Raw genomic sequence first — 55,542 nt, forward strand, 5'->3', positions numbered from 1 at the left:
CGCCTGGGGCCGGGGCAGCGGCAACGGCCCGTGGGTCATGGCCGACCTGGAGAACGGCCTGTTCTCCGGCGTCAACGCGGGCCAGAACACCAACGACCCGACGGTGACGCACCGGTTCCTGACCGCGATCGTCAAGGGCGAGCCGAACCACTGGTCGATCCGGGCGGGCAACGCACGCTCGGGCGGCCTGTCCACCTACTACAACGGCGTGCGGCCCAACGTGGCGGGCTACAACCCGATGAAGAAGGAGGGCGCGATCATCCTCGGCATCGGCGGCGACAACAGCAACAGCTCCGCCGGCACCTTCTACGAGGGCGTGATGACCTCGGGCTACCCGAGCGACGCCACTGAGAACTCGGTGCAGGCCAACATCGTCGCCGCCGGTTACGCCCCCGGCCTGTCCGGCAACAGCGCGCTGACGGCGGGCGCGACCGTCTCGCTGCGCGCCACCACTGCCTGCTGCACCACCCGGTACATCACCCACTCCGGCACCAGCGTCTCCACCGCGGTGGTCAGCTCCTCCAGTTCGGCCACGGACAAGGCCAACGCATCCTGGATCGTGCGCGCCGGTCTGGCCAACCCCTCCTGCGTGTCGTTCGAGTCCAAGAACACCGCGGGCAGCTTCCTACGGCACTCGAACTATCAGGTCTACGCACAGGCCAACGACGGCAGCGCGCTGTTCGCCAGCGACGCGACGTTCTGCACTCGGGTGAGCAAGAACGGCCAGGGCAACTCGCTCGCCTCGGTCAACTTCTCCACCCGCTACCTGCGCCACTACAACAACCTGGTCTACATCGCCAGCAACGGCGGCTCGAACGCGTTCGACGCCACCGGCCTGTGGGGTGACGACGTGAGCTGGGTCGTCACCGCACCCTGGACGCCGTAACCGGAAAGGCGGCCGCCCCGCTCAGGCGGGGCGGCTGTCACGGCTGAGGTGCGCACGCGCCCACACGCTCGCCGGTAGGGCACGACCCGCGCTTCGACACCTTCGGCTGCCGGCCGGTCGCGGCCGAACGCGGCCAGGTGCGGCGCTTGGCCCACGACGTCGTCCCGCTGGTGCGCGAACCGGCCGACGCCTAAAGCAACAGCTGGTCGATGGTGATCGGCAGGCCGCGCAGGCGGCGGCCGGTGGCGTGGAAGACCGCGTTGCCGATCGCCGCCGCCACCCCGACCAGCCCGATCTCGCCCACGCCCTTGGTCCCGGCCGGGCTGAACCGGTCCGGCCCGCCCACGAACAGGACCTCCACGTCGGGCACGTCGGCACAGGAGGCGATCAGATAGTCGCCGAATGTCCCGTTGGCGACCCGACCGGTGTCCGGATCGGTCACCGTCTCCTCGAACATCGCCATGCCGATGCCGCCGACCGTGCCGCCGATGATCTGGCTGCGGGCCAGCTTCGGATTGAGGATGCGCCCGGCGTCGGTGGCGCTGACGATCCGCCGCACCCGCAGCCGGCCGATCAGCGGATCGATCGCCACCTCGACGTACCGGGCTCCGAACCCGCCCGCCTGGTGCATCCCCGCCTGCTGCGGATCGGGCAGGCGGACCCGGCCCTCGGCCGACAGCTGGTTCAGCCCGCCCCGGGTGAGCAGGTCGCCGAACGAGATCCGGGCCGACGGGTCGGCGTCGCGGCACAGCGCGCCGTCGCGGCAGACGACCTCGTCCGGGGAGGCGCCGCGCAGCGGCGAGGCCGGGTCGAGCAGACCGAGCAGGCCGCCGCGCAGGTTCGCGACGGCGTCCATGACGGCGGCCGACAGCGACGAGGCCAGCCCAGACCCGCCGGACTGGGCCGAGTCGGGCAGGTCGCTGTCGCCGAGCCGGAAGTCGACCTGGCGTGGCTGAAGCCCCAGCAGGTCGGCGGCCAACTGCGTGATCACCGTGTACGTCCCGGTGCCGATGTCGGTCCCGGCGGCGCGCACCGCGGCGGTGCCGTCGGCGTACAGGGTGACCCGGGCGGTGGAGACGGGCAGGTACGCGCCGTAGAAGGCGGTGGCCATCCCCCAGCCCAGCAGCAGGTCCCCGTCCGACATGGACCCCGGTCGCGGGTCACGTCGCGACCAGCCGAACACCTCCGCGCCGACCCGGCAGCACTCGACCAGCGCGTTGCTGGACCAGGGCAGCCCTGAGCCCGGATGCACCAGCGCGGAGATGTTGCGCAGCCGCAGCTCCAGCGGGTCCAGGCCGAGTTCGTAGGCGAGTTCGTCCAGCGCGGTCTCGATCGCCCAGTTGCCCTCGGCCTCGCCGGGGCCGCGCATCGCGGCCGGGTAGCGGCGGTTCAGCCGGACGGTACGCTCGACGGTGGTGACGTTCGGGCAGGCGTACACCTGGCTGGTCGCGGCGGTGAGCAGCCCCAGCGCGGGCTTGTCCAGCGCGCCCATCGACCGGGCGCGGTGCTCGATCGCGGTGAGCGTGCCGTCGCGGCGCGCGGCCAGGCGCACCCGATGCTCGGTGTCGGGCCGGTGCCCGACCAGCTTGAACATCTGCGGTCGGGTCAGCATCAGCTTGACCGGGCGGTCCAGCACCCGGGCCGCACCCGCGCACAGGATCTTGTACGGCCAGGTGTTCAACCCCGCGCCGAAACCCCCGCCGAGGTACGGCACCAGCACCCGCACCCCCGACTCCGGCACCCCGAACATGGCGGCCAGGATCTTGCGAACCGCGACCGGCCACTGGGTCGAGTCGTGGAAGTCCAGGTGGTCGCCGTCCCACACGGCGACCGACCCCATCAGGCCGAGCGGATTGTTGACGTTCTCCGCGGTGGTGTAGGTGGCGCCCACCCTGGCGTCGGCGTTGGCCCAGCCCGCGTCCACGTCGCCGCGCCGCACGTCGGGCAGGTACGGCAGCGGCTCCTCAACCCCGTCGGACCAGTCCAGCCGCGCCGGCTCCTGGGCGTAGGTGATCTCGATGAGCCGCGCCGCCTCCACCGCCTCCTGCGGGGTGTCCGCGACGACCAGCGCCACCTCCTGGCCGTGGAAGCTGATCCGCGCGTCCTGCAGCGGCATCGCCGGAGCATCGCCGAACGCCACCACCGGTGGCTCGTTCAGCCTCGGGAAGTTCTCGTGCGTGAACACCGCCCGGACCCCGGGCAGGGTCAGCAACGCGCTGGTGTCGATCTTCGTGATGCTGCCCGCCGGCACGGTCGAGGTCACCACCATCGCGTGCAGCATCCCGGGCATGGTCACGTCGCTGGGGTACGGCGCGGTCCCGGTCACCTTGTGCGGACCGTCGACCCGGTCCAGGCCCTGCCCCACCCAGGTGTCCGGCGAGCCGGGCCGCGAATGCGTGGCGGTCATCGCGTCGCCGCCGAGGTCATGGCGATCAGTTGCCGGGTCAGGGTGCGCACCGCCAGATCGACCTTGAACGCGGTCCCGGGCAGCGTGTACGCGCCCGCCATCACCGCTCGGCCCGCCCGCTCGAACAGCGTCGGCTCGGGTTGGGTGCCGCGCAGCAGGTCCTCGGCCTGCCAGGCCCGCCACGGCACCGAGCCGACACCGCCGAGGGCGATCCGGCAGTCCCCGATCACCCCGCTGTCCATGCGCAGCGCCACCGCCGCGCTGGTCAGCGCGAACTCGTACGACGCCCGGTCCCGCACCTTCAGATACCCCGACGTCCAACCCTCGGGTAACAACGGGATCCGCACCTCGGTGATCAGCTCGCCGTGGCCGAGCACGTTCTCGATCGACGGCCCCTCGTCGGCCCGTACCCAGAACTCCGTCAGCGGGATCTGCCGCTCACCCTTCGCCCCCAGGACCGTCACCGCCGCACCGACGGCTACCAGCGGCACCGCGACGTCGGATGCGTGTAGGGCCACGCACCGCTCGTCGACGCCGAGGACCGCGTGCATGCGCGCGGTGTTGGCCACGGCCGCGCAGCCCGAGTCGGGGCAGCGCCGGTTGCAGGCGGCCACCGTCGGGTCGCGGAAGTAACGGCAGCGGGTGCGCTGCAGCAGGTTGCCGCCGATGGTGGCCATGTTGCGCAGCTGCGTCGACGCCCCGGCCAGCAGCGCCTCCCGGACGAACCGCAGCCGCCGCGCGACGACCGGTTCGGCCGCCAACTGCTCCATCGTCGTCAGCGCCCCCACCCGCAGCAGCTGGCCCTCGGTCATCATGCCGCGCAGCGGCAGGCGGGAGATGTCGACCAGCCGGTCCGGGGTCCACACCCCGTCCTTCATCAGGTCCAGCTGGGTGGTGCCCCCGGCCAGGAACGCCGCCTGCGGGTCGGCGGTCACCGTGGCGACGGCCTGCTCGACCCGGGTGGGCCGGTCGTAGACGAACGCCCGCATCAGGCACCGCCCTCGGCACGATCTGCGGCGGCGACCTCGCGTATCGCGGCGACGATGTTGTCGTACGCCCCGCAACGGCACAGGTTGCCCGCCATGAACTCGCGGATGTCGGCGTCGCTGCCCGTGCGACCCTCGCCGACCAGGCACGCGGCCGACATGAGCTGGCCGGGAGTGCAGAAGCCGCACTGGAACGCGTCGTGGCGTACGAACGCCTCCTGCAGCGGATGCAGGCCCGGACCGTCGGCCAACCCCTCGACCGTGGTGACCGAGCGGCCGTCGACCTGGGCGGCCAGCATCAGGCAGGCCAGCACGCGTGCGCCGTCGACGTGGACCGTGCACGCGCCGCAGGCGCCCTGGTCGCATCCGCGCTTGGTGCCGGTGAGCCCGGCGGTGTCACGCAGCGCCTCCAGCAGCGTGGTGCGGGTGTCGACCCGCCACTGGTGCGGAGCGCCGTTGACCACGGTCAGGATGTCGACGAAGTACTCATCCTGCACCGATGGGGTGCGTGTGGGCGTTCGGGTGGTTTTCATCGCGTCCTCCAGGCGCGACCACGGCGCCGTGGATGTGGTCGCCGCTGACCGGCGAACGTGGTGCGGACACCTCAGAATCCCACCGGGCGACGCTCGGCTGCGCCGGTTCCCGGCATTCCGCGCCCACTCGGGTGCGAGCTCGGGGCGGATGCGCGTGACCAAGGCGCCGCCACCAACGGTGGAAACCTGCCAGTCGGTCGCGGCGAGTCGAGCACGGGTGAGATGCGAAGCGAGGGGCACCGGCGACGAGCCGATGCCCCTGCGCTGTTCGGAACCGCCGATCAGTGGGCGGTCAGGTTGAGGGGCAGACCGGTGCCGGAGGCGTTGAAGCCGAAGCTCTCCTCCTGGCCAGGGGCGATGTCGCCGTTGTAGGAGAGGTTGGTGAAAGTGTGGTGCTGGCCGGTCGAGGTGCGTACCGAGCTCCATGAGTTGCTGACGCTGGTGCCGGTGGGCAGATCGAACTCGACCGTCCAGGTGACCGTCGCCTGGGCGCAGTTGTTCTTGACGAACACGTCCATGCCGTACCCGGTGCTCCACGACGAGGTCTGCACGGTCCGCACCGTCACGCATCCCGCCGGAGCACTCGGCGAAGCCGAGGGCGAGGCGGACGGTGACGACGAGGGCGAGGCGGACGGTGACGACGAGGGCGAGGCGGACGGTGACGACGAGGGCGAGGCCGACGGTGACGACGAGGGCGAGGCCGACGGTGACGGGGAGGCCGACCGCGAGGGCGAGGGCGACGGGGAGGCCGGGGAGCTGGCCGACGGCGACGGGCTGGGCACGCCGGTCAGGGACTTGAGGAACAGCGACGGGCCCGCATCGGTACGGGTCGCGTCCACGCCGTGCCCGCCGGTGTAGTCCAACTGCTCGCGCCCGGACCAGTCCGGGATCGCCGTGCCGCCGCTGTCGAGGTGCTTCCAGCCGGTGCCGTTCCAGCCGAACTGGTAGACGCGCTGATGGTCGGCGTAGTACGGGGTGTACGCGGCACCCGCGGTGGTCTGCTTGCTCATCGAGTTGTTGAAGAACACGTTGCGCGGCCCGCTGGAGCCGGACCACTTGACGGCCTTCTTGCCCGCCGCCCACCAGATCGGGAACCAGGTGGAGGCGTCCGGACCGCCGCCGCCCTCCTCGCCGCAGTTGGCGGTGCAGCTGGCCGAACGGTGCTCGTACGGCACCGTCACCGTGTTCAGTTCGATGAGGTTGTTGCGCTCCCAGCCGCCGTGCAGGTTGATGTCGGAGTCGAAGTCGTTGCCGATCACGACGTTGCCCGACGCCGACCACTGGAAGGTGAAGTGGCGCAGGTTGCGCGAGGTGTTCCCCGCGTAGAGGGAGTCCCAGACGCGCGAGCCGCGGAAGTAGCCGTTGCCGCCCTTGCCCTTGTTCCACGCGCCGTCGAAGCTGTTGCCGACGATCTGCAGGTGGTACGCCTCCTCGGAGACGATCGGGTGTGAGCCGGTCATGCTGGTGCTGATGCCGCGCACCCAGGAGTTGGCGGCCCATTTGAAGACGATGCCGTGCATCTCCTCGGCCGGGGCCATGTTGCCGTAGTTGTGCACGGCGTCGGCCGGGTTGAGGCCGGGCATGTCCTGGGTGAGGGAGAAGTTCTCGAAGCCGACGCCGAGCACCGGGTCGACCAGCGGGGCGGCCTTGGAGTCGTAGACGGTGCCGCCGATGGCGGCCGAGCCGTCGGACGTGGAGTTGACGGGGACGTCGTACTCCAGCGGCTTGTCCAGGGTGATGGTGCGGTTGGTGGTGTCGACCGCCGTGATGGTGAAGATCTGCTGGCGCATGTGGATGTTCTGCAGGGTGCCGTCGGCGGGCGTGATGTCCTGCTGGGCGTAGAAGTTCACCGAGTTCGCGGCGCGAATGTTGACCAGGCCGCCGACCGTGAACGCGCTGAGTGAACCGCTGGTGGCCAGGTGGACGACGGTGTCGCCGGTGCGGGCGGCGAAGGCGGTGTCACCGGTCTTGCCGCGCAGTTTCAGCCCGGCCTTCCAGTGCACGTTGACGGTGCCCTCGAACAGGTCCTTGCGGTTGGCGGGCGCCGCGGCGTACTCGCTGGCGTAGCTGGTGTGCACGGCGCGCGACTGCACCCGGAACAGGCCGCGGCCGGGCCAGATCCAGCCGCCCGTGCCCGACCCGGAGGTCATGCCGTCCTCGTCCCAGTCGGAGCCGTCGGCGGTGAGCGCGTCGTAGCGGGTGTTGGCATCGGGACGGAAGACGAACCGGGTGCCGCCGGTGCCGCTGCCCGCACCGCGGATGATCAGGTAGTCGGCGTCGACGCCGAGCTGCCGGGACACGTTGAGGGTGCCCGCGGGCAGGGTGATCAGCGACAGCTTGGTGTAGCTCGCGGTGGGCGAGCAGCCGGTGCGGATCGCGTCGATGGCGGCCTGGAGACCGGCCGAGTCGTCGACGTTGTCGTCGGGCGTGACGGCGTACTGGGCGGCCAGCTCGGCGGGGGTGAGCTGGCAGGCGGCGTCGGGGTTCGTCTCGGCGGCGCCGGGCAGGTTGGCGCCGCCACGGTAACCGGCCTTGGACCAGTCGTAGAGGCCCACGATCGGGGCGCGGCGGTTGGCGGCGGACAGGTCGAGGGTGGTGAGGGCGGCGGCCGGGCTGAGCTGCGGGCGGGCGGGTGCCAGGGCCAGGGTGGTCGCGGCGAGCGCGGCGACCGTGAGACCGGCCAGCAGGGGTACGGGGGCGGAACGTCGAGACATCACTGCTCCGAGGGGACGGGTGTCTGCTGTGGATTCCTGTGATCGCCCATTCTGCTGACACGTATCCAACAGGTCAATAGCATGTTACAAACTGGCATGGCGTCCATGTATGTGGACGCCATGCCAGAGTGATCAATCGGGAGCGACGGCTCAGGGCAGCAGCTCCGGCGGCAGACCCTGCAGGGCCACCGGCCGCCGGAACCGCTCGACCGCCTCCGTACCCACCGACGTCGACCAGGACGCCGACGTGGCGGGCCACGGACCGCCATGCTGCATCGCGTCGCACACCGCGACGCCGGTCGGCACACCGTTCCAGACGATCCGACCGGCCCGTGCCAGCAGCTCAGGCAGCAGCGCGCGAGCCTCGTCGCGGTCATCATCGGCGGCGAAGACCGACGCGGTCAGCGATCCCGCCAACCGGCCCAGGATGTCCGCCGCCACGCCGACGCCGATCACCACCGACGGTCCGAAGTGCTCCTCCAGCAGCTCCCCCGCCAGTTCCGCCGCGTCGACGACCACCGCGAACGGCGCCGGATCACCGTCGCCCGCAACCACCCGGTGCCGCGTCGAGGAGTCGGCCCGCCAGCGCCGGTGCGCTTCGGCCATCGGCTCGGTCAGCATCCGGTGCACGGACGTCGACGCCACGGCCGCGGCGAGCTCATCCGCGAACGCGGCCGACTCGGTCAACACCAGGCCCGGCTTGGTGCACAGCTGCCCGGCCGAACCGGTCACCGCCGCCGCGAGCGCCCCGACCGTCGCCGCACCGGTCGCGCCGGGCAGCACCAGCACCGGGTTGAGCGAGCCCATCTCCGCGTACACCGGGATCGGGTCGGGCCGGGCCGCCGCCACGTCCATCAGCGCCCGGCCGCCCTGCAGCGACCCGGTGAACCCGACCGCCTTCACCCCGGGCGCCCGCACCAACTCCAACGACACCTCCGGACCGCCCGCGACCAGCGAGAACGTCCCCTCGGGCAGGGTACGGGCCAGCAGCGCCCCCAGCAGCTCGCCGGTACGCGGCTGCGCCGGATGCGCCTTGACCACCACCGGGCAGCCCGCCGCCAGCGCTGACGCGGTGTCGCCGCCGCTGACTCCGAACGCCAGCGGGAAGTTCGACGCGGCGAACACCGCGACCGGCCCGACCGGCACCGGCACGGTGACCACGTCCGCGCCTCCCGCCGCGACCCCGGCCGAAACCCGTCGCCACGGCTTGGCCGCGTGGTCGCCGAGCAACCGGAACTGGTTGGCGGTCCGGTCGAGTTCACCGCGCAGCCGCGCCTCGGTCAGCCCCGTCTCGGCCATCGCGGTGGCGACGACCTCGTCCCCGGCCGCGAGCACCGCGTCGGCGCACGCGTACAGCATGTCCCGCCGGGCATCGCCGCTCATCGCCGCCATCGACGGCGCGGCCCCGACGGCCCGCGCCACCGCATCCATGACATCCATCGGAATCTCCTATCGCGATCCCGACCCCGCGCGTCCCAGCGTGCAGTTTCGAGGAAAGTGCAGGAATGGGACCGCATGTTGCCGCACTTTCCCTGAAACTGCACCGTCCGCGAGCGCATCGACTGGCAGCGGAGGTCGGTGGTTGATGTGGTCGTCGTCCCGCGCACCGGGGCACGGCGCAGCATCGCGCTGGCGCACGCCCGCCGGACCATGCGCTGGCGCACGCCCGCCGGACGCCGTGCAGTTTCGGGGAAAGTGCACGAATCCGAGCCTGAACTCACGCACTTTCCCCGAAACTGCAGCTCCGTAGCGGAGCACGGCCCGCCCGCAGCCGCAGGCGGCGGGGCGTTGCGCTCAGGTGCGGAAGTGCTTGGCCAGGGTATTCAAGAGGGGCTGGCGGTCGGCCGGGGCCAGGCCGAGGTGGTAGAGGCTGAGCCGGTTCGCCCCGGCGTCGCGGAGCCGGGCCACGTGGTCGGGCAACTGGTCGGCCTGGGCAGGTGGCAGCACCGTCACATAGGCATCCACAGTGGTCCGGTCTGCCAGCGCCGAGACCAGTTCGGCCGTGGCCGGGTCTGTCGGCCAACACGGGATCAGCACATTGTCCACCTCGGACAGCAGTTCGGGCACCAGACCAGGCGACGGTCCGGCGGCCCACGGGTCGGGATGGGCGTGCAGGGTGATCGAGGCCTGCGGGGCGTGTTCGCGCACCGCCGCGAGGACCTCGGCCACCAGCGTGGTCGTCGCCGCCTGACGGGTCGCGAGCAGCGCGGACGCGAGGTCGTCGGGCAGCCAGGTCGCCGAGCGGGCGGCCTCGCGCAGCGCGGCGGTGACCTGGGCCGGGTCGAGTCCGCGCGCGGTCCAGGACGCGGCGCAGGCGTCGCAGCAGCAGACGCTGAGCGCCCGCTGGACCAGCGGCGGGAAAGCGCCGTCGGTCTTCTCGTGGCAGCCGATGTGCGCCACGCCCATCTGCCCGGCCGACTCCAGCGACACCCCGTCGACAGGCAGTCCGCGCAGCGCCTCGGCGGCCAGCACCGCACAGTGCTCGCGCACCTGCGGCCGCGCCGGGCACAGGGCGTACGGGTAGTGCTCGCCGAAGCAGTTGACCACGCTCAGGTCGGGGTGGGCCAGGCCGAGCCGGGTGCTGTGGGCCAGCACGACCCAGGCGTTGACCGGGATACCGGCGGCACGCAGCAGTTCGACCGCGGCACCGGCGGGGTCGTCGTGGCCCGGGATCCAGTCCGGTGCCTGCGGCACCAGGCGCCGACCGGCCCAGGCCTGCTCGCGTACGGGGCGATACAGCGCGGCGTACCGGGCGTCGACCAGCCGCCGCGACGGGTGCAGCGGCGTCGCCGCCCGCGTCGAGTGGTACGACACGGCCAGCGTCACCGCGTCGGCACCGGTCCGCGCGAACCGGTCGACGAACCCGGGATCGCCCAGCACGTCCCACGGGAACGCGTGCACGCTGATCACCATCGCGGCCTCCGCTTGGTGTACTCGGGCTCGAAGATCCGCCGGTACGACGTGTCGTCCCGCTCCCGGATCGCGCACCGCAGGTAGTTCTCGTGCAGCCGCGCCAGCGCGTCCCGGTCCAGGCTCACGCCCAGGCCGGGCGTGTCCGGCACGGTGACCGCCCCGCCGGTGATCGGCAGCGGCCGCTCCAGCACGTCGACGCCGCACTGCCAGGGCGTGTGCGTGTCGGCGGCGTACGTCAGCTCCGGCAGCGCCGCGCCGAGCTGCGTCATCGCGGCCAGGCTGATGCCCAGGTGGCTGTTGGAGTGCATCGACACCCCGACGCCCCAGGTCCGGCAGATCGCGGCGAGTTCGGCGCTGCGCCGCAGCCCACCCCAGTAGTGGTGGTCGGACAGCACCACCCCGACCGCGCCCTGGCCGAACCCGGGCGGGATGTCGGCGGGGCTGACCACGCACATGTTGGTGGCCAACGGCATCGGTGCCGCCTTGGCGACCTCGGCCATACCGGGGATGCCGGGCGTCGGGTCCTCCAGGTACTCCAGCAGCCCTTCGGTCTCCCGGGCGACCCGGACCGAGGTCTCCACGCTCCACGCGGCGTTGGGGTCCAGCCGCAGCGGCAGGTCGGGGAACGCCTCACGCAGGGCCCGGATCGCGGCGATCTCCTCGTCGGGCGGGAACACGCCGCCCTTGAGCTTGATCGAGCCGAACCCGTACTCGTCGATCAGCTGCCGGGCCTGGGCGACGATCCCGGCCGGGTCGAGGGCGGCCGGGTACGGGTCGTCGACCGGCGGCAGCCCGCCGACCAGCGACGCCGGGCCGTCGGCGGTCGGGTGGACAGCCCACTTGTAGAACAGGTACGCCGAGAACGGCACCCGCTCGCGCACCTTCCCACCGAGCAGATCCGCCACCGGCCGCCCGGTCAGGTGCCCCTGCAGGTCGAGGCAGGCGACCTCGAACGGGGCGAACACCCGCAGCGCCGTCTTCTGCGGGCTGGAGTCGCCGGTCAGCCCGTGCCGGTCGGGTGAGTCGGCACCGCCCAGCACCCGGCACACCCGGCGCCACAGCCGGTTGGTGTCGAACGGGTCCAGCCCGACCAGCGTCGCTCCGGCGGCACGCAGCAGCTCCAGGTGCGGGGCGTCGCCGTAGGTCTCGCCCAGCCCGACCAGGCCGTCGCCGCAGCGCAGCTCGACGATGGCGCGCAGCGCCCACGGCTGGTGCACCCCGGCGGAGTTGAGCAGCGGCGGGTCCGGGAACGCCACCGGCGTGACCACGACCTCGCGGATCCTCATGCGGTCGCCTCGGCAGGTGCGGTCGCCTCGGCAGGTGCGATGGTCTCGGCCAGGGCGGCGCGGCCGCGCGCGATGATGGCGGCCAGCTCGGCTTCGTGCTCGGGCGTGATGTCGACCAGCGGCGGGCGCACGTGCCCCATCGCCTGCCCGTCCAGCCGCGCCCCGGCCTTGACCAGCGCGACGGCGTAGCCGGGCACCTTGTCGCGCAGGGCCACCAGCGGCAGGTAGAACGCGGTGAGCAGCTTCGCGACGACGGCCCTGTCTGCGGCGCGGACGGCCCGGTAGAAGGCGGTGGCGATGTCGGGGGCGAAGCAGAGCACGGCCGAGGAGTAGCTGTCCACGCCGATGGCCTCGTACGCCTGGACGGACATCTCGGCGGTGGGCAGCCCGTTGAGGAACCCGAACTCGGCGGCGCGGGGGTGGCCGGACTCGCGTACCGCCACGACCAGGCGCAGCATCGCGTCCACGTCGCCCCGGCCGTCCTTGATGCCGACGACGGTCGGGATGTCCAGCAGCGCCACCGCTGCGGCCGGGTCGAGCACCGCGTTGGCGCGCTGGTAGACGGTGATCGGCAGCGCGGTCGCCGAGGCGACGTAGCGCACGTGCTCGACCAGCCCGGCCGGGGTCGAGGAGACCAGGTACGGCGGAAGCAGCAGCAGCCCGTCGGCGCCGCAGTCGGCGGCGATCTGCGCGAACTCCCGGGCCTGCTGCGGGCCGCCGCCGCAGCCTGCGAAGATCGGCAGGCGGCCGTCGGACACCCGAACCGCCGTGGCCACGACGTCGCGGTACTCGTCGGTGGACAGCGCGGTGAACTCGCCGGTGCCGCAGGCGACGAACAGCGCGCTGGGCGCGGCCGCGATCTGGCGTTCGACGTGCTCGGCGAAGACCGCCAGGTCGACCTTGTCGTCGCCGGTGAACGGAGTGAGCGGGAACGAGAGCAGCCCCTGCAGGCGCATGGTGGTTCTCCTCGGTAGTGGCTGTGCGGACGGGTGGCGGCGTCAGCCCTTGACGGCGCCGGAGGTCAGGCCGCGCATGAACTGGCGCTGCATGGCGATGAAGGCGAGCACGCTGGGCAGCAGCGCCAGCAGTGCGGCGGCCAGCAGCACGCCGATGCCGACCTGCTCGTCGGAGCGCAGCGTGCGCAGCGCCAGCGGCAGGGTGAACTGCTGCGCGTCGGTGGCGACCAGCAGCGGGAGCAGGTACTGGTCCCAGATCATGGTGAAGCCGAAGATGCCGACGACACCGAGCGCGGGACGGCACAGCGGCAGCACCACCGACCAGAAGACGCGCAGGTCGCCCGCGCCGTCCAGCCGGGCGGCCTCCTCCAGCTCGACCGGGATCTCCTTCATGAACTCGGTCATCACCAGGATGGAGAAGGCCCAGGCGCCGACCGGGATGATCATGCCGAGCAGGGTGCCGGTGAGGTTGACCTCCGACAGCACCAGCGACAGCGGGATCGCCAGCACCTCCTCGGGCAGCATCATCGTGGACAGCACCAGCAGGAACACCAGCTTCATCAGCGGAAACGTCTTGCGCGCCAGCGAGTACGACGCCGACACGCTGACCGCGATCTGCAGCAGCAGTCCCCCGCCGACCACGATGAACGAGTTCGCCAGGTAGCCGAGCACGCCCCGGTCGAAGGCGCGGGTGAAGTTGTCCAGGGTGAACCCGCCGCCCGACACCAGCGTCGTCGGGTCGTTGACCTTCGTGAACGCGCCGATCATCAGCGCCAGCAGCGGCCCGGCGAAGACGACGACGAGCAGGCCGTACACCACGACCTTGACCAGCACCGCCAGCGGCCCGCGCCGGGCGGTGAAGCCGAGCGCGCTGTCGAATCCGGAGGCCATCACGCCACCTTCCGTTCCGAGCGGGACCGGACCACGCGCACGACCAGGGTCAGCAGCACGGTCGCGGCCAGCAGCAGCATCGAACCGGCGGCGGCGACGCCCAGTTCGCCGCGTTCCAGGCCGAGCTTGTAGATCAGCGTCATCATCACCTCGGTGGCGCCGTTGGGGCCGCCGTTGGTGAGCAGGAAGATCTCGGTGAACACCCGCAGCCCGCGGATCGCGGCCAGGGTGAACAGGATCGCGAAGACCGGCCGCAGCGCGGGGAAGGTGACGTGCCACAGCCTGCGGGTGACACTCGCGCCGTCGACGGCGGCCGCCTCGTAGAGGTTGCGGTCGACTCCGGCCAGGCCCGCCAGGAAGATCATCATGTCGTACGGCGCGCCGCGCCAGATCCCGACGCCCATCACGCTCAGCAGCGAGCTGTCCTGGCTGTTGAGGAACTGCGACGGTCCCATCCCGAGCCAGCCCAGCACGGTGTTCACCGTGCCATCGGGTGCGGGGTAGTACAGGATCCGCCACACCTCGGCCACCACCGCCATCGCCACCACGGTCGGCAGGAACACCGCGGTGCGGACCACCCACAGGTGCTTGGCCGAGCCTTCCAGCAGCAGCGCGAGCGCCATCCCGAGCAGGATCGACCCGCCCGTCTGCCCCACGGCCAGCACCGCGGTGTGCCCGATCGCGGCCAGGAAGTCCTCGTCGGCGAACACCTGTGTGTAGTTGTCCAGCCCGACCCACCGGTCGCCCAGGTACGGGCGGACCTCGTGCAGGCTCATGGCGACCGCCTGCGCCATCGGCCAGAACTTGAACAGCGCGAAGATCGTCAGTGCCGGGGCGAGGAACAGCCACGGGCTCAGCGCGCCGGTCAGGTCGAGGCGGCGCCGTCGCGGCCGGGCCGCGGGGTCCGGCGGCGGGGCGATCCGCCCAGCCGCCCGGCCGGGGCGTACGGCGGTCGCCGCCGCCCCGGAACCGGTGTCCTGCATCAGTCGCTCCAGCCCTCGGCCAGGCGCGTCACGCGCCTGCTCCCTGCTTCTTCAACTCGGCGCCGAACTTCTCGGCCAGCTTCGCCAACTCCGCCTTGGGGTCGGAGCCGCAGTCGGACACGATCGCGTTGAGCGCCTCGGCCGACGCGGTGCGGAACGGGGTCCACTCCGGCACGACCGGCGCGTACCGGCCGACCTCCTTGTAGACCTTGTCGAAGACCAGCCAGCGGGTGTCGGTGCGTACCTTGGCCAGGTCGACGTTCTTGTTGACCGGCAGCCGGACCACGTTGCCGTCGGTGTCACCGGCCATGCCGACGGTCTGTCCCTGCTCGCTGATCAGGAACTCGGCGAAGCGCTCCTGCCCGGCCGGGTTGGCCGAACCGGCCATCAGGTACACGTTCTCGCCCTCGGCCAGCGAGGCCGACTTGCCGCCGGGACCGGCGGGCAGCGCGACAACCTCGTACTTGTCCTTGCCGAGGTTCTTGTCGAACCGCGCCATGTTGTACGGCCCGGTGAAGTAGATGCCGCCCTTGCCGGTCTCGAACAGCGGGTGTGCCTGCGTGGTCTCCGCGGTGACCGCGCCGGGCACCACGCTCTTGGCGGCGCAGAACTGGGCCTTCAGCCACTGTGCGGCGGCGACCGCCTGGTCCGAGCCGATGGCCGGGGTCAGGCTGCCGGGGCTGCCGCTGAAGTAGTCGGCGCCCGACGCCCACAGGAAGCTGCTGAAGTACCAGTCCAGGTAGCCGCGCTTGGTGGAGCCGGGGATGACATACCCGTAGGTGTCGGCCTTGCCGTTGCCGTCAGGGTCCTTGGTGGTGAACGCGGTGGCCAGCGCGTCCAGCTCGGCCCAGCTGGTGGGCTGGGCCAGGCCCAGCTTCTCGCGCCAGTCCTTGCGGATGAACAGCGCGAACGACTGCGCCGAGAACGGCACCGCGTAGAGCTTGCCGTCGGCGCCCTTGGCCGCGTCCCACGCGGCCGGGGTGAGCTGGTCGCCGCCGTCGATGTCGGCCTGGTTCACGTCGCGCACCAGGCCCTGCTTGACCAGGGTGCCGAGCTGGGCGGTGTCGTTGACGACGATGTCGGGCAGCTTCTTCTGCGCCGCCGCCTGCTGCAGCTTGGTCTCGAAGTCCTCGAACACGGCGGTCACCTTGGTCGGGACGCCGGTGGCCGCGGTGAACTTCGCGGCCAGATCCTGGTGTGTCTTCTCGGTCGGCGAGCCTGGGGGCTTGCGGACCCAGATCTCCAGCGGCGCCTTGCTGTCGGCGGCCGGCTGGTCGTCACCACAGCCTGCCGCGGTCGCCAGCGCGAACACGGCCGCCAGCGCCGCCACGAGCCTGGTCGCTTTACGACTGAGCATCGGACGCTGCCTCCTGTCTACATATGTGGACGGATTCTAGTTATGTGCAAGCGGTGCACCGACAAGTTAGCGTCCGCTACTATGACCGTCAACACTCCTGAAACAATTCGCGTGGACGGTGGATCCATGACCTCAAGCCAGTCCGACAGCTCGCTGGTCAAGTCAGCCGAGCGCACGGTCCGCATCCTGGAGACACTGGCCGCGTCGCCCAAGCGGTTGAGCATCTCCGAGCTGCAAGAGATCATGGGGTATCCGCGCAGCAGTCTGCATGCCCTGGTCCGGACCCTGCGCGAACTCAAATGGGTGGAGGCCGACGACAGCGGCGCCACCTTCGGCGTCGGCCCGCACGCCCTGCTGTCCGGCACCGCCTATCTCGACCGCGACCCGGCCCTGCCACACGTCTACGAAGCCCTCGAGGACCTGCGCTCGGAGATCGGCTACACCGTGCACTACGCCCGCCGCGACGACGGCCACGTGCTCTACCTGGGCAGCCGCGAGTCCCGCGACGCCGTACGGGTGGTGTCCCGGGTGGGGCGGCGGCTGCCCGCGCACCTGACCGCGCTGGGGCAGGCGCTGCTGGCCGAGCTGACCACGGTCGAGGTCGACAAGGTGCTGCCCGACGTGCTGGAGGCGTACACGCCGCACACCGTCACCGACCGCCCCGCCCTGCACGAGGAGTTGACCCGGGTGCGCGACCGCGGCTGGGCCGTCGAGCACGAGCAGGGCACCACCGGCGTGGCCTGCGTCGCCGCGGCCGTGCACTACCGCATCCCGGCCACCGACGCGATCAGCTGCTCGATGCCCGCCGAGCTGGCCACCGAGGCCGAGGTGGAGCGGGTCGCCACGGCCGTGGTCCGCGCCGCGACCGCACTGGCGGGCACCCTGCGCCGCAACGGCATCCGCTGACACGACGGGGGTAGCCCGAGCCGGGCTGCCCCCGTCCCCCGTTCAGCTCAGTACGCGACACCCAGCGGGACGTCGCACCACTGGCCGCCGACCCGGGTCAGCAGCGGGTCCTTGTCGAAGTCCGGCTCGCCATGCTGGGCGATCAGCTCGTCGGCGAAGACCTCCGCGTCGTCGACCGGGTGGTAGCCCAGCGCCTCGCCCTCGGCCAGCGACCACCAGCGACGGGTGTTGCGGCTGATCCCCCACACGATCCGGAAGCCCGGCGACGGCGCCGACAGGCACGCCTCGACCAGGCGCACACCGTCGGCGGGCGACAGCCACATGGCCAGGCCGCGCAGGCCAGGCGGCTTCGGGAACCACAGGCCGATGCGCAGGCAGACCACGTCCATGCCGAACCGGTCGGCGTAGAGCTGCCCGCAGGACTCCATCGCGACCTTGCTCCAGCCGTACAGGGTGTCGGGGCGGCCGGGCAGGTCGGACGGCAGCAGCCCGTCGGGGCCGACCTGGGTCCGGTCCTGAAACCCGGCGGCGTGATTGGACGAGGCGAGCACCAGCCGGTTCACCCCGGCGGCGCGGGCCGCCTCGAACAGCTGGTACGTGCCGAACATGTTGGACTCCAGCACGTCGCGCACGTCGGACTCCCGGCTCTGGCCGCCCAGGTGCACCACCGCGTCGACGTCGCGCAACGCGGCGGCCAGCACCTCCGGGTCGGTCAGCGACCCGATCACCACCTCCTCGGCGCCGTCACCGTCGGGCAGCGGCGCGGGCGGGCGGATGTCCAGCAGTCGCAGCACCCGGCCCTCCCGCCGCATCCCGGTCCGCAGCAACGTGGCGACCTTCCCGGCCCCGCCAGTGATCAAGATTCGTCCCATGGCCAGCAGCATAGCCAGCCCGCCACCATCCAGCCAAGGTACAGAATTCCCTCCACATATGTGGACACCTTCACGGGCATTGTGCGGGCAGGGGCGCGCGCCAATCCACCGTCCTGCCATCGCAATACTTGAATGTATGATTGGATATCGTCCTACTCCAGGAGGCATCATGCGCAGGTCACGAACCCGCACTCGGATCGCTGCCGTCGCCGCGGCGGTGTGTCTTGGCCTGGTCGGCGCCGCCACCCCGGCCCACGCCAACGGCACGATCACCTTCGTCGCCTACTTCAGCGACGCCGCCCACACCAACCTCGTCGGCGGCTCGACCTTCAGCGAATGCCCCGGCGACCCCAGTTATCACTGGGGCGCTTACACCGCGTACTACACGATCGAATCCGAGCCCTGCCCCTGACCGCCACCCACCCCCAACCGCAAGGAAGGGCCCCTTCTTATCGCATTCCGACGAAGAAGGGGCCCTTCCAAACATCGTGGGGTGCGTACGCTGAGGCGTTGTGAAGATCATCCGTGCTGACCTCGCCCCGTCCGGTACGTTGCGTGCCTCCATCAACCTCGGCAATCCGGTGCTCGCCCAGGGCACCCCACAGGCGCCCAGCGGTGTCACCGTCGAGATCGCGAACCAGATCGGCGCCAGGCTCGGCGTGCCGGTGTCGTTCCTCTGTTTCGACGCGGCGCGCAAGTCGTTCGAGGCGATGCGGGCCGGTCAGGCCGACATCTGCTTCCTGGCAGTCGAGCCCGAGCGGGCCGCCGAGGTCGCGTTCACCGAGCCCTACGTCGCGATCGAAGGCGTCTACGCGGTGCCGCAGGACTCGCCGCTGCTGACCCTGGCCGACATCGACCGGGTCGGCGTGCGGATCGGCGTCAAGCAGGGGTCGGCGTATGACCTGTACCTGAGCCGTACGCTGCGGGCGGCGACGGTCGTACGGGGCGACGAGGGAGTCGACGTGTTCCGGGCGCAGGACCTGGAGGTGGCCGCGGGCATCCGGCAGCCGATGGAGTCGTTCACCGCGACCAACCCGGACGTGCGGCTGATCGACGGCCGGTTCATGCAGATCCTGCAGGCTGTCGGCACCAGCGTCAGCCGACGGCCCGAGACGGCGGCGTTCCTGCGTGAGGTAGTGGCAGACCTGAAGACCAGCGGCTTCGTGGCCGCGGCCCTACGGCGCTCGAACCAGTCCGAGGACCTCGTCGCGTGAGATTCCCACCGGCGTGGCACCGGGGGTGCGGCGCCGCGCCGGATCAGCGACGGCGGCCCGCCGCCAACGCGACCAGGAACTGACCGCCGCCAGGATCGACACTGGCGCTGACGTCGAGTGCGGGAGCCAGCCGTGAGAAGCGGTCGACCAGCCAGTCGGCGACCTGCTGCGCGTCGGCCCGATCCGCGCACCGGGCGACGACCTCGCGGCCGCCCTTGCGGTCCAGTCGCTCGGCGACCGACGTCAGCGGCGCCGGGTCGAACACGATGAGATCGGCCGGCCAGGGGATCACCGCGGTCACCGCGCCCTTGCGGGTGTTGCAGGCCCGGTGGGCCAGGCGCTCCCCGCCCGCATAGTCGCCCCCGCCCTTCTTCGCCGATTTCGGGTTCGCCGTCCTGCTGTCGACGCTCGGCCCCCGCGGGTCGTTCACCGAGACCGCGGGGTCGACGGGCTCGTCACACACCCAGCAGCGCCAGCCGTCCTGGTCGCCTACGTCTTCGAGCTGGCTCATCGGGATGCCGATCGTCGGAAGGACACGGACAAGGACACGCTAGCGTGCCGGCCCGGTACGGGTACGCGGCGGCCGTCCGGCCGGGTCGGCCTCATGGTCGGCGTGACGCGGCGCCGGTCGTCACCGGTCGCGCGATCAGGTCCTCAGCTCGACCCGATGCTCACGCAGCAGGGCCAGCATCCGTTCGTGCGGCACCGCGTACTTCACCCGACCGCGGTATCCGACCGTGGTCGACGCCATGAACAGCGAGTTCAGCAGGGCTTCGGCCACCGCGTCCTGTACCGCCGCGAAGACCGGCTCCAGGTCGGACTCCGCCGCCGGGCCACCGGGCTCCGCCGTCGAGAACGCCAGCGCGTAGTCGCCGCTGCCACCGGCGAAGTCGGAACCGACCCGTCCCATCGCGAACACCGCCCGGCGAGCCACCCGCCCGAGCTGGCGGGCGTCGAACCGACCGTCGGTGGCCACCACGAGCACGCACGAGTTGCCCGGATGCTCCGGCTCGTACGCGGGCCGCGGCGCACCGGTCGGCACGCCGACCGCCGCCGGGGTCACGGGTACTCCCGCCACCCGCAGCACGCCCGAGAAGTTCGCCTGCGCCAGCACTCCGACGGTCACTGGACCAGTCGAGGTAGGAGCGACGCGCGAGGAGGTGCCGATGCCCGCCTTGAAGCCGAGCGCCGCCGTGCCCGTACCCGCCCCCACCGCACCTTCGGCGGGCAGGCCGGCGCGCGCCGAGTGCAGCGCGCCGAGCACGTGCTCGGCCCGGATCGGGCGGGCCCTGATGTCGGACAGGAAGCCGTCGTTGGTCTCGGCGACCAGCGGGTTCAGTGACTGGACCGCCTCGCGGCCGGGCTGGGTGAGCATGTGGTCCAGCAGCGCGTCGGCGGCGCGGAACACCGACAGCGTGGCGGTCAGCACGACCGGCGTCTCGATCTCGCCCAGTTCGACCACCTGCGTGGACCCGACCAGCTTGCCGTAGCCGTTACCGACGTACAGCCCGGCGGGCAGGGATCGGCGGGAGGTCAACTGGTCGGCGACGATCGCGGTGACACCGGTGCGGATGTCGTCGCCTTCGATCAGGGTCGTGTGGCCGACCCGGACCCCCGGCACGTCGGTGATGGCGCCGACCGGCCCCGTGGGCAGGTCACCGACGACGATGCCCAGGTCGCGCGTACGGCGGGGTTGCTGGCTGGCTGACACTCCCCCATCCTGCCCGGTCGTCGCGCGGGGCCGGGACCCGACACCTGAATGAACGTCATTCATCTATATTTACAATCATCGCTTCCTTCGATAAACATGGGCCGCCATCGATTAATTCGTGGCAGTCGATGAGTTGGAGAGGAAGCACGTGAGACGTATGCTCGCGGGCGCCGCAGGCGCCCTACTACTGGCCGCCCTGGTCACCCCGCTGTCAGCGGCCGCGTCCGTCGCGGCGCCCACCGGTGCCCCGACCCTGGCCGCCGCCAACGCCGCGCTGGCCCAGCACCGCGACGTGATCCATGGCAGCGACGCCGAGACGTACACCGTCGCGCGCACCATCGCCGACGCCGGCGGCGCCGGTCACGTCCGCTACCAGCGCAGCTACCACGGCCTGCGGGTGTACGGCGGCGACCTGGTCGTGCACACCGCCCCGAACGGCGCCTTCGCGGGCGCCTCGACCGGCCTCACCGCCCCGCTGACCCTCGGCGTCCTGCCGAAGGTGACCACTGCCGCCGCGCAGGCCGCTGCCGCCAAGGCGTTCACCGGCCGGGTCACCTCCGTCGGCGGCAGCGAGCTGTTCGTGGATGCCAGCGCCCCGGCCGCGCCGCGGCTGGCATGGGAGACCGTCGTGCGCGGGTGGGCGCCGGACGGGCTGACCCCATCGGTGCTGCACGTCATGACCGACGCGCTGACCGGCATCGTGCGCGGCAGTTTCGACGAGGTCGAGACCGTGCTCGGCACCGGCTACTCGATGTACTCCGGAACGGTCTCCATCGACACCACGCTGACCTCGTCGTCGCCGGTGACGTACTCGATGATCGACCCGTCGCACGGCAACAACCGGGTGTGCAGCATGGGCAACAGCACCGGCGCCTGCACGACGATGACCGACGCCGACAACATCTGGGGCAACGGCACACCGAGCAACACCCAGACCGCCGGGGTCGACGCCTACTTCGGCGCCGCCAAGACCTACGACTACTTCAAGAACGTGCACAGCCGCTGCGGCATCCTGGGCGCCTGCGCCGGGGTCACCTCGCGGGTGCACTACGCCAGCAACTACGTCAACGCGTTCTGGGACGGCACCCAGATGACGTACGGCGACGGGTCCGGCAACATCCGGCCGCTGACCGCACTGGACGTGGCGGGCCACGAGATGAGCCACGGCGTGACCGAGGCGCTGGCCGGGCTGATCTACTCCGGCGAGTCCGGCGGCCTCAACGAGGCCACCAGCGACATCTTCGGCAACATGGTCGAGTTCTACGCGGGCGTGGCCGCCGACCCGGGCGACTACCTCGTCGGTGAGAAGATCGACATCTTCGGCACCGGGGCGCCGCTGCGCTACATGTACAACCCGCCGCTGGACGGTTCCTCGTACGGCTGCTGGTTCTCCGGCATCGGCAGCTCCGATCCGCACTACTCCTCCGGCGTGGCCAACCACTTCTACTTCGACCTGGCCGAGGGCACCGGCGCCACGGCGTACGGCACCAGCCCGATCTGCGGATCGGCCGCCCCGGTGACCGGCATCGGCCGGGCCAAGGCGGAGAAGATCTGGTACCGGGCGCTGGACGTCCACTTCGTCGCCAGCGAGACGTACGCGCAGGCCCGGACGCACACCCTGAGCGCCGCCGCCGACCTCTACGGCCTCTGCTCGACCGAGTACAAGGCCGTGCACCTGGCCTGGGCGGCGGTCAACGTGGTCGGCACCGACCCGTGCGCCGGGCCGACCCCGGGCAGCCTGGTCTGGCTGCGCGCCGACGCGGGCGTCACCAGCAGCGGCGGCCTGGTCAGCAACTGGACCGACCAGAGCGGCACCGGCCACCACGCCAGCATGACCGTCGCCGCGCGCCAGCCCAGCCTGGCCAGCGGCGTCGTCAACGGCAAGCCGGTGATCCGCTTCGGCGGCAGCCAGTCGCTGAGTCTGGTGACGATCAACCCGTCGGCGTTCACCGTGTTCGTGGTGGGCAAGAACTCCAAGACCACCGAGTCGTACAGCATGATCCTCGGGCCGGGCGGCAACAACGCCAACAACCAGCTGCGCTGGGAGAACGGCACGCAGGCGCTGGTGTACGGGTCCAACGGCATCCCGGCGACCACCAGCACGATCGGCAACACCCGGGTCTTCCACGACCTGGTGATCCGGTATGACGGCGCCACGCTCAAGGTCTACCGCGACGGGACGCTATACACCTCGACGCCGGTCGCGGCGAGCGGCGGGTGGTCGATCAACCAGATCGGCGCCTACTACTCGTCGGCCTACATGCAGGGCGACCTTGCCGAGCTGCTGGTCTACTCCAGCGCCCTCAGCGACACCGATCGCGTCTCCACCCAGAACTACCTGAAGTCCAAGTACGCCCTGCCGTAAGCGGCCGACGGTCCGGGCGCCGACCGGCGCCCGGACCACGCCCACCCGCTCGGCGCGCGGCGAAGACCGAGTTCAGTCCGGTTCGGCGTCCGAGTGGCAGTCGCGAATCCGTCATGGCACGACAGCGACCGCGAACCTACCGTCAGGGCATGCGCCCTCTGCCCTCCGCGATCCTCTGCGCCGGACTCGTCGCCGCGACCGTAGCGGCCATCGCCACCCCGGCCGCCGCCATGCCCGCCGGTGACCTCACCATCCACCGGGCCGGGACCTGCGAGTGGTACCAGGACTCCGCCGCCAACCTCTGGATCGCGCCCGTGCTGGCCGCGAACTGGACCGGCACCACGTTTCCGAGCAACGCGTTCAACATGCGCTCCAACTACGGCAAGCGCACGGCGGGCGGTCCGGTCACCTCGGCGGCGCCGTTCCGCTGGGCGATCGGCGGCGAGCCCACCGCGGGCAACTCGTTCCTTGGTCACACGGTGCTGCTGACGGCCACCATCGACCCGATCAACACCGTGTACGAGCTGGACGAGTCCAACAACACCACGGTCATCACCGTCCCGGTCCCGGCCACTCCGCCGCCGGCCAGTGGCACCGTGGTCACCATCCCCTGTTTCTGACCCGCCGCTGTTCCGGGGCCGCCGTGCGCTGTCACGAGCCGGCGGCCCCGCGCCCGTCCCACCACCGCACTCGACCCACCCACCGCGCCTCGCCCGTCGGCCGGGCGGCGAGCAGGTCGTTCCCACCGCCACCGCCGATGGCCGCATCAGCTCGAGTCCAACCCGGACCATGAAGGGGGCCGACCGCGCCGCTCGCGGGTAGGCTCGGCGACGGGGAGGGCAGCTACGGTGAGCGGCATTGTCCAGCCGCCCGGGGTGGGCGCGAGGCTGCGGGAGCTACGCCGCGGAGCGGGTGTGACGCAGCAGGAGCTGGCCGCGCGAAGCGGCCTGAGCCTGCGGGCGATCCGGGACCTGGAGAACGGCCGGGTCGCGGCGCCACGCCCGGTGACCGTACGGCGGCTGGCCGAGGCGCTGGGCCTGACCGCCGCCGAACGGCAGGCGTTGGCCCCGCCCGCGCCCGCCGGACCGGTGCAGGTGGGGATCCTCGGTCCACTGCGCGCCTGCCAGGGTGACAGCACCGTCGAGCTGGGACCGTCCCTGCACCGTACGACGTTGGCGCTGCTCGCCCTCAGCGCCGGTGAGCCCGTCCCCGCCGACGACATCGCCGCGGCGCACTGGCCCGACGACCGCCCCCGGAGCGCGATCCGGCAGATCCGGGCCGCGGTAGCCACCCTGGGCCGCCTGCTCGTCGGGTCGCGCATCACCGCGGCGGCCGCCGGGTTCGCGCTGGCCGTCGGGCAGCGGCTGGACGCCACCCGCTTCGACACGCTCGTCCGCCAGGCCGAGCGGCAGCCGCCGCAGGCGGCCGCGGCCACGTTGAGTGCGGCCCTGAACCTGTGGCGGGGGCCGGTCCTCGCGGGCAGCGCGCTACGCGACCACCCGGCCGCCGCGGCGCTGAACCGGCGTCGGGTCTCGGCCGCGCTCGCGCTGGCGATGCTGGACGCCGGGGCCGCCACCGAGCCGCTGCGGGCACTGGCCGCCGACGAACCCCGGCACGAGCAGGTGCACACCGCGCTGATGACGGCCCTGACCGAAACCGGCGACCGGTCGGGTGCGCTGCTGGCGTACGCGGAGATCACCGGCCGGTTGGCCGACGAGTGGGACGTCGAACCCGGGGAGGAGCTGCAGGCGGCGTACGCCCGGGTGCTCGGACACGCCCCCGCCGCGGCGTTCGGGGTGCTGCCGGCGCAGCTGCCCGCCCCGGTCACCGGCTTCGTCGGCCGCGAAGACCTGCTCAAGCGTCTCGACGAGGACGAGGGCCTGTCGCTCGTGGTCGGCAGCGCCGGGGTGGGCAAGAGCAGCCTCGTGGTCCACTGGGCCCAGCGCGAGCGCGGGTCCTTTCCCGATGGCCAGCTCTTCGCCGACCTGCGCGGGTACACCCCGGACGCGGCCGCGGTGCCCGCCGAGACGGTGCTGCGCGGCTTCCTCGACGCGCTGGGGGTGGCGCCGGAGCGTGTCCCGGCCCGGGTGGAGGCACTGTCCGGGCTCCTGCGCAGCCTGCTCGCCGATCGGCGGATGCTGATCGTGCTGGACAACGCCTACGACGCCGCGCAGGTGCTGCCGCTGCTGCCGGGCGGGACGGGCAACCGGACCGTCGTCACCAGCCGCGACCAGTTGATCGACCTGACCGCGGCGACCGGGGTCGCCCCGATCACCGTCGGGCTGCTCGCCCCGGCCGAGGCGCGCGACCTGCTCGCGCGCCGGCTCGGGGCCGAGCGGGTGGGCGAAGACCCGGCCGCGGCCGACCAGATCGCGGCCAATTGCGCCCGGCTGCCGCTGGCGATCAGCGTCGTGGCCGCTCGCGCGGCCGGACGGCCGGAGGTTCCGCTGCGGATGGTGGCCGAGGAGCTGCACGCGGGTGGGCACGAGTTCGGGGCGGTGCGGGCGGCGTTCGACTGGTCGTACGCGCGGCTGGACGGCGACGCCCGCCGCCTGCTGCGGCTGTCCGCCGCGCACCCCGGCCCCGACTTCACCGTCGCCGGGGCGGCCGCGCTGACCGGCTGGCCCGCCGCGCGGACGCGGGCCGTGATCGAGGAGCTGGTCCACGCGCACCAGGTCAGCGAGCTGACGCCGGGCCGTTTCGGGCTGCACGACCTGCTGCGGGCGTACGCGCGGCAGCTGCTGCCCGCCGAGGAGGGCCAGGCGGCGACGCTGCGCGTGCTCGACGCGTACGAGGCGACGGCGCATCGGGCGGCGATGCTGGTGGAGCCGCACCGCGAGCCCATCGGCGCCGACGGCGGCGGCCCGCCCACGACCGACCTGTCCGACGCCGACACGGCGATGGCGTGGCTGGCCGCCGAGCACGCGACGCTGGTCGCCGCGGTGGCCCAGGCCGAGGCGCTGGGCCGGGATCGGCAGGCCTGGCATCTGGCCTGGTCACTGCTGGACTACCTGGACCATCAGGGCCACTGGACGGACTGGATCGCGGTGGAGGAGATCGCCCTGCGCGCCGCCGTGCGCGCGGACGACCGCCGCGGCGAGGCCTACGCCCACCGCCTCCTCGGACGCGGCTACGCGCAACTGGAGCGGTACGCCGAAGCCGGTGACCACTACCGGGCCGCCGCGCGGCGCTACGCCGACCTCGGTGACGCGGTCGGGCAGGCGCATACGCTGATGAGCCTGTCCTGGATGGCGGAGATGCACGGCGACCACGAGCGGGCGCTGAGGCAGCGCCAGACCGCGCTCGCGCTGTACCGGCGCTGCGGGCACCGGATCGGCGAGGCGCGGACCCTCAACGCGGTGGGTTGGGCCCACCTCAACCTGGGCGACTACGCACAGGCGTTCACCCTGTGCCGACAGGCGCTGGCCCTCAACGAACAGGTCGACGACGGGTACGGCCGGGCCGCGATCTGGGACAGCCTGGGGGTGGCGCACCACCGCCTCGGCGAGCCCACCGAGGCCGTGCGCTGCCTGCGCCGGTCGCTGGAGGTGTTCCGTTCCGCCGGGGACCGGTTCAACGAGGCCGACGTGCTGCTTCACCTCGGCGACGCGTACGCCTCGGCCGGTCGTGGCGCGGCGGCCCGCGCTGCCTGGCGATCGGCGTGGGAGATCCTCGACCAGCTCGGCCATCCGCGCGCGGACGAGGCGAGCAGCCGCCTGAACTGACCGGCAGATCGCTGCCGGGCTGCGCGTACGCGGCCGGACCGGCAGTCCGGAGCGGCAGTTTTATCCATTCAAGCGTTTCTATCAATCTCTCGTTGCCACCCCCGGTCACCCGTGGCACCGTCGGAACCATCGCCCACTGATCCAGGCGTCGTCGCGTCCGGGCCGGGTTTCCTACGGGGGAGGCCCGGCCCGACCGTGTGGCGGGGCTCTCAGATCTAGTCGTTGACAAGATGTGCGGGTGAGCGCAATCTTGGCAGTGACAAGATTGGAGAAAGTGATGGCCCCCCTCATCGCACTCGTCGCGGGTTCCGTGGTGCTGCGTCTGCTCGGCCTGGCCGGAGTGGACGCCCTCGACGCCTGGCAGCCCGCACTGCGCGGCGGACTGGCGCTCATGTTCGTGACCACGGGCGCGGTCCACTTCGTACCCTCGTGGCGCCGCGACATGATCGCGATGATCCCGCCGCGTCTGCCCCGCCCGGACCTGCTGGTCACCCTCACCGGTGTACTGGAACTCGCCGGCGCGGTCGGGCTGTTCATCCCCCGGGTCGCACCACTGGCCGCGACCGGGTTGGCGCTGCTGATGGTGGCGATGTTCCCGGCCAACGTCTCAGCCGCGCGACGCGGGCTCAGCCTGGGCGGCAAGCCCGTCACCCCCCTCGCGCAACGCACGGTCCTGCAGGTGGTCTTCATCGCCGCCGCGATCGCCGCCGCCGTCTGATCGCCACCTCGGTCGGGTCGCCCGCAGCCTCGGTGAGGCCGCGGGCGACCCCGTCCCCGCTCCGTACAGGGCGACTTCGTCCGTGCTTTCCTCGCTGGTATCCCGCGTGACCGAACGGCCCTGATCAGTGGTTTCGCCACGACGGCGCGCGCACCGTGACGCGCCGACCGGGATGCCCTGCGGCGACCGCCGATCCAGATGCGAAGCTTGAACGATGACCGATCGCAACGTGCTCGGCGGCGAACTCGAACCGTGCGGCACCGATCCGATGACCGGCTTCCACCGCGACGGATGCTGCACCACCGGACCGCAGGACTTCGGCAGTCACACGGTGTGCGCCGTGGTCACCGCCGAGTTCCTGGCCCACCAGCAGCGGGTGGGCAACGATCTGGTCACCCCGCGGCCGGAGTGGGACTTCCCTGGGCTGCGCCCAGGCGACCGCTGGTGCGTGGTGGCGGTGCGGTGGCTGCAGGCGTTCAAGGACGGCGCGGCGGCGCCGGTGGTGCTCGCCTCGACCAACGAACGGGCGCTGGAGATCATCCCGCTGGAGGTGCTGCGCCCGCACGCGGTGGACGTGCCGCCGGACCTCGCCTCGCTACAGCAGTAGCGGACCCGCGTCAGCTCCGGGCACCCCGCAGCACCGGAAGGACCTGGCTGCCGAGTTCCTGGATCGTGTCGCCGACCTCTGCCGGGTCGCCCGCCGCCTCCACCAGCAGCATCAGCCGCCGCACCCCGGTGGCCTCGACCGCCTGGCTCAGCCGCTCCGCGAGCCGGGCGGCGGGCGCGGGCGGGTGGAGGCCGAGCAGCCGGTCGGCGTAGGCGTCGATGTCGCGGCTCGCCGACGGGGACGGTGCCAGGCGCACGTACTCCCCGGTCCGCCGCAGCCAGGCCGCCAGCGTGCGCCGGACCCGTCCCGGGTCGCCGGTGAGTGCCAGGTGCGCCGACACGTGCTCCACCCGGACGCGGCAGTGTTCGGCGTGCGCGTCGAGCATGGCCCGACGCCCGGCGAGGTCTTCGTGCACGCCCAGCAGCAGCGGCAGGCCGCGTTCGGCCGCGGTCCGCGCGGTCGCGGTAGAGGTGGCGGCCACCCACACCGGCACCGGCCGGACCGGGGCGGGCACCACCGACACCGGCCGGAACGCGAACGTCGGCCCATCGGCGGCGACCGGCCCGTCGCCGGACAGTGTCCGCAGGAGCAGATCCAGCGACTCGGTGAAGCCCTGCTCATAGCGGGGCAGGCCGGTGCCGAAAACCTCCAGGTCGACCCATGGGCCGCCGCGGCCGACGCCGAGGGCGAACCGGCCGCCGGACACGACGTCCAGCAGGATCGCCTCCTCCGCCAGCGCGATCGGGTGACGCGTGGACAGGATCGCGGCGGCGGTGCCGACCCGGATGCGGCTGGTCCGGCCGAGCAGGTAGGCGGCCAGCGCCACCGCCGACGGGCACGAGCCGTAGCTGATGAAGTGGTGTTCGGCCAGCCATACCCCGTCGAACCCGGCGGCTTCGGCCGCCTGGGCGTACCCGGTCGCCGCGGTCAGCGCGGCGGCGGCCGACAGGCCGCCGACCTGCCCGCAGACCAGGAACAGGTCCACGGCAAGTTCGGTGGCCACCGGCGCGGCCCGGACCGGGTCGGCCGGTTCGGCGGTCACCGGTTCGGCGGTCACCGGGGGCCGGGGGCGGTCACGGGACGCGTCCGATGAAGGCGAGCAGCCGCGTCTGCACGTCGGCGTCGGCCGGGACCTCGACCCTCGGTCCGTAGTGGCCGCTGTCGCGCAGCGCCTGCTCCATCGGCAGCATGCCCGCGAGCATCCGCGCGCACCTGTCAGGGTCGAGCCGCTCGTCCTGGCCGGTGGCGCGGGCCAGGTCCCACGTGTGCAGGAAGACGTCGCTGGTGTAGAAGGTGGCGATCGCCTCGTCCAGCGGGAGCGAGCCGAGATGGGGGTTGGTCAGGGTCCGCCGCGCCGTGGTCGGATCGTCGAGCAGCGCCTGTACGCCGTCGCGGTGCACCGTCCAGGCCGCCACCGGATCCTCGTCCACCGACGGGCCCTTCGGCAGGTCCACCCCGGCACCGGCGTGTAGGAACGCGGGGAACCATTCGACCAGGTGCCGTACCACGTCCCGGGCCACCCAGCCCGCGCAGGGCGCTGGATCGTCCCAGGTCGACGGTGCCGCACCCCGCACCCGGTCGCTGAACGCACCGGCGACCAGCCGGTGCTCCTCAGCCGCACGCGTCACGGCACACCTCCTCGTCGAGTGTCCAAACCCGGCTCATCGTAAGCGCCCACGCAGGCGGTCAACGGCCACGACACCGTCCGGGACCCCCAAGACCATCGAAGTTGCCCGGCGATCGGGCGTATCCGGGCGTGGAATACGCCCGATCGCCGGGCAACTTGAGCGATCTTGATGGAGGGCGCGCCGGACCGGGTTCAGACGTTGCCGAAGAACCAGTTGCCGGGAGCGGTCTCGTCGGCGCCGATGTAGAACTGGCGTACGCCGACCATCAGCTCCTCGATGCTGAGGTAGCCGTCCTCGTCGCTGTCGAGCTTGTCGAACGCGAGGTTGATCTCGCCGACGGGAGTGCCGAAGGCGCGCTGCATGGTGGCGAACTCGTCGCGGCTGACGCGGCCGTCGTCGTCGGTGTCGGCCAGCCGCAGCACCGCCAGCGCGCCGGGGCGGAAACTGCGGTCGAAAGCGTCCCCGTGTACGAACGCCGAGGTCATGCCCTCGCGCCACTCCTGCGGGCTGAGCCGCCGGTCGTGGTCGACGTCCAGCGCCTTGGCCAGCTCCTGCCAGAACGTGCCGAAGTCCTCGGCCAGCCGCTGGGCCTTGGGCGCGTCGTGGACGACGCCGAAGTTCGCCAGCAGGCGTACCCCGAGGTTGTTGAGGTCCTGCTGTTCGACGTAGCCGCTGCCGTCGGCGTCCAGATGACTGAAGGCCTTGTCCAGTTTGCGTAGCTGCATCTCCGTTGCCATACCGGAAATCTAGGGTGCGTCCACACGAGAAGTCGATATGGGGTAAACATGCTTCATTCGGACGAGTGCCGGTTCGGGCCCGTCCCTGTCACTCCAGGCGCGAAACCTGATAATGGGCCAGTCGCCAGCCCGCGCCGGTGCGGCGCGCGATCACGCACAGGTACACCGGCAGCGGCTCGCGGCCGTCGGTGAAGGCGAACTCGGCGGTCAGGTAGCCCAACACCACATCCTCGGCCAGGCGCCGGGTCTCCCGGACCTCGTAGGTGACGCTCAGACCCGGCGGCTGCGCGGCGTAGTACGCGGCCACACCCTGCGGCCCCACGCTGTACGGATGCAGGCCCTGGAAGATCGCGTCGTCGGTGAAGTTCGCCGCGATCGCCTCCGGTTCGTGCCTGTCCACTCCGGACTGCCACCGCTCCAGCAGCGCGCGCAGGATCTCGGCCTCTTGACTGGTCATGACGTTCTCCCGTGGATGTCGCTGATGGATCACAGGTGTGCGGCGAGCCGGTTCAGGATCACGCCCGCCGGTTGCTCGGCGGCGTGCCGGAACCCGGTCCCGGCCCACAGGTGCAGCCGCTCGGCGTCACCGGCCGCCGCGGCGGCCCTGCGGATCGGGCCGGTCAGGTGGTGCAGCGCGGGGTAGCCGTAGGGGGCGGCCGCGCCGTACCGGTCGGTGAACGCGTTGCGCAGCGCTCGCGCGGGGCGCCCGGTGAACGCGTGGGTGAGCACGGTGCTCCGGTCGGCTGCGGCCAGAGCGGCCCGGTGCGTCGCCGAGGTGCCCGCCTCGTCGCTGCGCAGCAGCACGGTGCCGACCGCGACGGCCTCCGCCCCGGCGTGCATCGCGGCGGCCACCGCCTCGGGCGTGGCCAGCCCCCCGCAGGCGATCACGGGCAGGCCGACCGCGCCACGTACCGCTGTGACGAGGTCGACCAGCGGGATGTCGGGCAGCTGCCGGGTCGGGGTGAGGGTGCCGGAGTGCCCACCCGCCGCGGCGGCCTGCACCACCAGCGCGTCCACCCCGGCCTCGGCGGCGGCCCTGGCCTCGGCCACGTTGGTGACGGTCTGCGCCAGCAGCGCTCCCGTGCGCCGCAGCGCGGCCAGGTCGTCGCGGTGCGGGATGCCGAAGGTGAAGCTGAGCATCGGCACCGGATACGCCCGCAGGACGTCGAGTTTGCCCTGCCAGCCGTCGTCGTCCTCGACCGGCGCCGCCGCGTCCAGCGTCACGCCGAGCCGGTCGGCCTCGGCGGCGATCAGCTCGGCGTAGCGGCGGAACTCGGCGGGGTCGACCGGCAGCGGGTTGGGGACGAAGAGGTTCACCCCGAACGGCGCGCCCGTCGCCGCGGTGGCGATGATCTGCTCGGCGAGCTGCTGCGGCGTGCGGTATCCGGCGGCGAGGAACCCCAGCCCACCGGCGCGGGCCGCCGCCTCGACCAGGGCCGGGGTGCCCGCGCCGCCCGCCATCGGCGCGGCGAGCACGGGCAGGGTGAGTCCGAGATCGCGGACCGGTGCGCTTCGCATGGACGATCTTTCCAGGTGTGCGGTGGTGTGCTTTCCAGGTGTGCGGTGGTGTGGTGGCACGGGCGGCCGCCTGCGCGGCTGCCCGTGCGACGGGACTCAGTGACCACCCGACCTGGGCGTACGGCTGTTCGACCGCGACCGCCGCACCGTGGCCCTTACCCCGTGCGGGCAGAACCTGCTGATCCGCGCTCGTGAGCTGCTCGAACAGGCCGACGAGCTGCGCCGCACCGCCACCGGCCTGGCCGCGTACGAGTCGGTGCGGCTCGGCTACGTCAACTGGCTCCCGCCGGACCTGGCGGCCCGGGTGGCCGGGGTGGCGCAGGTGCACGTCGACACCTGGGTGATGCCGTCACACACGCAGGCCAGGCGGGTCGCCGACGGCAGGCCGTCTGCTGGGTGCAGCACGCGGACCTGGCCGAACTCGCCCTCGACGCCCGATTGCTCGGCGCCGACCGGCTGTACGCGCTGGCCCCCGGCACCGACCTGGCCCCGGTCCGGGCCCGGGACACGCTGGTGCTGGTGGACGCCGACACGGCCAGCTGGTCCTCGTGGAACCGGTTCGCCGACGAGTTCGCCGCCGACACCGGCGCCCGCGTCGTACGCATCGACGACGGCGGCGTGACCGGCCCCGGCTTCTTCGACGACGTACGCCGGCTGGGCCGACCCGTGGTCAACTCGCCCAAGGGCCAGACCACGCCGGTGCCGCCCGACCTGTCGCGGCGCCAGGTGACGGGCCCGGAGCCCTGCTGGACCTGGGCGCTGGTGTCGCGCCGCGACGAGACCCGCATCGCGGTACACGCCGCGATCGAGGCCCTGACCGGCGACATCGGCCCGTTGGGCCTGGACGGCGCGGGCGTCTGGCTCCCTACGGACGACCCGTTCCGGCCAGTCTCGGCGGTGGACCCGGATCGTTCGGGTGCGGCGTCAGGGGCGTGACGGTGTCGCGCCGCCATGCCCGCAACGGCATCGAGGCCAGCGCCGCCTCCAGCAGATCGGCGTCGTCGGCCTGGAAGAGCCCGATCGACCGCCACTCCCCCGGACCCAGCGGCGGCCGCCACAGCCGCAGCAGCTGCCCCTGGGCGGCCAACTCCGCCGCCCGTACAGCCTCCCGCGCCCGCATGTCGGCGATCTCGTCGTCGCTCGTGCCGGGCGGGACCGTGGTCACCATCTCGACGAGGAACTCCACCGCGCCGTCTCACTCCCGGCCGGGCAGCCGCTTGACGATCTCCTGGACCACCCAGGTGTTGCCGTCCGGGTCGTCGAAGGTCAGGTAGCTGCTGTAGTCGGCGCGGGACGGTTCCAGGCCCGGCGTCTTGCCCTCGGGTCCGAAGTGGAACGGTTCGCTGACCGCCACCCCGCGCTTGACCAGGTCCTCACGCGTGGCCACGAGGTCCGAGGTGACCAGGTGCATGTTCTTGAACGAGCCGGGCTCGGCGTAGCTGACGCCCTTGCCGATGTGGATCGAGCACGCCGAGCCGGGCGGGGTCAGCTGGACGATGCGGTAACTGTCGGAGCCGGGGTTGCGGAAGCCGATGGCCTCCCCGTAGCTGGCCGCCGAGTAGTCGATGTCCTCGCGCCAGCCCAGCGTGTCGGCGTAGAAAGCCTTCGCGCGATCCACATCCGATACCGGGATGACCACAGCTTCGAACTTGAGATCCATACCCCTAGCCTTCCTCGGGCCGCCGGACCAGCCGACGTCACACATAGTCACCGTCAGGCTACTATGCGAAGAGGCTACGGCCTGAGTCCTCGCCTGATCAGCGCCGCGTACGCCGGGAGCATGTCGCGCGCGGAAACGCCCTGCTCGCCCGTGATCGCCTCACCCCGCCCGTGCACGCGCTGCGCCAGCGCCAGATACCCGTTGGCGATGGTCGCCGCGGTCAGCTCGACCGGCTCCGGCACCGCCAGGCTGCCGTCGGCGGCGCCCGCCCGCAGAATGCCGACCAGGGGTGCCTGCAGCCGCCGGATCGCCGCGGCGTACGCGTGCGCCTCGGCGCAGTCGTCCAGTGCCCCCAACGCGGTCGCGTCGAACACCCGGGTGAAACCGATCTCCTCGGCCGCCCCGTCGACCAGCGCCTCGACCCGGTCCAGATACCCGGCCAGGCGCTGCGCGCCGTCGCCCGACAGGGCCTGCGCGGCCCGCTCGGCCAGCCCTGCCCAGCGGTCCAGGATCTCGGCCTCGATCGCCAGCGCGATGTGGTCCCGACTCGGGAAGTAGCGGTACACGGTACGCCGGGTCACCGCCGCGTGGTCGGCGATCTGCTCGACCGTCACCGCGTCCACCCCGTGCGCCAGGAACAGCGTCCGCGCGGCGGCGAGCAGGTCGGCCCGGCGACGGGCGCGCAGCCGCACGTTCTCCACCGGAGAACGGACCGCAGCCTCCACCGGGGACCGGACCTCGGCCTCCACCGGGGACCGTGCCTCGGACCGGGCGGCGGTCACGCCGACTCCTGCCAGTGCAGCGCCATGGCCAGACGATAACGTCGCCCCGCCGGGAGCCGCGCGTACTCCCGCAGCGCCAGCTCGCCCGGCTGGTCGCCGCCGACCCCGCGCTGCGCGACGTCCAGCGACAGCGTCGGCGGCCCCGCGACGGGCAGCTCGTCGTCGTGCTCGGCCGCCGCCAGCAGCTCCTGCGGGTACGGGCGCACCGAAGCCTCGAACGGCTCCCCCTCGACCCGGCCGAACCCCACAGCCAGGCCGCCGCCGTGCAGCACCAGCCAGTCCAGATCGGTGCGGTTGCCGTTCTCCTGCGGCCGGGCGTACCCGTGCGGCATCCGCGACACCGGCGCCGACCAGCGGCCCAGCCGGGCGCCGGTGTTGCGGTCGCGATGGTTCTCGTGCGGCCCCCGGCCGTACCAGTCGACGTCCGTGAGTTCGGGCACGAACGTGCCGATCCAGCCCACCCGCACCGGTGCCCGCCGGGGCACCAGATCCAGGGTGAGCAGCAGCTCGTCGCCCCGAGTCGCGACGCTGAGACGGCCCCGGGCACCGGGCACGGCCAGCCGTACGACGACCTCGTGGTCGGTGCCGTCGCCGCGCACCCCGACTCCGCGGCCCCGCACCCGGTCCATGGCCCGTCGCCAGCGCCGGGCCGGAATCAGCGGGGCGAGCGCCGGCTTGAAATTCGCCCAGCCCCGGTCGTTGTCGGTCTCGGCCCGCCACAGGTTGAGCCGCAGCGGCTCGGCCAGCAGCTCCCGGGCGCCCAGACGCAGCCCGGTGATCGTCGCCGCGGCGGTGTCCAGCGTCAGGCTCCGACGGCCGCACGACAGGGTGATCAGCCTGCCCGTCCGGCTGAGCTCCCAGCCGCCCGCGTCCTCGGCCGCCGGCACGAGCGGCAGCGGTGCGGGTGCCGACCCGCCGCCCAGCCGGAACTGCGCCCACGCCTGCTCGAACCCGGGCTCGGCCCACGCGGTCGCGGTCCGGTGCACGAGACTCGCGGTCAGCGTCGTGGCATCGCCGGGCAGGTCGGGCAGCGGCACCGCACGCTGCTCACCCGGGGACGTCCGGACGTCGGCGACCTCGCCGCGCAGCAGCGGCTCGCCGTGGCGGTCGGCCTGCCAGCGCAGCACGAACCCGGACAGGTCGTCGAAGGTGTGGCGGTTGCGCAGCCGCAGTCGGCCGTCGGCGTGCTCGAAGACGACGTGCTGGTAGACCCGCGCCACCTCGGCCAGCGCCGGATGCGGGCCGCGATCGGCGGCGACCAGGCCGTTGGCGCAGAAGTACCGGTCGCTGGGCCGGTCGCCGAAGTCTCCGCCGTAGGCCCGGCGCACCCGGCCGTCGGGCAGGTCCACGTCGATGGTCTGGTCGACCCAGTCCCAGATGAACCCGCCCGCCCAGTTCGGGTACCGGTGGAAGTTCTCGACGTGCTCGGCGAGGTTGCCCAGGCTGTTCTCCATCGAGTGCGCGTACTCGCAGGCCAGGACCGGGCGGGCGGCGTACTGGTCGGCGCGGAAGGACTTGTGGTCGGCGGCGACCACGTTCAGGGCCCGCTGCACCAGGGTGATGCGCAGGTCCCGCCGCTCGCCCAGGACGCGCTCGTCGTCGGGGGTCGGGTACATCACGGACAGCACGTCGCTGTTGCGCAGGTCGGTGTCGCCCTCGTAGTGGACCGGGCGGGTCCGGTCCAGCGCCCGCACGGTCCGCCGGGCCAGGTCGAACGCGGTGCCGTCGCCAGCCTCGTTGCCCAGCGACCACATGACCACGCTGGGGTGCGAGCGGCCGCGCCGCACCATCCGCTCGATCCGGTCGGCGACCGAGGCGTGCCAGCGAGGATCGTCACCGGGCAGGCCCTGGCGGCGCACCCCGTGCGACTCGATCTCGGCCTCGTCCATCACGTACAGGCCGAGCTCGTCGCAGAGCCGGTACACCTCGGTCGGGTTCGGATAGTGCGACATCCGTACGGCGTTGATGTTGGCGCGCTTCATCATGGTGAAGTCCTGGCGGCGCACCTGCGCCGGGACGTCCCAGATCCGGCGGGGATGGAAGTCGTGCCGGTTCACCCCGTGGAAGACCACGGGGCGGCCGTTGACCAGGATTCGGGTGCCGACGATCTCGACGCGGCGGAACCCGACGGCCCGGGTCGCGCGCCAGACGTCGCCGCCGTGGGTGACCTCGACGGTCAGGTCGTACAGGTGCGGCGCCTCGGCGCTCCACGGGGCCGCGTCGACGACCGTGCACCGCAGCAGGGTCCGCGGACCGGCGAGATCGGCCGCGCCCAGCTCGGTCGTGTCGCCGGTGCGGCGGTCGGTCAGCAGGGCCCGGCACCGGCCCGTGCCGCCGGTGACGGTCAGGGCCAGGGTGCCGTCGCCGCCGACAGGGTCGCGGTCGGCTTCGACCGCGACGTCCCAGGGGGCGTACGCGGGTTCGGCCGTGACCGTGACCCCGCGGGTGATCCCGCTGAGCGACCACATGTCCTGGCCCTCCAGGAACGAACCGGTGCAGTACCGGTGCACCAGCACCGCGACCAGGTTGGCGCCGGGGCGCACCAGGTCGCTGACGTCGAACTCCGCCGGGGTCATCGACCCTTCGCCGTAGCCGACGGGTGTCCCGTTGACCCACACGTGCAGCGCCGACTTGACCGCGCCGAAGCGCAGGACAACCCGGCGTCCGGCCCAGTCCGGCGGGGCCTGGAACCAGGTGCGGTGCGCGCCGGTGGGGCTGTCGGCCGGGTCGATCGTGCCCAGGCGGCGTCCGCGTACGCCCAGCGACGGCGGGAACCCGAACCCCAGGTAGTACGGCGTGCCGTAGCCCTGCAGCTCCCACACGCCGGGCACCGCGATCGTGCCCCAGCCGTCGTCGTCGTATCCCGGCGCCTCGAAACCCTCCGGAACTTGATCGCGGCGCGGCGACCAGTGGAAACGCCAGCGGCCGTCGAGGCTGACCGTCCACTGTGCGGCATCGGCCCAGTCGGTCTCGGCGCGCGCGGGCAGCTTGCCTCGCCCGACCGTCGCCGGGTCTTCGACATCGCGGCGCAGCGTGTCCCGCCAGGCGCTCATCCGGCGACGAACCTGGTACGCGCTACTGCGGCGGCGGCAATCGACATGCGCGAGAAAATAACACGGGTGTGTCATTTTCGGCAGACGAGATCACCTGCCCGAGCTCGGACTGCGCACGTTCGAGCTGTCCCGTCCCGCCGTCTCGTGCACTTTCCCGGAAATCGCAGCCGGGATCGCGGGCTACCGTGCCAGCAGGCGGGACACGATCTCGGCGCCGTCGACGACCCGGGGGCCGGGGCGGTTGAAGTAGGCGGGGCCGTCCACCACGTACACCCGACCGGCCTTCACCGCGGCGACGGCCTCCCAACCAGGCGAAGCCACCAGACTCGGCAGCTCGGCTCGGGTCTGCTCGGACGTGAACCCGCAGGGACCGACCAGGATGACGTCCGGATCGAGTGCCACGACCGTCTCCAGCGGGTACGGTGTGCTGTGCTCGCCCGGCGAGGTCAGCAACGAACGGCCACCGCCGTACGCGATCTGCTCCGGGACCCAGTGGCCGCCCGGCATCAGCGGCTCGAGCCACTCGACGAACAGCACCCGCGGCCCGTCCTGGCTCGGCCCCGGCAGCGCCGCCAGCCGCCGACGGGCGTCGGTTACCACCTCGGCCGCCGCCGGCGACGCACCGATCAGCTCGCCGACGGTCGTCACCGCGGTCAGAATCTCCTCGATCGTCCGGGGCTGCAACGACACCACCGTCGTGTCCAACCGCATCACCCGCACCGCCTCGTTGACCGTCTGGTACGAGACGGCGCAGACATCGCACAGGTCCTGGGTAAGGATCAGGTCAGGCCGCAGCGCCTCGATCGCGTCATGGTCGAGGTCGTAGATGCCCGAGCCCTGGTGCGCCCCGGCCACCGCCAGGTTGATCTCGCGACTGGCCAGGCCGTGTGCCAGGCCCGTCCGGGTCACGACCGGAACGTCGTCGAGTTCGCCGGGTGGCCAGTCACACTCGTGGGTACGCCCCACCAACTGGTCCAGGGCACCCAGCGAGGCGACGATGTCGGTGGCCGCGGGCAGCAGCGATACGATCCGCATCCCTGCACTGTCCCAGATCGGATCCCCGTCCCCGCGACGCGGCGGCCACGGCCGCGTCCACCGTCGAGTTCCGGCGTCAGCGGCAGTGGACGCGCCGTGTCGACCAGGCGGCGCAGCCGGGTGTGCTCGGGCGGGTCGGCGTGCACGAGAGGAATGTCGCAAAGCGTGGTCGATCAGTGAGCTGAGCTGTGGAAACGCGATTCCCGGCGTGGCTGCGGGGCGGGTCACCCGGACGTCTGCCCGGGTGATCCGCTCGTATGTGGTCAGTCGGCCAGGCGGACCAGGCAGTACTCGGTGCTCGCCGTGGGCGGGGTGCTGAACCGGGCGTTGACCGCGTACAGGCGGCCGCCGAAGGCGGTGATCGTCGACGGGCAGTCCAGGTCGGCGTCGGTGATCCGGTCCACCAGCGTCGCGCGGGACAGGTCGTGGCTCAGGCGGAACTTCGACACCTTGTTCTTCTTGGTACGCACGACGTAGAGCGTGTTGCCGCGCAGCAGCAGCCCGTCGGCGTCGGCCACAGAGGCGCGGCCGATGTCGATGCGCTTGGCGGCACGGGTCACCGGGTCGAAGGCGTACAGACGGTTGGCGGCGGCCTGCACGATGATCAGGCAGCCGTTCCACGCCGCGACGATGCCCTTGTTGCAGGCACCGGCCTCACCGAGGCCGCCGGGCAGGGCGAGGGTCAGCACACCGTCGTCGCCGGGCAGGCTGCCGTGCCGGCCGAGGCCGACGCAGTAGACCTTGCCGTGGTCGGCGTCGGTGAAGAAGACGTTCGTCGAGGTGGCGGCGACACCGTGGACGTTGCCGCCGAGGTGGTACATCGCCAGGCAGGTGCCGGACTCGTCGTAGACGGCGGTGCCGCCCATCGTGCCGCACGCGGCCCAGATCCGGCATTCGGCGTCGAAGGCCAGACCAGTGGCCTGCCCGCCCGAGGTGCCCGCCACGAGCGGCATGCCGTGGCCGGTCTTCAGGTCGGTGCAGTAGATCGCGCCGTCGCCCATCGAGCCGACGTACGCCTTGCCGCCGGTGCCGTGGGTGATGCCCTCCGGACAGAAGCCGTCGGGCAGGGCGATGGTGGCCGGGAGGTGGGGTTGTCCGGGGCGATGCGCCTGTGCCGCCTCGGCGCCGACGACGGCGCCGACCGGGACGGCCAGCGCCGCGGCCATCAGTGTTCGCCTGTGCACGGTGAACTCCCTCACTTGGGGGTTGGGGGTGTACGTCCACAAGTACCGGTCGGGCGCGTCCGTGTGTTCTCCGACGATGCTCGGCGGCGGCAGCCGCCCGGCCCGTGCTGGCCACCGCGACGCGTCTCGGGCAACACCGCCCGATCGAAGAAGGCCGTCGGGAATGCGGGCCCGGCGCGGCAGAATGCGAAAGCCACCACCACGTCGCTCTCCCGCGCGCCGAGAAAACCCGTTGCGAGTGGCCGGCATCGGATGTCTGGTTGATCGACCACCAGTCACAGAACGGAACATGACGCGCATGTCGCTGCCCACCCCCACGCTGCACACCGCTCGCCTTCGACTGCGCCCGTTCGACGACGCGGATGCGAACGACCTCTTCGCGATGCACAGCAGCGCCTACGTGTTGCGCTACTGGGACGCGCCGCCGTGGAGCGAACGCGTGCGCGCCGAACGGTTCATCGCGGCTTGCCGGCAGCTGGCAGAGGGGGGCACCGGGGCGCGGCTGGCCGTGGATCGTGTCTCCGACGGGACCTTCCTCGGCTGGTGCAGCCTGAGCCGGTGGAATCCGGACTACCGCAGTGCATCACTGGGCTACTGCTTCAACGAGGCAGCGTGGGGCCACGGCTACGCGACGGAGGCCGCGCGCGTGCTGCTGCGGTGGGCATACGACACGCTGGACCTGAATCGCGTGCAGGCTGAGACCGACACACGCAACGTGGCATCTGCCCGCGTGCTGGAGAAGCTCGGGTTCGTGCGAGAAGGGACGTTGCGGGAAGACTGCGTCGTCAACGGCGAGGTCTCCGACTCGTGGGTCTACGGGCTGATCAGGCGGGAGTGGCGGCCGTCGTCCGAGCCGGTTCCAGCCCGCTGAGAGGCCCTACCCCCGTGCTGCGATTCGGCCGGGCACGCCACGCGAGTGCAACAAGATTCGTCACGTGCCGAAAGTCGCACGCGTGACTGGTCAGATCTCGTCAGCCGCGTAGTCGCCGTGGGTGATCCGCAGGTAGTAGCCGTCGGGGTCGACGACCCGGAAGTCGGACAGTCCCCAGGGTCGCGACTGCAGCGGCTCGACGATCGTCCACTCGCCTCGGCAGCGATCGTAGGCCCGGGCGAGCTGGTCGGTGTCGTCGAGTTCGAAGACGATCTCGACGCCGGCGCCTTTGTCCACGGCGAGACGGGCCTGGCTGAAGCCGGGTCCGTTGTCGTCGGCGGGCAGGTCGTGGCTGCGGCCCAGGCCGAGGACGGCCGCGCCGCGGCGGAGGCTGGCGTAGCCGCGTTCGCGGCGCAGCACGGTGAAGCCGAGCACATCGGCGTAGAACGCGACGCTGGTGTCCAGGTCGTCGACGAACAGTTCCATGCGCAGTCGCATGCCGGTTTCTCCCCATATCCGTCGAACGAATCCGCAGGTCAAGAACGTGCACTTCGGCGGACCGGAAGGGATTTGAACCCTCGGTGGGGACTGGCACGCCAGCTGCCCCCACGCGTACCCGAGTCGCCGCGCGTGCGCGGCCACCGGCTCGGAACGCCGCGATAACCCGACTCTGCCACCGGTCCGGGTCGAGGATGCCAGCGCCACCGGTACGCCGCAACGGAAATGGGCGGGGGCGGAAGTCGAAGGACGTTCATGCCAACTTCATAACAAGATCGCACCGGGGACCCTTATATGCGGGATCGTCTATCAGTTGCGTCGTCGTGCCCCCTGCCGGCCACCCTCACCGGCCGCGGCGGCGGACAGTCAGGAGTCCCCCGTGATCCGCACCCTCAGAGCGGCTGTGGCCGTCGCGGCGACCGTCATCGCCGTCGTGGTCGTCTCCCCGGCGAGCCCGGCGCACGCCACCCCGCCCAACATCCCGTCGTACAGCACGGCGGTGAGCCGCCTGGCCACCCTCACCGTCGCCGCGGAGTCGCACGGCTCGACCTACAACCGCGACCTGTTCCCGCACTGGATCACCATCAGCGGAACGTGCAACACCCGCGAGCAGGTCCTCAAGCGCGACGGCTCCGGTGTCGTCGTCGACAGCAGCTGCGCCCCGACCTCGGGTTCCTGGTACAGCCCGTATGACGGCGCGACCTGGACCAACGCCGCCGACATCGACATCGACCACATGGTGCCGCTGGCCGAGGCGTGGGCGTCGGGCGCCTGGGCGTGGACGACCGCGAAGCGCCAGACCTACGCCAACGACCTGGGCGGTCCGGAGCTGTGGGCGGTCACCGACAACGTGAACCAGTCCAAGGGCGACAAGGACCCGGCCGAGTGGCAGCCGTCGCTGGCGTCGTTCCGCTGCACCTACGCCCGCGCCTGGATCCAGGTGAAGTACTACTACAACCTCACCGTCGACAGCGCGGAGAAGTCGGCCCTCAACGGCATGCTCGCCACCTGCTGACCATGCCGCACACCCGGCCCGGACGCACCCCGCCCCGGGCCGGGTTTCACGCGCTGGTGTCGACCACGCAGAACAGATTGCCCTCGGTGTCGGCGAGCACGACGAAGTCCGCGTCGTCGGGATAGTCCCAGTCGACCTTCGTGGCGCCGAGTCCGACCAGCCGCTCGACCTCGGCCTGCTGCTCCTGTGCCGAGGGGACCCAGAGGTCCAGGTGGGTGCGGTCGTCTTCGTCGAGATGCAGCCGGGGCCCGTGGCCGTCGGGTGGAACGAGGAACGCGGGATTGTCCGGCGCCGCCTGGTAGCCCAGCGCCTCGGTCCAGAACGCGGCCGCCCTCGGGATGTCGCCGACGTGCAGGACGACCGATCGAATACGAGCCATGAGCTCAGCATTCCATGAGGCCCGGATGATCGCGCGCGATGCCCGGCACGCGTCGCGGTGGTCGGAGAGGTCGGTATCGCCTTCCATGAGGCCGCGGTGGAGACCGAGTGCCACCGGCTGCGCCTGATCTTCGCCGACCTCGTCGTCGCGCCGGTCGCCACCGGTCTCAGCCCGTTCGTGGTGACGGACTGAGACCGGGGACGTCGGGTCAGACAGAGCTGCCACGTAGGCGGCGGCGCCTGCGCCGACGCCGGATCAGCAGGACCAGCCCGAGCCCGGCGAGCACCACGACAGCGGCCGCCCAGCGGAAACCCGCAGGCCACGGGCCGCGGTCGGGCCAGCCTGCGGCGCGGACCTTGATGCCGTCGAGCAGTTGGGACGCGACCATCGCGTCGTACGGCACGCACCGCTGGGTCCCGTACTCGCAGCGGTGGCCGCTGTCGAAGTGGCTCACCGCGCGCGCCGCGCCGCCGCCGACCGGAGTCGCCCACAGCGCCCCGGTGTCGGCGCCGTAGTCCCAGGACAGGCTGAGGATCTCGGTGTCGGACAGCCAGCCGAGGAACGTCTCCACGTTTTCCGGCTTGGCGATCATCTGGTCGGGCCGGTCCAGGCGCACGACGCCGAACGGGGAAGGCGCCGACGGGTCGGGCGTGAACGCCTGGTCGGTGCCGGGCCCGGTGCTCCAGCCGTCGCGCCGCCACCAGGTGAGTGCCAGCATGGTGCCGTCGGGTGACCAGGCATTGTGCTGGGTGAGGCCGTATCCCTGCGGCACCCGCACCTGCTCGATCCGGTGCCCGTCCAGGCCCACCAGCCACGTCTCCAGCCGCGACTGCACCGCGAGCCGGCCGCCGTCCGGGGCGAAGGCCACGGCCGCGGCCGGGCTTACGTCAGCGACGGTGGACTGCCCGGTACGCAGGTTCAGCAGCACGAGCGTGCCGTGCTCGGAGCCGTAGAAGGTGATGGCGTTGCCCACGCTCTGGGCGAGATCCTGGTCCAGCTGCGGGGTGTCGACGATGCCGTAGGCGAGGGTCTGCCCGTCCGGCGACAGCGCGAGTGGGAAGACACCACCGGTGCGGCCCAGCGGCACCGAGGCGACCCTGCCGGTGCTCAGGTCGACTACACGCACCGACGACGACTTACGGCTCGCGTCGGCCAGCACGACGGTGCGCCCGTCGGGTGCCAGCAGCCACGACCCGGAGGTGTCCGGTGCGGCATCGAGCTGCCGGTAGACGTCGCCGTCGGCGCCGAGCACCAGCGTCTGGTAGGTGTGGAACAGCTCGCCGTTGCCGTAGCCGTACAGCATCAGCGCCCGTCCGGGCGGTGAGTCGCTGACCCTGCCGGTCAGTGGTGAGTAGCCCGCGATCTGATCAGGCAGGCCGGGCGTGCCCGACGCGGGCTGCACGGCACCGCCGGTCAGCCCCGGTCCCAGCACGGTGGCGGCGCCGCCGAGCAGGATGGTGGCGATCGCCGCGAGCGCGGCGGTGATCCGGCGGCGGCGCCGGTCGCGGCGGGCGGCGCCGAGCACCTGCTCCAGGTGACCGGGCGGCAGTGGCGGCTCATCGGCGGCCGGGGTGGCGGCGAACAGGTCCGTGATCTGCTGGTCGTTCACTTGCCGCCTCCCACGTAGTCGGGCATGAGCCGCCGCAGCGCGGCGATGGCGTACGCGGACTGGCTCTTGACGGTGCCGGTCGAGCAGCCCAGCGCGTTGGCGGTCTCCGCCACGTCCAGGCCCTCCCAGTAGCGCAGCACCAGCACGGCCCGCTGGCCGGGGGCGAGCCGGGCCAGCGCCGCCATCAGGTCGAGGCGGCCGTCGATGCCGTCGGGCGGGGCCGGCTGCTCGGGTGGTTCGGCGTACGCGCGGACCACCCGCGACCACCAGGACCGGCGCTGCTCCAGGTAGACGTTGACCAGCATCCGGCGCACGTACGCGTCGGGCGAGTCGGCTGCCGACACCCGTTCCCAGTGCCGGTAGAGGCGCACCAGCGCGGTCTGCAGCAGGTCGTGCGCCTCGTCCCAGCTGCCGCACAGCCGGTAGGCGGTGCGCCGCAACTCCAGGGCGCGGCCCTGCGCGTACTCGGTGAAGGCCTGTTCGTGCTCTGCCCGCATACGACTCCTCTACTCACTCCACCCTTCGATCGGGGCACCCCGGCATCCGGTTGTGCCGCGGGACGGGATTTCTACGCGGTGCGCGGGCGGCGGTGGTAGGTCGGCTCGCCCTTCTCGCCGCGGTAGATGCCGTGGCGCAGCTCGGACTCGTACCCGCCGTACTCGGGCATGCCCAGGTCGCGGGCGGCGGCGAGTTCGGCCTCGACGTCGTATGGCACCCGCACGAACTGGATCGAGAACGGCGCCTCGGCCGCGGAGCCGTAGACTCCTTCGAGGATCACGTACACCGGCGTCGGGTCGTCCATGCTGTTGCCGACGCTGCCGGTGTTGAAGACGGTGCGCCGCCACCGGTCGACCTCGTAGTACGGATCGTGTGTGTCGCCGTAGCCGACCACGGTCGGTACGGGCCCGTCGCCGGTGGCGGGGGTGTTCTCGAACAGGGACAGGAACTCCTGCTCGTCGTGGTCGAAGCGGATCCGCTTGTGCACCGAGGTGGACGAGGCGTGGAACAGCCGCACCCGCCGCCCGCTGATCACGAAGTCGTGACTGAACGGCAGCGCCCGCAGCCACTCGCCCTGGCCGGGCGACAGTTGCCCCAGCCACCAGGCCAGCGCCGGGGAGTCGAAGGTGCGGCTCGGGTCGGGCAGGAAGTCGTCCCAGTTGCCGAGGATGTTGACCTCGCAGCGCTCGCGACAGAGGTCCACCACCTCGCGGCCGCGTGGTCCCTTGCCGACGTAGTCGCCGAGGTTGAAGATCCGGGTGATGCCGCGGGCGTCGATGTCGTCGAGCACGGCTTCCAGGGCGGTCAGGTTGCCGTGCACGTCGGAGATCAGGGCGATGCGGTCGAGAGGTCTGCGCACCGGGCACACCCTAGCCGGACCCGGGCCGTGGTCGCTGTCCCACCACGGCCCGGGTCGGCGCGATCAGAGCCCCGGGTACAGCGGATACGCGGCGGCGAGCTTGGTGACCCGCGCCCGCAGCCGCTCGGCGGTCGCCCTGTCGTAGGACGGCAGCAGGGTCGCCGCCACGATGTCGGCGACCTCGGCGAACGCCTCCTCGCCGAAGCCCCGGGCGGCCAGCGCCGCCGTGCCGATGCGCAGGCCCGAGGTGACCATCGGCGGCCGGGGGTCGCCGGGCACCGCGTTGCGGTTCACGGTGATGCCGACGTCGTGCAGCCGGTCCTCGGCCTGGCGTCCGTCCAGCTCCGAGCGGCGCAGGTCGACCAGGACCAGGTGCACGTCGGTGCCGCCGGTCAGCACCGCCGCCCCGGCCGACGCGACGTCGGGTGCGGTGAGCCGCTCCGCCAGCAGTTTCGCCCCGGCCAGGGTGCGCCGCTGCCGGTCGGCGAACTCGGGCTGGGCCGCCATCCGGAACGCGACCGCCTTGGCCGCCACCACATGCTCCAGCGGTCCACCCTGCTGACCCGGGAAGACCGCGCTGTCGACCTTGCGGGCGACGTCCTCGTGGTTGGTCAGGATCACCCCGCCGCGCGGACCGCCGAGGGTCTTGTGGGTCGTCGTGGTCACCACGTCGGCGTACGGCACCGGGTTCGGGTGCAGGCCCGCGGCGACCAGCCCGGCGAAGTGCGCCATGTCCACCATCAGCCGTGCGCCGACCTCGTCGGCCACCGCCCGGAACGCGGCGAAGTCCAACTGCCGGGGGTACGCCGACCAGCCCGCGATCAGCAACGACGGCCGATGCTCGCGGGCCAGCCGCGCCACCTCGTCCAGGTCGACCAGGCCGTCGTCCGCGCGGACCCGGTAGCCGACCGCGCGATACAGGCGGCCGGAGAAGTTGATCCGCATGCCGTGGGTGAGGTGACCGCCGTGGGCCAGGTCCAGGCCCAGGATCGTGTCGCCGGGCTGGATCAGCGCCATCATCGCCGCCGCGTTGGCCTGCGCGCCCGAGTGCGGCTGCACGTTGGCGTACCCCGCTGCGAACAGCGCCTTGACCCGCTCGATCGCCAGCCGTTCGACCACGTCGACGTGCTCGCAGCCGCCGTAGTAGCGCCGCCCCGGGTAGCCCTCGGCGTACTTGTTCGTCAGCACCGAGCCCTGTGCCTGCAGCACCGCCAGCGGTGCGAAGTTCTCGCTGGCGATCATCTCCAGGGTGTCGCGTTGGCGGTCCAGCTCGGCGCGAAGCGCCGCGTGCACCTCAGGGTCGAACTCGGCCAGGGGCCGGTCCAGCACGCTCATGCCGCCTCCCCCGTCAGCGCCGCGTAACCGTCGGCGTCGAGCAGGTCGGGCGCCGAGGTCAGCCGCAGCCGGAACAGCCAGCCCTGGCCGTACGGGTCGCTGTTGAGCAGCCCCGGGTCGGCCACGACCGCCTCGTTGACCGCGACGACCTCGCCGTCGGCGGGGGCGTACAGCTCACTGACCGATTTGGTCGACTCCACCTCACCGCACGGCTGCCCCGCCGCCAAGACCTGGCCGGGGCGCGGCAGCTCGACGTAGACGACGTCGCCGAGCGCGTCGGCCGCGAACGCGGTGATGCCCACCGTCGCCCCGTCCCCGGCCGCGGCCAGCCACTCGTGCTCGCGCGTGTACTTCAGCTCCTGCGGGATCATGGTCAACGCCCTTCCTGGGTACGTCGGTAGGACGGCAGCTCGACGACGGTGACGGTCTCGTGGCCGCCCCGGACGTCGACGGCGAGCACGGTGCCCACGGCGCAGCGGTCGGCGGCCACGTACGCCATCGCGATCGGGCGGCCGAGGGTCGGCGACGGGGCGCCGCTGGTGACGGTGCCGACGCGGGCGCCGGTGTCCGGGTCGAGCACCGCGTAGCCGTGGCGCGGGGCACGCCGCCCGCCCGACACCAGCCCGACCAGCACCTCGGCGACCTGATCGCGGCGTACGACCAGCGCGTCGCGGCCGACGAAGTCGGGCTTGTCCAGGGCCACCACCCGACCCAACCCGGCCTGGTAGGGACTGACCCCGGCGGTCAACTCGTGGCCGTACAGCGGCATGCCTGCCTCCAGCCGCAGCGTGTCCCGGCAGGCCAGCCCCGCCGGGACCAGCCCGTGCGGGGTCCCCGCGGCCGCCACCGCCGCCCAGATCCCGGGGGCGTCCTCGGTGGCGCAGTAGATCTCGAAACCGTCCTCGCCGGTGTACCCGGTGCGGGCCAGCAGCACCGGCCGCCCCGCCAGCCACGCCGCGTCGATCGCGTAGTAGCGCAGCGAACCCAGGTCGGCGCCGGTCAGCGGGGTGAGGATCGCGGCCGCGCGCGGGCCCTGGACCGCGATGAGCGCCCACCGCGCCGACACGTCGCGCACCGCGACCGCGAAGCCCTCGGCGCGCCCGGTCAGGGCGGTGCACACGGTGGCGGTGTTGGCGGCGTTGGCCACGACCAGGTAGCGGTGCGGCTCCAGCCGGTACACGACCAGGTCGTCGAGGATGCCGCCGTCGGGCGCGCAGATCATCGTGTACCGGGCCCGGCCGGGCTGGACGGCCGACAGGCGGCCCACCAGCGCGTGGTCCAGGAAAGCGGCCGCGTCGGCGCCGTCGACCTCGAGCTGCCCCATGTGGCTGAGGTCGAACAGCCCGGCGCCGCGGCGTACGGCGTGATGCTCGGCCAGCTCGCTGCCGTAGCGCAGCGGCATCGTCCACCCGGCGAACGGGGTGAGCACCGCGCCCAGCGCCACGTGGACGTCGTGCAGCGGAGTGTTTCTGAGAACGGATTCAGGCCCGGCTGCGCCCTGCTCGAGGCAGGGCAGGGCAGCGGGCGGCGCGTCTGCGCTCACGGGAGGCTCCCTGGTCCGGGTGCCGCGCACGCGGCACCGTGATGGTGGGCCTCCCCCTCTGTCATCACAGCCTGAGAGCTTCACCGTCGCGGGGACGGTTTGCACCGTGGGCGCGGGACCGTCCGGTCCCGACTTTCCAGAGTTCGCCTAGCCGCGGCGGTACGTGGGCCTGAGAGATTCCGGGGAGAAGTTGCTCCTTCGGCGTCCCGATGGTGCGGGGACTCTCCCGCCGCGGTTCGTTCAGCGAGATATTCGGTTGTCGCGCGTACCGTATGCGCCGCCGCCGACCGCGTCAAGAAGCCTGGCCGTGCGTGCGGACGCGGCGGGCCGCGTACCCGAGGATCGCCAACGCGACCAGCGCGAACACGATGTGGGTGACCAGGTTCAGCGTCGCCTCGCCACCCTGCACCGGCAGTTGGAAGAACGCGTGCCAGGCGTAGGTGAGCAGCGCGGCGGCCGCCAACGCGAACCGGTGCCAGGCACCCCACGATCCGCGCGCTGACCAACGGGAGACGAGCAGCACCAGCACCGCGAGGTCGACCACCAGCACCGCCACGCCGACCCAGATCGGCGGCAGCTCAGCGCCGAACAGGACCAGCCCCGCGCCGAAAGCGACCGCGAAGACCGGCCACGGACCCGGCGCCTCGCGCTCACCCTCGCTCTCGCCGCGCGCGGTGCGGGCCGGGACCAGGAACGCGGCGACGACCAGCGCCACCGCCACGACCGCCGCCACGGCCAACTGCGCGGGCTCGGCCATGAAATGACCGTCGGCGTACGAGAACGAGAAGATCGCCGCGCAGCCGGCCGCGAACAGGGCGATCGAGGCGACGAACCCGGGCGTGCGCAGCCACGGCTGCTCGCGCCGTGCCCCGGTCGCCTCCTCCACCAGCGCGATCGGGGCGCCGATGCTCCAGACCGTGTGGATGGTGAGCACGAACAGCGTCCACGGGACCGCGATCCCCAGCGCCGGGACGAAGCCCGCGTCGAGCAGGTGCGCCCCGACGTAGTCCGGGTTGAACAACGACTGGGTCAGCAGGCCCTCCTCGACCACGCCGAAGGCCAGCGCGAGCAGCAGAATCGTCGGCCAGCCCCGGCCGGTGCGGCGGGTCAGCTCGCGGATGAACAGCGCGCCGCCGCCGTACATCGTCGACAGCGGCAGGATCAGGAGGATCATCGTGATCGGGAAGTCGCCGAGCAGGAACTCGGCGACGAACGGGGACAGGAAGTACAGGGCGATCGCCGGGGCCACACGCCGCATGGCGCTGTCCTTTCGCACGTCGAGGGTGTCCCCACCACTGTCGCGCCCACCGTCCACCCGTCGGCAGAGCACCCGCTCCAGAATTCATCAGGACGAATGTCACACCGCGGGCGGGACATTCGCCCGCTGGCGGGGACACTTCCTGCCCCGTCGAACCACTACATTGGATCGTCATGGGGAGACGCGATCCACGGTTGGACGACGCCCACGCCCTGTACGAGGCGTCGGTGTTCTACGGTGACGACCAGGCCCTGGACAAAGCGGCGCCGCTGCTCGACCAGGTCGAGGCCGACCTCGCGCTCGCGCGCGGGCGGCTGCTGCACGCGAGGTACCTGCGCGACCGCGACCAGGAGGACCCGGCCGAGCTGCCGCTGTTCGAGCGGGCCGCCGAGCTCTACCGCCAGGTCGGGGACCGCCAGGGCGAGGCCGAGGCGCTGTTCTACATCGGGATCTACCACCAGGTGCTGCACAACGACGGAGTGGTGTCGAAGCCGTACCTGGACATCGCCGAGCACCTGGCCGAGGAGGTCGGCGACCGGCTGCTGCTGTCCTACGTCGTGCGGCACATCGGCTTCGTCCACCAGTACGAGGACGGCGACCTCGACCGCGCGCGGCAGCGCCAGGAGCAGTCACTCGCCCTGCGCCGCGAGGTCGGCCACCTGCCCGGTGCGGCGGCCGCGCTGCTGGCCCTGGCCGGGATCGCCGGGCAGGCGGGCGACACCGCCGAGCGCGAGCGGCTGCTCGACGAGGCCGAACGCACCGCCACCGAGGCACAGGCCCAGGGCGTGCTCCGCTGGATCGCGGCCGAGCGTTCCGGTGCGGACGACTGAGCCGCACCGGCGGGATCACGCGCAGGTCTATCCGGCGCTCGCCGGGTTCTGGGACGACTTCGACTGGAGCGACACGCGTCTGGAGCACTCGGGTGCTCGCCGCGCCGGTGTGGCGCCGCTTCACGACTGGCCGGGAGTAGGCACGGGCACGGGCTGCGGCACCGGCGAGGTGCCCCGAAGGCGCCGCAGTTCGGGCTCGGTGCCGATGCAGCCTGGCCCAGGCGTAGACCATCAGGGCCACGATCGGAACCAGCATGAAGACCCAGAATCCGGCGCTTCGCCACAGCGGGGCCGCGACCACGTACAGCCCGGCGCCCAGCAACCAACACAAGACTGCGGTGACGGCAGACCACACGCGGGTACGAGAACGCGACACGGCGCTCACCGTACCCATGGTGTGCGAGGCGGCTCAGAGGTCCAGGAACGCCGTCAACGCCCAGACCACCTCGTCCGGGATGTCGTGGCCGCCGGTGAAGGGCAGCCAGTCGACGGTGTGGCCGTGCTCGGCCAGGATGTCGCGCGTGCTCTCCCCGGCCGCGAACGGGACCTGGTCGTCCAGTTCGCCGTGCGCCAGCAGGATTCTCGGACGGCCGCCGTCGGCCACGTGCCGCTCGGTGTCGGCGAGCAGCACCGCCGACAGCGCCGCGACCTTGGCCACGCCGGAACCCGGCGCGAGCGCCACGTCGAGGGCGAGCATGCCGCCCTGCGAGAACCCGGCCAGGGACACCTGACGAACGTCGTACCGGTGGCGCAGGTCGGTGAGCAGTTCCAGCACGCGGGCCCGTGCCACGTCGACCTGCCGGTGACGCGGGCCGGTCGCGGCCGGTGTGCCGTGCCAGGCCCAGGTGGGCCGGTCCTCGCTGTCCAGCGGCCACCACTGGCGACCGCCGACCGGGCTGGTCTGCGGCGCCTCGGGAACGACCACCAGCCGCTGCGGGGCGCTGAGCAGGTCCGCCAGCGCGAGCAGGCCCTCCCGGTCGTCGCCGTAGCCGTGCAGCAGGACCAGCGCGGACATCGCCGACGGCGCGTCGCCCATCGTCACCAGCCCATCGTGTCAGGGGCACCCTTGACCGGGCCGACGATGTCGGCGGTGATCCAGCCGCCGTAGAAGTCGCCGGGCTGCGCCGTGACCGGCTCGCCGTCGACGGTGCACCGGTCGAACTTCGACGGGTAGAACGCCAGCAGCCCCGCCAACTGCTCGTATCCGGGCGAGGGCTGCTCGTACGACCACGCCGCCCGGCGCACCACCTCGTCGCCCACGACCGCGTCCCAGTACGTTGCGACGCCCTTGAACTCGCAGAACGATTCATGGTCCACGCGCCGCACCGGCACCAGTACGCCGGCGGGCGGCACGTAGTACACGGGCGGATGGGACGTCTCCAGCACCCGCACGGCGTCCCGGCTGTCCACGACGACCTGCCCCGCGTGAGTCACCACGACGCGCCGCGCCGTGCGCTCCACCCGGGGCGGACGCGGGTAGTCCCACACCGATTCGACCATGTGCTCGACCTTAGCCGCATGCTGCGGTAACACGGCGGCGCCGGGGTCATCCGACCCCGGCGAGCGCCTTCTTCCGCTCCGGCTCGGCGGCGTCGCGCTGGACGGCCACCGCCGGGCCGAGCGCCCGGACGATGTCCTCCACCCGCGCCTTGGCGTCGCCGAACAGCATCGAGCTGTTGTCCCGGAAGAACAGCGGATTCTGCACGCCCGCGTACCCGGCGGCCATGGACCGCTTGAACACGACCACGTGCTCGGCCTCCCACACCCGCAGCACCGGCATCCCGGCGATCGGGCTGCCCGGGTCGGCCGCGGCCGGGTTCACGGTGTCGTTGGCGCCGATCACCAGGACCACGGAGGTCCCGGCGAAGTCGTCGTTGATCTCGTCCATCTCCAGCACGATGTCGTACGGCACGTTCGCCTCGGCCAGCAGCACGTTCATGTGTCCGGGCAGCCGCCCCGCGACGGGGTGGATGCCGAAGCGCACCTGCACTCCCCGGGCGCGCAGCAGCCGGGTCAGCTCCGCGACCGGCCCCTGCGCCTGCGCCACGGCCATGCCGTACCCGGGCGTGATGATCACCGAGGTGGCGTCGCGCAGCAGCGCCGCGGTCTCGACCGCGCTGGTCTCGTGGTGCGTGCCGTAGTCGGTGTCGTCGGCCGGCCCGGCCTCGATCCCGAACCCGCCCGCGATGACGGAGATGAACGACCGGTTCATCGCCTGGCACATGATGTACGACAGGTACGCGCCCGACGAGCCGACCAGCGCCCCGGTGACGATGAGCAGGTTGTTGTTCAGCAGGAAGCCGGAGGCGGCCGCGGCCCAGCCGGAGTAGCTGTTGAGCATCGACACCACCACCGGCATGTCGCCGCCGCCGATGGACGCGACCAGGTGCCAGCCCAGTGCCAACGCCAGCACGGTCACCCCGACCAGCAGCGCCAGCGTCGGCCCGGCTACGAAGAAGCCGGTGAGCACCCCGAACCCGGCCAGCGCGGCCAGGTTGAGCAGGTTGCGACCCGGCAGCATCAGCGGGCTGGACGAGATCCGCGCCGACAGCTTCAGGTACGCCACGATCGAGCCGGTGAAGGTGACGGCCCCGATGAACACGCCGACGAACACCTCGCCGTGGTGGATGCGCAGCATCGCCCCGGCCAGTTCGGTGTGGTCGGCTCCCTCGACCTCGAGATAGCCGCTCCAGCCGACCAGCACGGCGGCCAGGCCGACGAAGCTGTGCAGAATGGCGATCAGCTCCGGCATGCCGGTCATCTGCACGACGCGGGCGCGCCACAGACCGATCCCGCCGCCGACGAGCATCGCACCGGCGAGCACCGCCCCGGCGGTGGCGTCGATGCTGCGGGAGGCCAGCGCGACGGTGGCGATCAGCGCGACGGCCATGCCGCTGATGCCGAAGACGACCCCGGCTCGGGCGCTGTCGTGCCGGGACAGTCCGGCGAGGCTGAGGATGAACAGCAAAGCGGCGACGATGCAGGCAGCCTGCACCGCGGTGGCGGCGGTCATTGGTTTGATCAGCCCTTCGAGAACATGCCGAGCATGCGCCGGGTGACGGCGAACCCGCCGACGATGTTGATGGTGGCCAGCAGGATGGCCGCGCAGGCCAGCACGGTGACGGTGACGTCGCCGTGCCCGATCTGCAGCAGGGCGCCGACCACGATGATGCCGCTGATGGCGTTGGTGACCGACATCAGCGGGGTGTGCAGCGCGTGGTGCACCTTCCCGACGACGTAGTAGCCGATGACGACGGCGAGCACGAAGACGGTGAAGTTGCCGGTGAACTCCCGCGGCGCGAACGCGGTGACCGCGAACAGCACCGCCGCCGCCAACCCGACCAGGGCGTACGTCCGCGACGGTTTCCGGGCGGGCTTCTCCTGCGGCGCGGGTGGGGCCGCGGGTGTGGCGGGTGTGGCCGAGACCTGCACCGGCGGCGGGGGCCAGGTCTTCTCCCCGTCGCGCACGACGGTCATGCCGCGCACGATCACGTCGTCGAAGTCGACCGACAGCCGCCCGTCCCTGTTCGGGGTGAGCAGCTTCATCAGGTTGACCAGGTTGGTGCCGTACAGCTGCGAGGCCTGGGTGGCCAGGCGCCCGGCCAGGTCGGTGTAGCCGATGATGGTGACGCCGTTGGCGGTGACGACCGCCTGCCCCGCGACCGTGCCCGCAACGTTGCCGCCCTGCGCGGCGGCCATGTCGACGATGACGCTGCCGGGCCGCATGCTCGCCACCTGCTCGGCGGTGATCAGCTTCGGGGCGGGACGGCCGGGGATCAGCGCGGTGGTGATGATGATGTCGACGTCGGCGGCCTGCTCGGTGTAGAGGTCGGCGGCGCGGCGGTCGTAGTCGGCGGAGGTCTGCCGGGCGTACCCGTCGGTGCTCGACTCCTGCACGGCGGCGACGGTCAGGAACTCCCCGCCCAGCGAGCGGACCTGCTCGGCGACCTCGGGGCGCGGGTCGGTGGCGCGGACCACCGCGCCGAGGCTCTTGGCGGCGCCGATGGCGGCCAGCCCGGCGACCCCGGCCCCGGCGATCAGGACCTTGGCCGGGGGAACCTTGCCCGCGGCGGTCACCTGACCGGTGAAGAAACGGCCGAACGCGTGCGCGGCCTCGACCACGGCCCGGTAACCGGCGATGTTGGCCATCGAGCTGAGCACGTCCATCGACTGGGCACGGGAGATGCGCGGCACCGCGTCCATGGCCAGGACGGTCACCGGCCGCTGTGCGAGAGCCTCGACAAGCTCGGGCCGGATGGCGGGGCCGATCAGGCCGATCAGGACGGCGCCGGGTCGCAGCCTGGCGATCTCGTCGGGCGAGGGCGGCTCGACCTTGACGATGACGTCGGCCTGCCAGCACTCGTCCCGGCTGCGAATCTTCGCGCCGGCGGCCGTGTACGCGTCGTCGGAGAAGCTCGACCGGGCACCGGCGCCGGACTCGACCTCCACCTCGTACCCGAGCTCGACCAGTGCTTTCACCGTCGCCGGGGTCGCGGCCACGCGGGTCTCCCCGGCCCCCGACTCCGCCGCCACGGCCAGCCGCTGGGCCGTCCCCTCCGGCACGGGCACATCCTGCCCCTGCCGCTGCATGCCACGTTGCATGCCGCCCTGCTGCTCCACTGCCTCTCCCGTCACGCAGTGACCCCGAACTGGATCGAGATCACGGTCCATGGTGTGGCCACCGGACGCCCGCGTCAATGTACGCGCCGCCTAGATCACACCAGTGATGGCCGATGTCCGACGACGACAGTCACGCACCGGCGCCCGGCCGGTCAGACATCGACGGTGAGGCGGACCGAGACCTGGTCGCCGAGTTCGAGCCGCTCGGCGCGGCGCACCGACGCCTTCACCGGCACGATGTAGCGCCCGTCCTTGGGCCACAGGGACGTCGTCCAGCCGGTCACGCCGATCCGCGCCGCCACCGGGATCATGCCCCAGCCGTAGGTGACCTGCGCCGACGCCGCCTCGATCGCCGCGCACTGCTCGTCGGGCACGGTGACGAAGTGCCACGGCGCCGGTCCTCGCCAGAACCAGATCTCACCGTCGAATTGCAGGTCCATGCGGGCCAGAATAGGGGCAGTCACCGATGGCGGCAGCCCCGTCGACGCGCGCGACTCAGGCGGGGTCGAGGACGAACACCGGGATCTCGCGGGTGACCTTCTTCTGGTACGAGTCGTAGGTCGGGAACGCCTCGACCGCCCACTGCCACCACTGCTCGCG

54 protein-coding genes, 1 pseudogene and 2 riboswitches (2 of these 57 cut by a window edge) are annotated in these 55,542 nt (G+C 72.1%); of the genes and pseudogenes, 14 read left to right on the plus strand and 41 right to left on the minus strand.

From position 1 onward, the window contains the following. Window positions 1–886 carry the 3' portion of an alpha-L-arabinofuranosidase B gene (locus tag KUA19_RS25970; RefSeq protein WP_217399950.1) on the plus strand. The gene continues 674 nt to the left of window position 1, outside the view, so 886 of the gene's 1,560 nt are visible here — the last part of the coding sequence; its start codon lies off the left edge, out of view; the stop codon is at window positions 884–886. 190 nt (window positions 887–1,076) lie between these two features. Here the strand turns inward: KUA19_RS25970 and KUA19_RS25975 are convergent, their stop codons facing one another. The 11 genes from KUA19_RS25975 to KUA19_RS26025 all read right to left on the minus strand — a co-directional run bounded on the left by KUA19_RS25975 (window position 1,077) and on the right by KUA19_RS26025 (window position 15,912). Further along, a complete protein-coding gene (locus KUA19_RS25975; protein ID WP_217399952.1) occupies window positions 1,077–3,293 on the minus strand; it encodes a xanthine dehydrogenase family protein molybdopterin-binding subunit in 2,217 nt (738 codons plus the stop codon). Then, window positions 3,290–4,282 carry an FAD binding domain-containing protein gene (locus KUA19_RS25980; protein ID WP_217399954.1) on the minus strand — a complete coding sequence of 331 codons (993 nt, stop codon included), beginning with the start codon at window positions 4,280–4,282 and terminating at the stop codon, window positions 3,290–3,292. Before KUA19_RS25980 ends, KUA19_RS25975 begins: the two co-directional genes overlap by 4 nt. Next, window positions 4,282–4,812 carry a (2Fe-2S)-binding protein gene (locus tag KUA19_RS25985; protein WP_217399955.1) on the minus strand — a complete coding sequence of 177 codons (531 nt, stop codon included), beginning with the start codon at window positions 4,810–4,812 and terminating at the stop codon, window positions 4,282–4,284. The genes KUA19_RS25980 and KUA19_RS25985 overlap by 1 nt, the downstream gene beginning before the upstream one ends. 281 nt (window positions 4,813–5,093) lie before the next feature. After that, window positions 5,094–7,526: a cellulose binding domain-containing protein gene (locus KUA19_RS43115; protein ID WP_254550125.1), complete on the minus strand. Its 2,433-nt coding sequence runs from the start codon at window positions 7,524–7,526 to the stop codon at window positions 5,094–5,096. 150 nt (window positions 7,527–7,676) lie between these two features. Beyond that, complete coding sequence (locus KUA19_RS25995) at window positions 7,677–8,966, minus strand: aldehyde dehydrogenase family protein (RefSeq protein ID WP_254550126.1); 1,290 nt, start codon at window positions 8,964–8,966, stop codon at window positions 7,677–7,679. Between the two features lie 354 nt (window positions 8,967–9,320). Further along, window positions 9,321–10,439 (minus strand): hypothetical protein, encoded by a 1,119-nt coding sequence (locus KUA19_RS26000; RefSeq protein WP_217399957.1) that lies wholly within the window; start codon window positions 10,437–10,439, stop codon window positions 9,321–9,323. Continuing rightward, window positions 10,433–11,725 (minus strand): glucarate dehydratase family protein, encoded by a 1,293-nt coding sequence (locus KUA19_RS26005; RefSeq protein ID WP_217399959.1) that lies wholly within the window; start codon window positions 11,723–11,725, stop codon window positions 10,433–10,435. Before KUA19_RS26005 ends, KUA19_RS26000 begins: the two co-directional genes overlap by 7 nt. Then, entirely contained in the window at window positions 11,722–12,681 is a 960-nt protein-coding gene (locus KUA19_RS26010) for a 5-dehydro-4-deoxyglucarate dehydratase (protein ID WP_217399961.1), read from the minus strand. The genes KUA19_RS26005 and KUA19_RS26010 overlap by 4 nt, the downstream gene beginning before the upstream one ends. A 42-nt stretch (window positions 12,682–12,723) precedes the next feature. After that, window positions 12,724–13,572: a carbohydrate ABC transporter permease gene (locus KUA19_RS26015; RefSeq protein ID WP_217399963.1), complete on the minus strand. Its 849-nt coding sequence runs from the start codon at window positions 13,570–13,572 to the stop codon at window positions 12,724–12,726. Further along, entirely contained in the window at window positions 13,572–14,555 is a 984-nt protein-coding gene (locus KUA19_RS26020) for a carbohydrate ABC transporter permease (protein WP_217399965.1), read from the minus strand. Before KUA19_RS26020 ends, KUA19_RS26015 begins: the two co-directional genes overlap by 1 nt. 28 nt (window positions 14,556–14,583) lie before the next feature. After that, window positions 14,584–15,912 (minus strand): sugar ABC transporter substrate-binding protein, encoded by a 1,329-nt coding sequence (locus KUA19_RS26025; RefSeq protein WP_217399967.1) that lies wholly within the window; start codon window positions 15,910–15,912, stop codon window positions 14,584–14,586. A 126-nt stretch (window positions 15,913–16,038) separates the two neighbouring features. Here KUA19_RS26025 and KUA19_RS26030 point away from each other — a divergent pair, with 126 nt between their 5' ends. Continuing rightward, a complete protein-coding gene (locus KUA19_RS26030; protein WP_254550127.1) occupies window positions 16,039–16,818 on the plus strand; it encodes an IclR family transcriptional regulator in 780 nt (259 codons plus the stop codon). Window positions 16,819–16,865: 47 nt separating this feature from the next. On the opposite strand, the gene KUA19_RS26035 is transcribed toward KUA19_RS26030, so the two are convergent. Next, complete coding sequence (locus KUA19_RS26035; RefSeq protein WP_217399971.1) at window positions 16,866–17,690, minus strand: NAD-dependent epimerase/dehydratase family protein; 825 nt, start codon at window positions 17,688–17,690, stop codon at window positions 16,866–16,868. Between the two features lie 169 nt (window positions 17,691–17,859). Between KUA19_RS26035 and KUA19_RS26040 the strand changes: the two genes are divergently transcribed. Together KUA19_RS26040 and KUA19_RS26045 are read left to right on the plus strand one after the other, a co-directional pair. Next, on the plus strand, window positions 17,860–18,102 hold the full coding sequence (locus KUA19_RS26040; RefSeq protein ID WP_217399973.1) for a DUF6289 family protein: 243 nt from the start codon (window positions 17,860–17,862) through the stop codon (window positions 18,100–18,102). 100 nt (window positions 18,103–18,202) lie between these two features. After that, the gene (locus tag KUA19_RS26045; RefSeq protein ID WP_217399975.1) at window positions 18,203–18,904 is read left to right on the plus strand and encodes a transporter substrate-binding domain-containing protein; all 702 of its coding nucleotides are present in this window, start codon (window positions 18,203–18,205) and stop codon (window positions 18,902–18,904) included. A 43-nt stretch (window positions 18,905–18,947) separates the two neighbouring features. Here KUA19_RS26045 and KUA19_RS26050 read toward each other — a convergent pair whose 3' ends face one another. Beyond that, window positions 18,948–19,415, minus strand: coding sequence for a hypothetical protein (locus tag KUA19_RS26050; protein ID WP_217399977.1), 468 nt, complete (start codon window positions 19,413–19,415; stop codon window positions 18,948–18,950). Window positions 19,416–19,550: 135 nt separating this feature from the next. Further along, complete coding sequence (locus tag KUA19_RS26055) at window positions 19,551–20,615, minus strand: P1 family peptidase (protein WP_308167646.1); 1,065 nt, start codon at window positions 20,613–20,615, stop codon at window positions 19,551–19,553. A 157-nt stretch (window positions 20,616–20,772) separates the two neighbouring features. Here KUA19_RS26055 and KUA19_RS26060 point away from each other — a divergent pair, with 157 nt between their 5' ends. From KUA19_RS26060 to KUA19_RS26080, 5 genes are all read left to right on the plus strand, one after another. Continuing rightward, entirely contained in the window at window positions 20,773–22,980 is a 2,208-nt protein-coding gene (locus KUA19_RS26060) for a M4 family metallopeptidase (RefSeq protein WP_217400226.1), read from the plus strand. A gap of 149 nt (window positions 22,981–23,129) precedes the next feature. Continuing rightward, complete coding sequence (locus KUA19_RS26065) at window positions 23,130–23,600, plus strand: hypothetical protein (protein ID WP_217399981.1); 471 nt, start codon at window positions 23,130–23,132, stop codon at window positions 23,598–23,600. A gap of 255 nt (window positions 23,601–23,855) precedes the next feature. Beyond that, complete coding sequence (locus KUA19_RS26070; protein ID WP_308167666.1) at window positions 23,856–26,705, plus strand: BTAD domain-containing putative transcriptional regulator; 2,850 nt, start codon at window positions 23,856–23,858, stop codon at window positions 26,703–26,705. 277 nt (window positions 26,706–26,982) lie between these two features. Then, complete coding sequence (locus KUA19_RS26075; protein ID WP_217399986.1) at window positions 26,983–27,423, plus strand: DoxX family protein; 441 nt, start codon at window positions 26,983–26,985, stop codon at window positions 27,421–27,423. Between the two features lie 214 nt (window positions 27,424–27,637). Beyond that, complete coding sequence (locus tag KUA19_RS26080; RefSeq protein ID WP_217399989.1) at window positions 27,638–28,030, plus strand: DUF2237 family protein; 393 nt, start codon at window positions 27,638–27,640, stop codon at window positions 28,028–28,030. A gap of 10 nt (window positions 28,031–28,040) precedes the next feature. On the opposite strand, the gene KUA19_RS26085 is transcribed toward KUA19_RS26080, so the two are convergent. The 5 genes from KUA19_RS26085 to KUA19_RS26105 all read right to left on the minus strand — a co-directional run bounded on the left by KUA19_RS26085 (window position 28,041) and on the right by KUA19_RS26105 (window position 31,913). Beyond that, window positions 28,041–29,087 carry an LLM class flavin-dependent oxidoreductase gene (locus KUA19_RS26085; RefSeq protein WP_217399992.1) on the minus strand — a complete coding sequence of 349 codons (1,047 nt, stop codon included), beginning with the start codon at window positions 29,085–29,087 and terminating at the stop codon, window positions 28,041–28,043. A 16-nt stretch (window positions 29,088–29,103) separates the two neighbouring features. Beyond that, complete coding sequence (locus KUA19_RS26090) at window positions 29,104–29,658, minus strand: TIGR03086 family metal-binding protein (protein WP_217399995.1); 555 nt, start codon at window positions 29,656–29,658, stop codon at window positions 29,104–29,106. Window positions 29,659–29,849: 191 nt separating this feature from the next. Next, window positions 29,850–30,395 (minus strand): EF-hand domain-containing protein, encoded by a 546-nt coding sequence (locus KUA19_RS26095; protein ID WP_217399996.1) that lies wholly within the window; start codon window positions 30,393–30,395, stop codon window positions 29,850–29,852. Window positions 30,396–30,483: 88 nt separating this feature from the next. After that, a complete protein-coding gene (locus tag KUA19_RS26100) occupies window positions 30,484–30,852 on the minus strand; it encodes a YybH family protein (RefSeq protein WP_217399999.1) in 369 nt (122 codons plus the stop codon). Between the two features lie 29 nt (window positions 30,853–30,881). Continuing rightward, entirely contained in the window at window positions 30,882–31,913 is a 1,032-nt protein-coding gene (locus KUA19_RS26105; protein WP_217400001.1) for an NAD(P)H-dependent flavin oxidoreductase, read from the minus strand. Window positions 31,914–32,309: 396 nt separating this feature from the next. Here KUA19_RS26105 and KUA19_RS26110 point away from each other — a divergent pair, with 396 nt between their 5' ends. Beyond that, on the plus strand, window positions 32,310–32,849 hold the full coding sequence (locus KUA19_RS26110; RefSeq protein WP_217400003.1) for a hypothetical protein: 540 nt from the start codon (window positions 32,310–32,312) through the stop codon (window positions 32,847–32,849). Here the strand turns inward: KUA19_RS26110 and KUA19_RS26115 are convergent. The 6 genes from KUA19_RS26115 to KUA19_RS26140 all read right to left on the minus strand — a co-directional run bounded on the left by KUA19_RS26115 (window position 32,779) and on the right by KUA19_RS26140 (window position 39,627). After that, on the minus strand, window positions 32,779–33,099 hold the full coding sequence (locus KUA19_RS26115) for a muconolactone Delta-isomerase family protein (protein ID WP_217400005.1): 321 nt from the start codon (window positions 33,097–33,099) through the stop codon (window positions 32,779–32,781). The two genes, KUA19_RS26110 and KUA19_RS26115, sit on opposite strands and share 71 nt — an antisense overlap. Window positions 33,100–33,108: 9 nt before the next feature. After that, entirely contained in the window at window positions 33,109–33,573 is a 465-nt protein-coding gene (locus KUA19_RS26120; protein ID WP_217400007.1) for a VOC family protein, read from the minus strand. Window positions 33,574–33,647: 74 nt separating this feature from the next. After that, complete coding sequence (locus KUA19_RS26125; protein WP_217400009.1) at window positions 33,648–34,355, minus strand: TetR/AcrR family transcriptional regulator; 708 nt, start codon at window positions 34,353–34,355, stop codon at window positions 33,648–33,650. Beyond that, entirely contained in the window at window positions 34,352–37,408 is a 3,057-nt protein-coding gene (locus KUA19_RS26130; RefSeq protein ID WP_217400012.1) for a glycoside hydrolase family 2 TIM barrel-domain containing protein, read from the minus strand. The genes KUA19_RS26125 and KUA19_RS26130 overlap by 4 nt, the downstream gene beginning before the upstream one ends. A gap of 180 nt (window positions 37,409–37,588) precedes the next feature. Further along, window positions 37,589–38,443 carry a cobalamin-binding protein gene (locus KUA19_RS26135; protein ID WP_217400014.1) on the minus strand — a complete coding sequence of 285 codons (855 nt, stop codon included), beginning with the start codon at window positions 38,441–38,443 and terminating at the stop codon, window positions 37,589–37,591. 263 nt (window positions 38,444–38,706) lie between these two features. Continuing rightward, window positions 38,707–39,627 carry an NHL repeat-containing protein gene (locus tag KUA19_RS26140; protein WP_217400016.1) on the minus strand — a complete coding sequence of 307 codons (921 nt, stop codon included), beginning with the start codon at window positions 39,625–39,627 and terminating at the stop codon, window positions 38,707–38,709. A gap of 298 nt (window positions 39,628–39,925) precedes the next feature. Here KUA19_RS26140 and KUA19_RS26145 point away from each other — a divergent pair, with 298 nt between their 5' ends. Next, complete coding sequence (locus KUA19_RS26145) at window positions 39,926–40,498, plus strand: GNAT family N-acetyltransferase (protein WP_217400019.1); 573 nt, start codon at window positions 39,926–39,928, stop codon at window positions 40,496–40,498. 90 nt (window positions 40,499–40,588) lie between these two features. Here KUA19_RS26145 and KUA19_RS26150 read toward each other — a convergent pair whose 3' ends face one another. Together KUA19_RS26150 and KUA19_RS26155 are read right to left on the minus strand one after the other, a co-directional pair. Further along, window positions 40,589–40,996, minus strand: a complete 408-nt coding sequence (locus tag KUA19_RS26150) for a VOC family protein (protein WP_217400022.1) — start codon at window positions 40,994–40,996, stop codon at window positions 40,589–40,591. A gap of 57 nt (window positions 40,997–41,053) precedes the next feature. Beyond that, a pseudogene (locus tag KUA19_RS26155) lies at window positions 41,054–41,181 on the minus strand. A 194-nt stretch (window positions 41,182–41,375) separates the two neighbouring features. Here KUA19_RS26155 and KUA19_RS26160 point away from each other — a divergent pair. Continuing rightward, window positions 41,376–42,011 (plus strand): HNH endonuclease family protein, encoded by a 636-nt coding sequence (locus KUA19_RS26160; protein ID WP_217400025.1) that lies wholly within the window; start codon window positions 41,376–41,378, stop codon window positions 42,009–42,011. A 46-nt stretch (window positions 42,012–42,057) separates the two neighbouring features. Here KUA19_RS26160 and KUA19_RS26165 read toward each other — a convergent pair whose 3' ends face one another. Beyond that, window positions 42,058–42,390: a VOC family protein gene (locus tag KUA19_RS26165; RefSeq protein WP_217400028.1), complete on the minus strand. Its 333-nt coding sequence runs from the start codon at window positions 42,388–42,390 to the stop codon at window positions 42,058–42,060. Between the two features lie 57 nt (window positions 42,391–42,447). Here KUA19_RS26165 and KUA19_RS45245 point away from each other — a divergent pair, with 57 nt between their 5' ends. Then, a complete protein-coding gene (locus KUA19_RS45245) occupies window positions 42,448–42,582 on the plus strand; it encodes a YxiG-like protein (protein ID WP_443623183.1) in 135 nt (44 codons plus the stop codon). A 16-nt stretch (window positions 42,583–42,598) separates the two neighbouring features. On the opposite strand, the gene KUA19_RS26170 is transcribed toward KUA19_RS45245, so the two are convergent. The 7 genes from KUA19_RS26170 to KUA19_RS26200 form a co-directional block, all read right to left on the minus strand. Continuing rightward, a complete protein-coding gene (locus tag KUA19_RS26170) occupies window positions 42,599–43,999 on the minus strand; it encodes a WD40 repeat domain-containing protein (protein WP_217400031.1) in 1,401 nt (466 codons plus the stop codon). Further along, window positions 43,996–44,496 carry a SigE family RNA polymerase sigma factor gene (locus KUA19_RS26175; RefSeq protein ID WP_217400032.1) on the minus strand — a complete coding sequence of 167 codons (501 nt, stop codon included), beginning with the start codon at window positions 44,494–44,496 and terminating at the stop codon, window positions 43,996–43,998. Before KUA19_RS26175 ends, KUA19_RS26170 begins: the two co-directional genes overlap by 4 nt. A gap of 71 nt (window positions 44,497–44,567) precedes the next feature. Beyond that, on the minus strand, window positions 44,568–45,356 hold the full coding sequence (locus KUA19_RS26180; protein WP_217400033.1) for a metallophosphoesterase family protein: 789 nt from the start codon (window positions 45,354–45,356) through the stop codon (window positions 44,568–44,570). A gap of 63 nt (window positions 45,357–45,419) precedes the next feature. After that, window positions 45,420–46,691 (minus strand): serine hydroxymethyltransferase, encoded by a 1,272-nt coding sequence (gene glyA / locus KUA19_RS26185; protein ID WP_217400034.1) that lies wholly within the window; start codon window positions 46,689–46,691, stop codon window positions 45,420–45,422. Next, on the minus strand, window positions 46,688–47,062 hold the full coding sequence (gene gcvH / locus KUA19_RS26190) for a glycine cleavage system protein GcvH (protein ID WP_217400035.1): 375 nt from the start codon (window positions 47,060–47,062) through the stop codon (window positions 46,688–46,690). The genes glyA and gcvH overlap by 4 nt, the downstream gene beginning before the upstream one ends. Before the next feature lie 2 nt (window positions 47,063–47,064). Further along, window positions 47,065–48,234, minus strand: coding sequence for a glycine cleavage system aminomethyltransferase GcvT (gene gcvT / locus KUA19_RS26195; protein WP_308167650.1), 1,170 nt, complete (start codon window positions 48,232–48,234; stop codon window positions 47,065–47,067). Between the two features lie 48 nt (window positions 48,235–48,282). Next, a riboswitch (glycine riboswitch) is annotated at window positions 48,283–48,381 on the minus strand. Next, window positions 48,382–48,473, minus strand: a riboswitch (glycine riboswitch). It lies immediately after the preceding riboswitch. Window positions 48,474–48,526: 53 nt separating this feature from the next. Continuing rightward, window positions 48,527–49,492, minus strand: coding sequence for a hypothetical protein (locus KUA19_RS26200; protein WP_217400036.1), 966 nt, complete (start codon window positions 49,490–49,492; stop codon window positions 48,527–48,529). A 173-nt stretch (window positions 49,493–49,665) separates the two neighbouring features. Between KUA19_RS26200 and KUA19_RS26205 the strand changes: the two genes are divergently transcribed. Next, a complete protein-coding gene (locus KUA19_RS26205; RefSeq protein ID WP_217400037.1) occupies window positions 49,666–50,322 on the plus strand; it encodes a tetratricopeptide repeat protein in 657 nt (218 codons plus the stop codon). Between the two features lie 409 nt (window positions 50,323–50,731). Here the strand turns inward: KUA19_RS26205 and KUA19_RS26210 are convergent, their stop codons facing one another. From KUA19_RS26210 to KUA19_RS26235, 6 genes are all read right to left on the minus strand, one after another. Then, entirely contained in the window at window positions 50,732–51,358 is a 627-nt protein-coding gene (locus KUA19_RS26210; RefSeq protein WP_254550167.1) for an alpha/beta hydrolase, read from the minus strand. Between the two features lie 2 nt (window positions 51,359–51,360). After that, window positions 51,361–51,822, minus strand: coding sequence for a DUF427 domain-containing protein (locus KUA19_RS26215; RefSeq protein WP_217400040.1), 462 nt, complete (start codon window positions 51,820–51,822; stop codon window positions 51,361–51,363). Window positions 51,823–51,868: 46 nt separating this feature from the next. Then, complete coding sequence (gene pntB / locus KUA19_RS26220) at window positions 51,869–53,335, minus strand: Re/Si-specific NAD(P)(+) transhydrogenase subunit beta (RefSeq protein ID WP_217400042.1); 1,467 nt, start codon at window positions 53,333–53,335, stop codon at window positions 51,869–51,871. An 8-nt stretch (window positions 53,336–53,343) separates the two neighbouring features. After that, window positions 53,344–54,957 (minus strand): Re/Si-specific NAD(P)(+) transhydrogenase subunit alpha, encoded by a 1,614-nt coding sequence (locus KUA19_RS26225; protein ID WP_308167651.1) that lies wholly within the window; start codon window positions 54,955–54,957, stop codon window positions 53,344–53,346. A 137-nt stretch (window positions 54,958–55,094) separates the two neighbouring features. Beyond that, on the minus strand, window positions 55,095–55,382 hold the full coding sequence (locus tag KUA19_RS26230) for a DUF1905 domain-containing protein (protein WP_217400043.1): 288 nt from the start codon (window positions 55,380–55,382) through the stop codon (window positions 55,095–55,097). A gap of 55 nt (window positions 55,383–55,437) precedes the next feature. Further along, window positions 55,438–55,542 carry the 3' end of a nitroreductase family deazaflavin-dependent oxidoreductase gene (locus tag KUA19_RS26235; protein ID WP_217400045.1) on the minus strand. It continues 330 nt past the right edge of the window, so only the last 105 of its 435 coding nucleotides appear in the window; its start codon lies beyond the right edge, outside the window; it ends in the stop codon at window positions 55,438–55,440.

This window comes from Catellatospora tritici (assembly GCF_019083965.1).
In the GTDB taxonomy this organism is placed as follows: Bacteria; Actinomycetota; Actinomycetes; order Mycobacteriales; family Micromonosporaceae; genus Catellatospora; species Catellatospora tritici.

What these genes read in the sequence shown, in the direction of transcription:
- KUA19_RS25975 (WP_217399952.1), bottom strand. Translation starts at nt 3,293, where the DNA reads ATGACCGCCACGCATTCGCGGCCCGGCTCGCCGGACACCTGGGTGGGG.
- KUA19_RS25980 (WP_217399954.1), bottom strand. Translation starts at nt 4,282, where the DNA reads ATGCGGGCGTTCGTCTACGACCGGCCCACCCGGGTCGAGCAGGCCGTC.
- KUA19_RS25985 (WP_217399955.1), bottom strand. Translation starts at nt 4,812, where the DNA reads ATGAAAACCACCCGAACGCCCACACGCACCCCATCGGTGCAGGATGAG.
- KUA19_RS43115 (WP_254550125.1), bottom strand. Translation starts at nt 7,526, where the DNA reads ATGTCTCGACGTTCCGCCCCCGTACCCCTGCTGGCCGGTCTCACGGTC.
- KUA19_RS25995 (WP_254550126.1), bottom strand. Translation starts at nt 8,966, where the DNA reads ATGGATGTCATGGATGCGGTGGCGCGGGCCGTCGGGGCCGCGCCGTCG.
- KUA19_RS26000 (WP_217399957.1), bottom strand. Translation starts at nt 10,439, where the DNA reads ATGGTGATCAGCGTGCACGCGTTCCCGTGGGACGTGCTGGGCGATCCC.
- KUA19_RS26005 (WP_217399959.1), bottom strand. Translation starts at nt 11,725, where the DNA reads ATGAGGATCCGCGAGGTCGTGGTCACGCCGGTGGCGTTCCCGGACCCG.
- KUA19_RS26010 (WP_217399961.1), bottom strand. Translation starts at nt 12,681, where the DNA reads ATGCGCCTGCAGGGGCTGCTCTCGTTCCCGCTCACTCCGTTCACCGGC.
- KUA19_RS26015 (WP_217399963.1), bottom strand. Translation starts at nt 13,572, where the DNA reads ATGGCCTCCGGATTCGACAGCGCGCTCGGCTTCACCGCCCGGCGCGGG.
- KUA19_RS26020 (WP_217399965.1), bottom strand. Translation starts at nt 14,555, where the DNA reads ATGCAGGACACCGGTTCCGGGGCGGCGGCGACCGCCGTACGCCCCGGC.
- KUA19_RS26025 (WP_217399967.1), bottom strand. Translation starts at nt 15,912, where the DNA reads ATGCTCAGTCGTAAAGCGACCAGGCTCGTGGCGGCGCTGGCGGCCGTG.
- KUA19_RS26030 (WP_254550127.1), top strand. Translation starts at nt 16,039, where the DNA reads ATGACCTCAAGCCAGTCCGACAGCTCGCTGGTCAAGTCAGCCGAGCGC.
- KUA19_RS26035 (WP_217399971.1), bottom strand. Translation starts at nt 17,690, where the DNA reads ATGGGACGAATCTTGATCACTGGCGGGGCCGGGAAGGTCGCCACGTTG.
- KUA19_RS26040 (WP_217399973.1), top strand. Translation starts at nt 17,860, where the DNA reads ATGCGCAGGTCACGAACCCGCACTCGGATCGCTGCCGTCGCCGCGGCG.
- KUA19_RS26050 (WP_217399977.1), bottom strand. Translation starts at nt 19,415, where the DNA reads ATGAGCCAGCTCGAAGACGTAGGCGACCAGGACGGCTGGCGCTGCTGG.
- KUA19_RS26060 (WP_217400226.1), top strand. Translation starts at nt 20,773, where the DNA reads ATGCTCGCGGGCGCCGCAGGCGCCCTACTACTGGCCGCCCTGGTCACC.
- KUA19_RS26065 (WP_217399981.1), top strand. Translation starts at nt 23,130, where the DNA reads ATGCGCCCTCTGCCCTCCGCGATCCTCTGCGCCGGACTCGTCGCCGCG.
- KUA19_RS26075 (WP_217399986.1), top strand. Translation starts at nt 26,983, where the DNA reads ATGGCCCCCCTCATCGCACTCGTCGCGGGTTCCGTGGTGCTGCGTCTG.
- KUA19_RS26080 (WP_217399989.1), top strand. Translation starts at nt 27,638, where the DNA reads ATGACCGATCGCAACGTGCTCGGCGGCGAACTCGAACCGTGCGGCACC.
- KUA19_RS26095 (WP_217399996.1), bottom strand. Translation starts at nt 30,395, where the DNA reads ATGGCAACGGAGATGCAGCTACGCAAACTGGACAAGGCCTTCAGTCAT.
- KUA19_RS26100 (WP_217399999.1), bottom strand. Translation starts at nt 30,852, where the DNA reads ATGACCAGTCAAGAGGCCGAGATCCTGCGCGCGCTGCTGGAGCGGTGG.
- KUA19_RS26105 (WP_217400001.1), bottom strand. Translation starts at nt 31,913, where the DNA reads ATGCGAAGCGCACCGGTCCGCGATCTCGGACTCACCCTGCCCGTGCTC.
- KUA19_RS26120 (WP_217400007.1), bottom strand. Translation starts at nt 33,573, where the DNA reads ATGGATCTCAAGTTCGAAGCTGTGGTCATCCCGGTATCGGATGTGGAT.
- KUA19_RS26130 (WP_217400012.1), bottom strand. Translation starts at nt 37,408, where the DNA reads ATGAGCGCCTGGCGGGACACGCTGCGCCGCGATGTCGAAGACCCGGCG.
- KUA19_RS26135 (WP_217400014.1), bottom strand. Translation starts at nt 38,443, where the DNA reads ATGCGGATCGTATCGCTGCTGCCCGCGGCCACCGACATCGTCGCCTCG.
- KUA19_RS26145 (WP_217400019.1), top strand. Translation starts at nt 39,926, where the DNA reads ATGTCGCTGCCCACCCCCACGCTGCACACCGCTCGCCTTCGACTGCGC.
- KUA19_RS26150 (WP_217400022.1), bottom strand. Translation starts at nt 40,996, where the DNA reads ATGCGACTGCGCATGGAACTGTTCGTCGACGACCTGGACACCAGCGTC.
- KUA19_RS26165 (WP_217400028.1), bottom strand. Translation starts at nt 42,390, where the DNA reads ATGGCTCGTATTCGATCGGTCGTCCTGCACGTCGGCGACATCCCGAGG.
- KUA19_RS26175 (WP_217400032.1), bottom strand. Translation starts at nt 44,496, where the DNA reads ATGCGGGCAGAGCACGAACAGGCCTTCACCGAGTACGCGCAGGGCCGC.
- glyA (WP_217400034.1), bottom strand. Translation starts at nt 46,691, where the DNA reads ATGAGCGTGCTGGACCGGCCCCTGGCCGAGTTCGACCCTGAGGTGCAC.
- gcvH (WP_217400035.1), bottom strand. Translation starts at nt 47,062, where the DNA reads ATGATCCCGCAGGAGCTGAAGTACACGCGCGAGCACGAGTGGCTGGCC.
- KUA19_RS26200 (WP_217400036.1), bottom strand. Translation starts at nt 49,492, where the DNA reads ATGCGGCGTGTGGCCCCGGCGATCGCCCTGTACTTCCTGTCCCCGTTC.
- KUA19_RS26205 (WP_217400037.1), top strand. Translation starts at nt 49,666, where the DNA reads ATGGGGAGACGCGATCCACGGTTGGACGACGCCCACGCCCTGTACGAG.
- KUA19_RS26210 (WP_254550167.1), bottom strand. Translation starts at nt 51,358, where the DNA reads ATGGGCGACGCGCCGTCGGCGATGTCCGCGCTGGTCCTGCTGCACGGC.
- KUA19_RS26215 (WP_217400040.1), bottom strand. Translation starts at nt 51,822, where the DNA reads ATGGTCGAATCGGTGTGGGACTACCCGCGTCCGCCCCGGGTGGAGCGC.
- pntB (WP_217400042.1), bottom strand. Translation starts at nt 53,335, where the DNA reads ATGACCGCCGCCACCGCGGTGCAGGCTGCCTGCATCGTCGCCGCTTTG.
- KUA19_RS26230 (WP_217400043.1), bottom strand. Translation starts at nt 55,382, where the DNA reads ATGGACCTGCAATTCGACGGTGAGATCTGGTTCTGGCGAGGACCGGCG.